This is a genomic window from Burkholderia diffusa (genome assembly GCF_902499115.1).
Taxonomy (GTDB): Bacteria; Pseudomonadota; Gammaproteobacteria; order Burkholderiales; family Burkholderiaceae; genus Burkholderia; species Burkholderia diffusa.
Window position 1 is genome coordinate 171,705 of sequence record NZ_CABVPN010000002.1, and the last position, 55,005, is coordinate 226,709.

Sequence of the window (55,005 nt, forward strand, 5' to 3'; positions counted from 1 at the left end):
CGACGATGCCGATCAGGATCGAGTTCACGCGGATGCGCTGCGGCGCGAGTTCGGTCGCGAGCGACTTCACGAGGCTCAGCACACCCGCCCGCGCCGACGACGTCGCGACCATGTGCGGCTCCGGCTGCAGCGCGAGCAGCGAGTTCACGCAGGTGATCGTCGGCGCCTGCGCGTCGCGCAGCAGCGGCAGGAAGGCGCGCGTCGGGCGGATGATGCTGAAGTACTTCAGATCGAGCTCTTCGCGCCATGCGTCGTCGGTCGTGTCCGCGAAGGTCGACACGCGGCCCTGGCCGGCGTTGTTGACCAGCATGTCGGCGCGGCCGAAGCGGTCGGCCACGGCCTGCGCGAACGCGGCCACATCGGCTTCGTCGAGCACGTTGCAGCGCACGGCGAGCAGTTGCGCGTCCGGGTATTTCTCGCCGAGCAGCGCTTGCGCGCGCGCGAGGCGTTCGCCGTCGCGGCCGCAGATCGCGACCGACGCGCCGGCCTGCAGGAACCGTTCGGCAGTCGCGAGGCCGATGCCGGACGAACCGCCCGTCACCACCGCCACCTGCCCGGTCAGATCGATCTCAATCATCGGAGTCCTAAAGCCTTCATAAACGTGTGCTCGTCATCCGAGCGGTAATTGAGCCGCCGCGACAGTTCCGCCGCCGCGCGCTGCACCTTGTCGATCAGGCCGTCGGCGATCAGCGCCGCGTCGATCTCCGGCCGAGGCACCGTCACGGTGATGCACGCGACGATCCTCTGCGTGTCGTTGCGCACCGGCGCCGTGACCACCGAAATGCCGCGTTCGAACGACGAATTGCTGACGCCGTAGCCGCGCAGCGCATCCTCGCGGATCACTTCGTACAGCGCGTCGACCGTCTCCGGCGTCGCGCTCGTCATCCGGTTCAGCGTGCCTTCCGGATACAGCGCGCGCAGCTCATTCAGCGACAGGTCGCCCATCAGCACGTGGCCGTGCGTCGTTGCATACGCGGGCAAGCGGGTGCCGACGTTCACGCGAATCGAGCTGAACACCGGCGACTGGCTCTGCGCTTTCGCGACGAACACCACGTCGCGGCCGTCGCGGATCACGATGTGCGTCGTGAAACCGGTCGCGTCGCGCAGGCTCTCGATCACGGGCAGGCCGAGATCGGTCAACTCGAGCGAGCTCAGGTATTCGAAGCCGAGCCGCAGTACGGCGATGCCGAGCTTGTAGTTTCGATCCTTGTCCGCGCGCTCGAGAAAGCCGAGCGATTCGAGCGTCTGCAGCAGACGGAACACCGTCGTGCGCGGAATGCCGAGCCGCTTGGACAACTCCGGCGCGCCCAGTACCGGCTCGCGCGGCGAGAATTCGGCGAGGATTCGCAAACCGCGTTCGAGGCCTGGCACCACGTAGTTGGCCTCGGACTTCGCGGAGTCCGCATCCGGCTGCTGCAACGGTTCGCTCATTCCAGCCCCCGTTGACGATCGCACTGACGGCAGAACGCGTCGATCAGCGACGAATAAACCCCCGGCGCTTCCACGTAACCCGCATGACCTGCCTGCGGAATCACCTGCAACCCGACGTGCGCTGCCGCGGCGATGCGCTCGCACGCGGCAGGCGGCGTGATCGCGTCGTTCGCACCGACCGCCACCGCCGTGCGACCGCGAAAGCCGGCGAGATCGGAAGCGAGATCGGCGTTCGCGAGCAGATGCGTGGCCTGCGCATAGCCGGCCGGCACGATGCGCGCCATGTTCCAGCGCACCCACGCACGCGCATCCTCGCTCGCGAAGCCCGACAGCATGTTGCCGCTGCGCTGCTCGGCGAGTCCGGCCGGGCCGAGTTCATCGAGCATGGCAAGGCGTGCATCGCGGCGCGTGTCGCGCGTTTCCGCGGGCGCGCTGCCGTAACCGCCCGCGGGCGAGATCAGCAGCAGGCCGGCGATCCGCGCGGGCATCAGACGGGCCAACCCGCCTGCGACGATCGCGCCGAGCGAATGCCCGACCAGCACGCAGCGTTCGATGCCGAGTGCCTCGAGCCACGCGTTCAGCGACGCCGCGTAATCGGCGGCCGCCGGCGACGCGCCGTGCACCGGGGTCGACACGCCGTAGCCGGGCGCATCCCACGCCAGGACGCGTCGCGACGCGCCGAGCGTGTCGAGCTGGCGCACCCACGATGCTGCGCCCGAGCCGATCCCGTGCAGCAGCACGACGGGCAGCGCGTGGCCCGCATGCTGCGCGCCGGCCTCGCGATAGCCGATCGTGCCCGCCGCGCCGGCCGCGCAGCGCTGTTCGGGAAACTGCCCGAGCAGCGCGGCGAACGCCGCGGTGCGGTCGCGTTCACGTTTGTCGATGACACTCATTGCTTGCTCCGCCCCGTCTCAGCGCTTGATCTTCGCGAGCGGCGAATCCGGCGGATACGTCGGCGTGATGGGCTTCGGCGAACCGAGCATCACGCACATCAGCGCGTCTTCCTCGCCGATGTTGATTTCCGTGCGATACACGCCCGGCGGCACCGAGATCAGGTCGCGTTCGCCGAGGATCGCTTCCCAGGTCTCGCCGTCGCGCTCGCAGATCACCTTCATCTTGCCGCGCAGCACGAAGAAGATTTCCTCGACGTCGATGTGGATGTGGCTCGGGCCGATGTTGCCGGCCGGGATGACCATCGTCGAAAACGTGAAGTTGCCGGCCGGCACCGTGTTGACGTCCTTCGCGACGCCCGTGCCGCCCGTGCCGACGTAGCGCATCTGCGCACGGCGATACTTCGGGTCGTAGTCGGCCTGGAACTTCAGCGCATCCCAGTCGTAGCGCCGCGTCGCGTAGCGCGCGACACGCCCTTCCATCCAGTCGCCGAAGCTTGCGCCTTCCGGCTGGTCCCACGACTTGCGTTCGAGATCTGCATCCGCCATCGTCCTCTCCTTCATTCAGAGTGAAACTTCAATTCAATTCATTACGAAGCCGCCGTTGACCGGCAGCAGTTGACCCGTCACGAAGCGCGCGCCGTCCGACAGCAGGAACAGCACGGGGCCCGTCACGTCGTCGGGCACCTGCGCGCGCGTCAGCGCGCGGCCCTGCATGTAGAACGCGTGGCGCTCGGCCGGCACGTAGGCCGTCGCCTCGACTTCGGTCAGCCCCGGCGCGATCGCGTTGACCGTCACGCCGTGCGCGCCGAACTCGCGCGCCTGCGCATGCGTCATCGCGATCACGGCGCCCTTGCTCGCGACGTACGCGAGCAGCTTCGGCGCGCCCCACAGCGCGGTATCCGATGCGAGGTTCACGATCGCGCCACGGCCCGACTGTGCGAGGTACGGCAGCGCCGCGTTGCTGACGAGCCACACGCCGCGCACGTTCACGTTCATCACGGCGTCCCACGTCGACACGTCGAGTTCCGTCGACAGCTTGCCGCCCGAGTTCGTGATCGCCGCGTTGTTGATCAGCGCATCGATGCCGCCGAGCGCCGCCGCACCCTGCGCGACGAACGCGGTGACGCTCGCCGGATCGGCCAGATCGAGTGCGAAGAAATGCGCGACGTGGCCCGCTTCGCCGAGTTGCGCGGCAAGCGCACGGCCTTCGTCGACCAGCACGTCGCCGAACGCGACCTGCGCGCCCGCGTCGACGAGCGCCGTCACGAACGCCGCGCCGAGCCCGCGCGCGCCGCCCGTGACGAGCACGCGGCGACCCGCGAGCGACACGACCGGAGCGCGCTCAGCCATTTGCCGGCTCCGATGCGGCCTGCGCCTGCGCCGCGCGATGCGCGTCGAGTGCGGAAAGATGCTCCTGCGCACGCGTGCGCAGCATCCGGCGCACGCGCGTCATGCCGACGTCGTGCTGGTACAGGTATTCGTGATCGCGCGCATTCGGCGCGAGGCTTTCGAGGACGTAGCGGTCCTGCTCGAGCACGTCCCAGTGCAGGCCCTCGAGGCGGTTGCGGTACATGAAGCGCCATACGTCGCGCTGCCAGCCGCTGACCTTGCGGGTGCGCCAGAAATAGACCTGGCAGTTGTCGCCGTCGACCGGCGTCGCGAAGCCAATGATCCCGAAGTTGCCGCCCGGGCCGAACTTCTGCTTGTACGGAATCGCGAGGCGCATCCACAGGCAGCCCGTTTCGCCGAGCTCGACCCAGTCGAAGTTCACGTCGCGTTGGCCGATCTTCTCGAACATCAGGCCCGTTTCCGTCTTGCGCACGCGCATGTCGGCCTGCTTGTCGCCTTCGGCCATCGAGTGCGAGGTGGCATGCAGGTACGCGCCGTGCATCGGGTCCATCACGTTGTCGATCGCGTACTGGTAATTGCACTTCCAGTTCGACACGCACAGGAAGTGGCCGTATGCGTCGTCGACCAGTTCCTCGGGCAGGTTCAGCGGCGCCGGCTCGCCGTGCGCTTCGTCGCCGAACCACAGGAAGATCGCGCCGGCCTTCTCTTCGACCGGATAGGACTTCACGCACTTCATGCCTTCGAGCGGACAGTTCGCAACCGCCGGCACGCGATTGACGGTACCGCCGCCGTCGACTTCGATGCCGTGATACCAGCAGGCGATGTTGCCGCCGAGGTTCCAGCCGAGCGACAGGCGCGCGCCGCGGTGCGGGCAGCGATCTTCCAGCGCGTGAACCTTGCCTTCGTGATCGCGCCACAGCACGATCTGCTCGGACAGGCGCGTAAGGCCGACAGGCGCGTTCGACACCTGCCAGCTCGGGGCGACGGGATACCAGTAGTTCTTGATGCCGCGGTCGAGATACGCGCGGACCGGGTCGTGTTGTGTTTCGTGTTGTGCGGGGGACGTCATCAGTGTGCTCCGGATGCGGTTGTCGTCGGGTCGGCGGTCACGCGGTGCGCGCGCTCATTCCGCCAGCGAGGCCATTTCGGCGCGAAAGCGCTCAGGCGTCCACGCCGTGCCGTCCGGCGCGCGAAAGCCGATGCGGTTCAGGCCCGCGACGACATCGTCCAGCTCGGTCGCCCCGCTCTCGAACACGCGTTCGAGCGCGTCGCCGAGGTCGTTTTCATATTGGGTGGGCTCGGCCTTGCGGTTCTGCCAGACCTGGTTCTCGACCTGGCCCGGGATCTCGATCTGCCCCTTGCCGGCGACGTTGTTCGGCTGCGGCGCCACCCACGGCTTCAGGAAGGGATTGAAGTTGACGGTCGCTTCTTTCATGTCATTCCACCTTGATCTGGATTTCCTCGCCGGCCAGCCGCACCGCGTACTGCTTCAGTGCGCGTCCGCCCGGACCCTTCAGGCATTCGCCCGTCTTGATGTCGAACACGGCCTCGTGCAGCGGGCATTCGACAGTGCCTTCGTCGACGAACCCCTGCGTCAGTAGCGCGTATGCATGCGGGCACACGTTCTCGAGCGCATACACCTCGTCGCCGACGCGGTAGATCCCGATTTCGACGCCGTCGGTCCGCTTGAACTCGATCGGCGTGTCTTCCGACAGCGCGCCGGCGTGCCCGGCACAAACCCATTGTTCAGACATCTCACACCTTTCCTTCTGATCGACTCTCGGTTCGCTCCGGATTTGTTCCATATCCGGAACAGCAGTTTATGGATGGTGATTATAGAAGTGACTTTCCGCGAGTAAAACAAAAAGCTGCACGTCCTAGGGAAAACACTGACCGTTGGGTCGGCGCTCTCGCGCGCCGACCTCGCCAAACGAATTTTTTTGTTATATGGCGGGGATTTACCGGGTTTACGCGGGCTTCGCGCACCGACACCGGGCATCGGTCCGAAACCCATCCGTCCCGAAAAAATTATTTTTGATCCGGTGCTGGACGCCTCTATACTCCATTCCATCAGAGGCACATTGTTCCTTATATGGAACACAAGAATGCCCACTCGATGGCGAAAACACGCGACGGCCGGCCGTTCCCGCGCGTGCCGCCACGGCACGTTTTCATCAGGTTGGAGATTCAGGAGATCAAATGGTCAAGCATGCGGTAGCAGCAGCAGTGATCGGATTGGGCGCCGCGTCGGGCGCGTGGGCGCAGAGCAGCGTGGTGCTGTACGGCAGCATGGATGCGGGCGTCGCGTACGTGAACAACGTCGGCGGCCATGCGAAGTGGGCGATGATCCAGGGCAATACGCAGCCCGATCGGTGGGGCCTGAAGGGCAAGGAAGACCTCGGCGACGGCCTGTCGGCGATCTTCCAGCTCGAAAACGGCTTCTATACGAACAACGGCCAGTTCGCGACCGCGAACACGATCTGGAACCGCGCGGCATTCGTCGGCCTCAGCTCGGAACGCTACGGCACGCTGACGCTCGGCCGGCAGACGCCGCTGACGTTCGACTATCTCGATCCGCTCAGCACGGCCTACCTCGCGATGAGCTGGTATGCGTTCCACCCCGGCAACATCGACGGGCTCGCCGCGACCGGCAACGTGCCGTACAACAATTCGGTGAAGTACCGCTCGCCGAGCTTCGCGGGCTTCTCGGCCGCGGCGACGATGGCGCTCGGCAACACGACGAACTTCTCGACCGGCAAGTCGGTCGGCGTCGCGCTGAACTATGCGAACGGGCCGTTCAAGGCGTCCGCCGTGTACTCGAACGAGCATGACCGCTCGATCCTGATCGGCACGACCGGCATCACGTCGTTCCAGGGGCAGAACACCGCGAACGGCTACATCGCGAGCAAGGTCGAGAACATCGGCGCGGGCGCGTCCTACCAGTTCGGCGACTTCCTCGTGCACGGCCTGTACACGCGCACGAAGATGCAGTCGAACGGCTTTTCGGATACGTTCCAGAGCTACGACGCGGGCGTGAACTACCGCAGCAGCGCGTTCAACACGATCGCGGGCGGCGCGGCGACCACGACGCTGGCCGGCCGCCGCTGGACGCAGGTCGAGCTCGGGGACATCTATGCGCTGTCCAAGCGCACGCAGCTGTACGCGAACGTGCTGTACGAGCACGGCTCGGGCGGCGCGAAGGCCGCGTTCTTCACGGCCGGCGCTTCGAGCACCGCGAACCAGGTGATCGTGCTGACCGGCATCCACCATTCGTTCTGAGCGGCGACGGGCGCACGCGCCCGAGGCCGGAAACGAAAAGAGCAGCCCGCGGGCTGCTCTTTTTCATTGACGATGGATGGATAACGCCGCACGACGCGGCGCGTGCGACGGATCAGAACATCGCGACCCGGTGGCGCGCGTGCGCGAACGTCGGGTCGCTTTCGAGCGGCCGGTAGTTCAGGCGCTGCGACAGGTCGACCGCCGCACCGCAAACCGCTTCGACGAGCCGCTCCTTCTCGCCGGCCTCGCCGATCTCCGAGCGCGGCACCGTCGCGGTGATCGCCGCGACGATCGCGCCCGAATGGTCGCGCACGGGTGCGGTCACGGCCGAGATGCCGCTCTCGAACGCGGCCTCGCTGACCGCGTAGCCGAGCCGCGCGTAGTGACGCACGCGCTCGTAAAGTTCGTCGACGGTGCCCGGCGTGCGTTCGGTAAATTGTTCGAGCCGCTTTTCCGGATACAGCTGACGCAACGCGTCGCGCGTGAGGTCGCCCATCAGCACGTGCCCGTGCACGGTCGCGTGCGCCGGCAGCCGCGTGCCGACGTGTACCTTCACCGAACCGAACATCGACGTGTTGCTCTGTGCCTTCGCGACGAACACGACGTCGCGCTGGTCGCGGATCAGCAGGTGCGTCGACAGGCCCGTCGCGTCGCGCAGCCGTTCGAGCACGGGTGTGCCGAGATCGGTCAGTTCCAGCGAATTCAGGTATTCGAAGCCGAGCCGCAGCACGCCGACGCCGAGCCGGAAATGGCGGTCGCCGTTCACGCGCTCGAGAAAACCGAGCGCCTCGAGCGTCTGCAGCAGGCGGAAGGTGGTCGTGCGCGGGATGCCGATGCGCTTCGACAGCTCGGGCGCGCCGAGCACGGGTTCGCGCGCCGAGAATTCGGCGAGGATCCGCAGCCCGCGTTCGAGGCCCGGCACCAGATACGACGACGCGCCGCCGGACGATTCGTCGTCGCCGGCGCCCTGCTTCGGCGCGTCGTGGTCGACGTCCTCGCCCGCAGTCGCACGCGGCGCGCTTGCCGGCTTCGCCGGCGGTTTCGATGCGCCGCTCATCGTTGGATTGACCCTCTGCACATGGACGGAATGGAAGCGTTCAAGAAAGACCCGCAATGCTTGATTATGGATTTTCGACCGGACCGGATCAACACGATCCGGCTCATGCGGCCGGCGGCCCGATGCGCCCGACCGGACCGCGGGGCCTTCATATAGCCTGATGCGATCGGAAGGATAACAGCGATAGACAGGGCTGCCCATCGGAACGTCGCCGGGTATGACGGCGGCCTGCCGGCAATGCTCGATATGCGTTCGGGTGCGTCGTGCGCGGCATCGGGCGGCATAGTCCCGACCGATGCACGAAAGGAAACGGATGGAAAAGCGGATGGAAATAAACGACCGCGCCGATCCGCGAACGGGATCGGCGCGACGGCGTCAGGCCGTCACGGCGGCGTCGTACTCGACGCGCGCGAGCTGACCGGCGGCATAGGCGTCGGCTTCGCCGCGGAAGCCGTCCGTGCTGAATGCAACGACTTTCACACCGACGCCAGATGCCCGCTTCACCGTCAGCGCCCATTGCCATCCGCCGTCTTGTTCGAAGACGTGCAGCGAGGGTTCGAGGGATGAGTCCAGTACGGTCACGGGTTGTGCTCCTGCCCTGCGCGCCGCATCGGCAACGCGTCGGACATGTCGAAAAGATGCGCCGGCTCGCGGCGCGTTTCAGCTATTCGACAGTCTAGTCAAGGAATGTTGCGACGCACCATCAGGGCTTACACCTGCCTATCAGAACCGGGCGGTCGATGAAATCCACCTGAAATCCTTATGGCACGGGCCTTACGGGCCTATTCCCCCCGCACGCACACAACGTGTGCGGCAACGTGCCGCATGGACGACCGATGGACTGGATCGGTTGAAAACGGGTCGCGACCCCGGGTGGCGAACCATCCGATCGGCGCGGCTACGGGCCCGCCTCGGCCGTCACCACCCGCCGGAACGTCAGGTTGACGCGCTCGCCCTGCACGGCCGGCGCCTTCGGCACTCGGTGCTGCCATTCGACCTGCGTGCGGCCGCGCATCACCAGCAGGCTGCCGTGCGTCAGCCGGTACGCATGCACGACGCCGGTCACACGATGACGCAGGTCGAACACGCGCATCGCGCCGAGGCTCACCGACGCGATCACCGGCGCGTCGCCGAGCTCCGGCTCGTTGTCCGCGTGCCAGCCGAGACTGTCGTGCCCGTTGCGATAACGATTGAGCAGCACGCTGTTGAAGCGCGCGCCGCAGGTCGCCTCGACCGCGTGCTTCAGGTCGAGGACGGCCGGCGTCCACGGCGCGGACACGTTGCGGATTCCCGAATACACGTAGACGGCGTCGGGCTCGCCCTGCCACGCGGTGAGCCGCGGCAGCGGAATGCGTCCGCGTGGCGTGCGGATCGTGTCCTGCCGCCACGCGACCTCGTCGATCAGCGCGGCCAGCACGCGATCGGCCTCGGCCGGCGCGAGCCAGTCCGGGTACCAGTCCACGTCGGGCGCGGGCGTATCGGCGAAAAGATCGGGCGTCGACATGTCGGAATCAGGCAGGGGTGAACGATGCGGGCGAACCATGTCTGCATGGTAGCCAACGGCGACGCGCGCCGCCATGCGCTGTCATTCCGGCGCGTCACACGCCCGAGCGCTCGAATCGCCGATTGCGACGCCGGTGCGTTTTCGCGCGCCACGCTATCATCGCGCCGTGTCGCAGCGCGCCCTTATCCAGGGCGCCGCTTTCTTCCGCCATGCCGGCCGGCGCGACCCGGCCGCTTTCTTTCCGGATCCCATCATGACGACGCTCTCCGATGCCGCCCTCGATCAACTGTTCCGCATCGCGCGCACGCACAACGCGTGGCAGGACAAACCCGTCGACGACGCGCTGCTGCACCGGCTGATCGACCTGACGAAATTCGGCCCGACGTCGGCGAACTCGAGCCCGGCGCGCTTCGTGTTCGTCAAGTCGCCCGAGGCGAAGGCGCGCCTGAAGCCCGCGTTGTCCGAAGGCAATCTCGCGAAGACGATGGCCGCGCCCGTCACCGTGATCGTCGGCATGGACTTCGCGTTCTACGATCACTTGCCGCGCCTGTTTCCGCACGCCGACGCACGGAGCTGGTTCGCCGGCAACGCTGCGCTGATCGAGGCCACCGCATTCCGCAACGCGTCGCTGCAAGGCGCGTACCTGATCCTCGCCGCGCGCGCGCTCGGCCTCGATGCCGGCCCGATGTCGGGCTTCGACGGCGCGAAGGTCGATGCCGAATTCTTCGCGGGCACCGCGATCAAGAGCAATTTCCTCGTGAATCTCGGCTACGGCGACCCGGCCGGCCTGTTCCCGCGCAGCCCGCGCTTCGACTTCGACGATATCGCGCGCATCGAGTGACGCGTCGCTAACCGCCGCGCGTCAGCCGGATCAGCGCGATCTCGGACGGCACGCCGAAGCGGTTCGGCGGCCCCCAGTATCCGGTGCCGCGGCTCGTATAGAGCCACAGATCGCCGAAGCGGCTCAGCCCGCCGATCACCGGCTGCTGCATCCGTACGAACGGCGGCCACGGCAGGAACTGGCCGCCGTGCGTATGCCCCGACAACTGCACGGTAAAACCCGCGCGGCTCGCCGCTTCCGCGCTGCGCGGCTGGTGCGCGAGCAGGATCTTCGTGCCGACGTCGCACGGCGCGCCCGCCAGCGCCTGCTCGGGGTCGCTGCGATGCGCGGGATCGAACCCGCCGGCGGTGAAGTCGGTCACGCCCGCGATCACCGCGCGCGCGCCGTCGTGCTCGATCAGCACGTGCTCGTTCAGCAGCACCGTCAGCCCGATGCGCCGGAATTCGTCGATCCACTCGTGCGCACCGGCGTAATACTCGTGGTTGCCCGTCACGAGAAAGCTGCCGTGCCGCGACCGCATGCGGCCGAGCGGCGCCGTATGCTCGCGCAGGCGCTTGACCGAGCCGTCGACCACGTCGCCCGTCACGACGACGAGGTCGGCCTCGAGCGCATTGACCGCGCGCACGATCCGTTCGATATAGGGCCGCTTGATCGTCGGCCCGACGTGGATGTCGGACAGTTGCACGATCGTCAGCCCGTCGAGCGCGGCCGGCAGCCCGTCGACCGGAATCGACACGCGCTTGACCGCCGCCGTGCGGCGCGCGCCGACGAACCCGATCGCGGTGACGAGCACCGCAGCCGCCAGGACGCCGAGCGCCGTGTCGGCTGCAGCGCCGCTCCACGCGCCGTCGTGCCCGAGATGCCGCCACGCGAACACGCCGAGCAGCACGAATTCGCGCAGGAACGTCAGTACGAGCAGCGACGAAAAGAAGCCCATCACGAGCGAGCCGGCCCAGCCGACCAGCGTCGCGGCCCAGCCTTCGTCGAAGCGGCGCGAGAACATGCCGACCGGAATCAGCACGACGAAGCTCGCCAGCACGAGCGCCGCGATCGTGCGCGCCGCCGGCGACGCGAATGCGTCGGGAATGATCCGCATCCCGACGTACAGATGGAACAACACGCCGATTGCAATGAACCGGACAAAGAAACTTCGCATGGAGCGCTCACCTTCGTTGCAATACGGCTTCCGCGAAATCCGTCACACGGGGCCGTGACGCCCCATGCCGCGCTTCGCGCCATACGTACGATGGTACACAGATCCCGGCTACGACGACCGGTCGCGACCACGGGTGGAGGTTCGCGTGGCTTCGGGCGATGATCGCGCCGTTTCCACGCCGATTCCGCCGCGTCGGCACGAGAAATGCAGCGCGCCCTCTTTAATCTGACGATCCTTTACAGTCCGTTAGCAACCCTACACGAGCGCACGCTGGCAGAATCGCGACGATCCGCACGCCGCTTCCGAAACGCGATTCCGGACGGCCCGATATGGCCGCCGGGCCTTTCACGGCCGGCCACGGGGCGTGCCGCACATGCGGGACGGACGGCTGGCGATCCGCATCGTGCTGCTTTATTATCGGCTCCGTATCGCGGAATCGTCGTCGCGGCGGCGAACCGCATTGCGCCGCGCCCGGCATCCACCCCCATCGTCGAGCTCGCCACACCATGAGAAAAACAACGCCGCGCGCGCCCTTGCGCGTCGCCACCGCCCTGGCGCCCGCCCTGCCGCTCGCGGGCTGCGCATCGCGCGGCGCACCGTCGTACGTGCTGTTCGGCGCGTATTTCCCGCTCTGGCTCGTCAGCGCGATCATCGGCATCGTCGGTGCGATCGTCGCGCACCGCATATTCGTCGCGACCGGCTGGGCCGCCACGGTCCCTTACCAGCTTGCCGTCTGCACCGCGATCGGGCTCGTGGTCGCCGTGATCGTCTGGCTCACCGGCACGGGGCCGTTCGCATGAAGGCCGCCGGAACTGCCCGCCCGTCCATCAAAGGCCGCGCGATCGCGCTCGCGATCGTCGCGCTCGGCATCGCGGCGCTCGCATACGCGTACCACCGCACGACGGCCTACCCGTCCACCGACGACGCGTCGATCGACGCGGACGTCGTGCATGTCGCATCGCCTGTCGGCGGGCGCATCGTGCGGCTCGCGGTGCATGAAAACCAGCGCGTCGCCAAAGGCGACCTGCTGTATGAAATCGATCCGGTGCCGTACCGGCTGACGGTTGCGCAGGCGCAGGCCGATCTCGAGCTCGCACGCGCATCGCTCGACACGCGCCGCCGGTCGCTGATCGGTGAGCGCTCGAACGCGGCGGTCGCCGCCGAGCAGGTCAAGCGCGCGACGCAGAACGCCGACCTCGCAACGCGCGACGTGAACCGGCTCGCACCGCTGGCCGCGCAGGGCTACGTCAGCGCGCAGCAGTTCGATCAGGCGAAGGTCCGCCAGCGCGACGCGGCCGTGTCGCTCGCGCAGGCGCAGGAGCAGCAGCGCGCGTCCGCGCAGACGATCGGCGACGACGCCGACGCGATCGCGACGCTGCATGCGCGCGAGGCCGCGCTGGCCCGCGCGCAGCACGCGCTCGACGACACGGTCGTGCGCGCCCCGCACGACGGGCTCGTGACGGGCCTGAGCGTGCTCGCCGGCGAAACCCTCGCACCGAACCAGTCGATCTTCACGCTGATCGACGCAAGCGAATGGTTCGCCGTCGGCAATTTCCGCGAGACGTCGCTGAACCGCATCGAGCTCGGCGACTGCGCGACCGTCTATTCGATGATCGACCGCAGCCGCCCGATGACGGGCAAGGTCGTCGGCATCGGCGCGGGCATCGCGGACAGTGCTCGCATCAACCTGCCGCGCTCGCTGCCGATCGTGCAGAACTCGGTGAACTGGGTGCACGTCGCGCAACGCTTCCCCGTGCGCGTGAAGCTCGACGAACCCGACGGCAAGCTCGTGCGCGTCGGCGCCAGTGCGATCGTCGAGGTACGGCATGGCTCAGCCTGCCGCTGAGGTCCGCACGCCGGGCCCGCGCGAAGTCCTGCGACTGCTCGCGCCGTTTCCCGGGCGCACGGCGATGGCCGTGCGCGTCGCGCTGATCTGCGCGCTCGTCGTGCTCGTGACGAGCGGGTACGGCACGCCGGAGGCTGCGATCTCCGCATACATCGTGTTCTTCCTGAACCGCGCGGACCGCGTGACGAGCGTCGTGCTCGCGGTCGCGATGCTGCTGCTCGTCACGGTCGTCATCGCGCTCGTGATGGGCGTCGCGATCTTCAGCATCGACTATTCGATCCTCCGCGTTGCGTCCATGGCCGTGCTGTCGGTCGGCCTGCTCTACCTGACGTCGGCAAGCAAGCTGCGCCCGGTCGGCGCGATCCTCGCGATGATCGTCGGCTTCGGGCTCGACCAGCTCGGCCTGGCGCCGTTCGGCGAAGCCGCGACGCGCGCGCTGCTCTATGCGTGGCTGATGGTCGCGATCCCGGTCGGCGTCGCGATCGTCGTCAACCTGCTGATCGCACCGTCGCCGCGCAAGCTCGCGCAGGCTCAGCTCGCGAAACGGCTGCGGCTCGCCGCCCGGCGGCTGCGAGGCGATGACGGCGACAACGCGCGCGCCGCGTTCGACGCGAGCCTGCGCGAAGGCGACAAGCAGTTGCTCACGTGGCTCAAGCTGTCGAAGCTCGAAGGCTCGTCGGCGGCCGTCGACGTCGTCGCGCTGCGGCAGGCCATCGCATCGAGCACCGCGCTGCTCGTCGCGGTCGCGCTCGCCGACCGCGAACCCGACGCAAGGCTGCCCGACGCGTTTGTCGAGCCGATTGCAACGACGCTCGACGACATGGCCGCCATCCTCGAACGCGGCGGCTATCCGGTCGACGTGACGCTCGCGCTGCCGACAGCCGATACGCTGCCGCCGCTCGCGCGCGTCGTCGCAACGGATCTGCACACGGCGATCACGCATTTCGCGGAACCGGCCTTGAAGGACGCATCGGCCGATACGGCCACCGCCGACACGCCTGCCGAGCCCGCCGCACCGCCTGCGCCGCCCGCCCCCGGCGGCGGCTTCTTCCTGCCCGATGCGCGCACCAATCCCGACCACGTCCGCTATGCGCTGAAAACGACGGTCGCCGCGATGTTCTGCTACCTGCTTTACTCCCAGCTCGACTGGTCGGGCATCCACACCTGCTTCATCACCTGCTACATGGTGTCGCTCGGCTCGACGGCCGAAACGGTCGAGAAGTTGACGCTGCGCATCGCCGGCTGCATCGTCGGCGCACTGATCGGGACGGCCGCACTCGTGTTCGTCGTGCCGTCGCTGTCGTCGATCGGCGAGCTGATGGCGCTCGTGTTCGCCGGCGCGTGGCTCGCCGCGTGGGTCGCGTTCGGATCGCCGCGCATCGCATACGCGGGCTTCCAGGTCGCCTTCGCGTTCTTCCTGTGCGTGATCCAGGGCGCGGGCCCCGGCTTCGACCTCACGCTCGCGCGCGATCGCACGATCGGCATCCTGCTCGGCAACGTGGTCGTGTATCTCGTGTTCACGCGCATCTGGCCGGTCAGCATCGGCAAGCAGATCGACACGGCGCTCGCGGCATTGCTCGACCAGTGGCGGCGCCTCGCGCAGATCGCGCAGCCGGCCGAGCGGCGCGCACTGGCCGCCGAAGCGTTCGCACGCCACGGCGCGATCGCGCAGGAGCTCTGCCTGATCCATTACGAACCGTCGTGGGTGAGGCCGGCCGCCACGTGGCTCGCCGCGCGACGGCGCGCACTCGCGGAACTCGGCGCGCTCGAAGGCCCGCTGTTCCTGCTCGCCGAACGCGCTCCGGGCGACGCGGCGATCGGCGATCGGCTCGCACGCGTGGTCGACCTGCGTGACGGCGAAGCCGCGCCTCATGCGGCCTCCCCCGCGCCGCCGGCCCCACCGCCGGGCGCCGCCCCCGCTGCCCCCATCGACCCCGCACGCGACGCGCTGCTGAACCTGATCGACACGCGGCTCGCGCACATTGCCGACGACGCCCGTCAAGCCACACCGAAGGAGCCTGTTCCCCATGCGCCTACCTGAACCGCCGGCCGCCTCGATCGCCGCCGCCGCCCTCGCGACCGCCGTCGCGCTGGCCGGCTGCGCGACGTCGTCGATCGATCTGGCGCCGGAGGCGTCCGACCGCCCGTGGCAGCCGCACACATCGGCCGCGGGCGACATCGTGCCCGCGCCGCCGCTCACGACCGCGCAAGGCGCGCACGACTACACGCTGCCGGCCACGCCCGCGCTCGCATCGGTATCGCCGCCTGCCACACTCGATGCCGCCCATGCGTACACGCTGCCCGAGCTGATCGATCTCGCCGAATCGGCGAACCCGCTGACGCGCATCGCATGGAACGACGCGCGCAACGCGGCGCTCGCGGTCGGCATCGCGAAGGCCGCGTACCTGCCGAACCTTTCGGCGACCGCGATGGGCGCGTACCAGACGAGCCGCGGCTCGACGTCGACGCTCCTCGGCGACGCGTCGAGCAACACGACCGTGCACGGCACGATCTCGGCGCTGTCGCTGCAATGGCTGCTGTTCGATTTCGGCGGCCGCGCGGCGCGCGTCGAAGCGGCCGAGCAGGCGTCGATCGCGTCGAACGTCGCGTTCACGGCCGTGCACCAGCAGGTGATCCACGACGTGACCGTCGCGTATTACCGGTACGAAGCCGCCCGCTCGCGCGCGGTCAGCGCGCAGCAGGGCCTCGCGAACGCGGACGCGATCCTCGCGGCGTCCCGCGCGCGGCTCAAGCATGGCGTCGGGACGGTCGTCGAGCTTGCGCAGGCGACGCAGAACCGTGCGCAGGCGAACCTCGCGCTCGTGCAGGCGAGCGGCACGGAAAGCGACAGCTACCTCGCCCTCGTCTCCGCGCTCGGCATCTCGCCGCTGTCGAAGCCGACGATCGCCGCGCTGCCGAAACGGCCGCTGCCGCCCGCGCTCGGTTCGTCGGTCGACGCGATCGTGTCGGACGCGATCGCGCGCCGCCCCGACCTGCAGGGCGCGTTTGCGCTCGAACAGGCCAATCGCGCAAAGATCAAGGCCGCGGAAGCCGCGTTCATGCCGAAAGTCTTCCTGTCCGCTTCGACGTCGTACGCAAGCGGCGGCACGGCCATCACCGCACTGCCCGCGATCGGCGACCAGGCGCCGACCGTCAACCTGAACGGCAGCCGCTACGGCGGCGGCGTGTTCCTCGGCGTGACGATTCCGCTGTACGACGGCGGCCTGCGCTCGGCGGTGCTGATGCAGGCGCGCAACGACGCGCAAAGCGCGTCCGCGCGCCTCACGCGGACCAAGGAGGAAGCCGTGCGCCAGGTCGTCGCCGCGCAGAACGCGGTGCAGACGAGCCTCGCGTCGCACGACGCGGCCACGGCGCTCGTCGATGCCGCGCAGACGAGCTACGACGCGGCGCTGACCGCGTACCGCAACGGTGTCGGCTCGGTCACCGATGCGACGATCGCGCAAAGCCAGCTGCTCGCGGCCCGCAACGCGGAAGTCGACAGCTACGCCGGCGCGCTGTCGGCCGCCGCCGCCGCGCTCGCGCTCGCGACAGGGACGATCGGCGCGTCGCAGTAGCCGTCGCCGTGACGCACCGGCCGTTCGCGGCCGGCCACCAGACGGGTTGACGCCTGCGCGGACGGCCCACTAGAATGCCGCCCATTCTTCCTTCAGGAACCATCGTGGACAGTTGCAGCACTCCGTTGCGTGCGCCGCTTGCCGCCTGAACGCCTGTCCGACGCAGTTCTCCTGCCGCGGCTCGCGTTCCGCGAGCCCGCATGCCATCCGTTTCACACTGAATGACGCATTCGCGCGGTACAGTACCGCGCGATGACGGCCATCGTGCCGCGTTCGGCCTCGCGCCGCCGCGACGCGGGCCGGCATGCGCACTTGGCACGGCAGAACAAACATGACTTTCGATTTCGCACTCCGTCTTTTCACTGCGTTCGCCTGCGGCGTCGCGATCGGCCTCGAACGCCAGATGCGGCAACGCACGGCCGGCCTGCGCACGATCACGCTCGTCGCGAGCGGCGCCTGCCTGTTCGTCACGCTCGGCGTGCTGACCGGAAACGGCGTAGCCGGCGTCACACAGATCGCCGCGTACGTCGTGTCGGGCGTCGGCTTTCTCGGCGGCGGCGTGATCATGCGCGACAAGGGCTCGATCCAGGGTATCAACACGGCCGCGACGCTGTGGTGCTCGGCCGCCGTCGGCGTACTGGCCGGCTCCGGGCACTTCGTGCCGGCACTGGCCGGCACGGGCGTCGTGCTGCTCACCAACACGGTGCTGCGCGGCGTCAGCCAGGCGATCAACGCAACCCCCGTGTCGAACGCCGACCTCGTGCGCGAATACCAGATCACGGTGATCTGCCTGGACGCCGACGAAGTGCACATCCGCACGCTGCTGTCGAATTCGATGTACGCGAAACCGCTGTCGTTCCAGAGCCTGACGAGCGAAGACGTGCCCGACCAGCCGGACCGCCTGAAAGTGACGGCGACGCTGAAGCTGCACCCGAAGGATCAGCAGAAGCTCGAGCAGATCGCGAGCCGAATGAGCATGGAGAAGAGCATTTCCAGCGTGAGCTGGACCGCGAAGGAAGCGGAGCCGATGATGGAGTGAGCGGCGGCGGCGGCGGCCGGCGCGGCACGATCGCCCCGCCGCCAGCGCCGGATCAGGGTGTATCGATGAGTCCGGCCGCGATCGCCTTGACGACCGCCTGGACCTTGTTGGTCGCGCCGAGCTTCTCGAGGATGTTGTTCACGTGGAAGTTGACCGTGCGCTCCGAGATGCAAAGGATCTGGCCGATCTCGCATGCGGTCTTGCCTTCGGCCGTCCAGCACAGCACCTCGCGCTCGCGCGCGGTCAGCGTGACGCTCGACTCGGGCGACAGCTTCGGCACCATGAAGCGGCTCATCAGCGAATGCGACAGGTTCGCGAGCCAATTGGTCTGCAGCGTCAGCATGTTGATCTCGGCCGGCGTGAGCCGGTCCGCGTGACGCGCGATGCTCAACAGCCCGAACGCGCCGCGCGCCGCCCAGCTCGACTGCGCGACGCCCACCGACAGCCCGTAGTCGCGCGCGTCCTGCCACAACGGGCACGGATCGATCCGGTCGACGTCCGGCCAGACGATCATGTTGGTACTGAGCGCGCCGTCGCGAACCGTCGAGTCGATCTCGATGTAGTTCTGGGCCTGATAGTGCGCCATCCAGCCGTCCGGATAAGTATTGAAGATCGCGACGGCCGGCTTCGACACCGGCAGCGGCACGCGAATGCCGTAACAGCAATATTCGAAGCCGAGGCGTTTAGAATAAGCGGCGATCCGCTGGAAGAGCTGCTGCTCGTCTTCCGCGGCGCTGAATTGTTGGTAGGCATCCTGCCAGCGCAGTTCCATTCATTCTCCGACAACGTTACGCTGTCATACCTGTCAGGTGCCAGCGCCGGTTCGGGGCTGATACATTCCGCGCATGACTTCACCTTTGTTGCATCCGGTCCGTGGCCCGTCTCCGGACGGCTACGTGCGCCTGTCCGAAAGCGCACTGGCCGCGCTCGTGCTCGACCACGTCGCGAGCGGCCTCGATGCATCGCTGCTCGCGGAACTACGCGACAGCGCCATCGACGCGCGCCTGGCCGGCTACACCGAATGGCATCGCCCGGCCAGTGCCGGCGTCGCATACCTGACGGTCGGCTGGGACTGGTATCTCGAGCGCGCGACGGGCACGTTCGTGATCGCGGGCGGCGACGTGCGCAGCAACATCATGGCCGTCGACGCCACCGGCGCCGATCTCGGCATGTTCCGCACCGCCGCCGTGCTCGCCGCGCGGCTCGCACACGTCGACTGGCCGGCCGCGGTCGCATCGTCGCTGCTCGGTCGCAACGACGCCTATCATGCCGGTCCCACGCTCCAGTGACAACCGGCCGCGCTTTCCTCTGACATTTCCGTACGACTGGCGCTCTTTATAAGCAAAAGCCGCCCGCATTTCAATCCCGCCGATCAGGAAACCGATACCATCGGTCAAATGGTATCGGCCACCCTCACCCTGTAAGAGTTACTAGTTACCGCCCCCTCGGGACGCGCGCTGTAATGCGTGCATACCAAAGTACAGATCCGAGGACACCATGCGGACCTTCGTTCACGAGGAAGGGCGGTTGCCACACGAACTTGCAGCGGATCTCGGGCGCTATCGGCGCCGCGTGTTCGTCGAACAGCTCGGTTGGGCGCTCCCGTCGGCGAACGAAAGTTTCGAGCGCGACCAGTTCGATCGCGACGATACCGTCTACGTGTTCGCGAGAAACGCCGACGGCGACGTGTGTGGATGTGCGCGCCTGTTGCCCACCACGCGCCCGTATCTGCTGAAGTCGCTGTTCGCCGACCTGATCGCCGACGACGTCGCGCTGCCGGAATCGGCAGCCGTCTGGGAGCTGTCGCGGTTCGCGGCAACCGGCGACGAAGGCGCTCCGGGCAATGCCGAGTGGGCCGTCCGCCCGATGCTCGCCGCAGTCGTCGAATGCGCGGCGCAACTGGGCGCGCGGCAGCTGATCGGCGTGACGTTCGCGAGCATGGAGAGGCTGTTCCGCCGGATCGGCGTGCACGCGCACCGGGCAGGCCCCCCGAAACCGGTGGACGGTCGTCTGGTTGTCGCGTGCTGGATCGACATCGATCCGCAAACGTTTGCCGCACTTGGAATTGAGCCGGGACGGGCTGCCCGGCAGGCCATCGCCGCCTGAGCCGGAACGCGCGTAGTCCGGCCGGGCGGAACCGTAACGAAGGAGAACCACCGTGGACCAGTCTCAGGTCTTTCGCGCGATGATGCCCGGGTTGACGGGTACCGGCGGCGCCCGCATCACAGTCACCTACCCGTCGTTTCCGCGGCCGCTGCCGCTCGTCCGGCTCGATCGCAACGGGCTCGTGTTCCGGGCGGCCGGCGCGGCACCGCTCGTGTGCGGGTTGCCGCGCGCGGCGACGCTACTGGTTGCGGACGAGCCGCTCTGCTCGCTGCGCCTCGTGATCCGCGACGTCGCCGCTATCGGCGACGGCCAGCACGACCTGACGATGCAGCCGTCCGGGGCCACCGGCGACGAACTACTGTGGCACGCGCTGCGCGACCGCGAACCGTACCGGCAGATCGGGCAGCCGCTTGCGCCCGTCGACGCAGCCATGGCGCCGAACGGCGAGCCGCAGGCCGCCGGCGCCACGCGGCGTCCGTCGCGCAGTGCGGCGTTCCGTCTGCGCTGCCGCAGCGATGCGCTGTTCTTCGCCGACTGGCTCGAATATCACTTCGACGAGCTGCGCGCGCTGTCGCAACGGCACGGGCCGCAATTGCAGCTCAAGCAGTTGCAGCGGCAAGTCACCGACGACGAGGTGGGCGTGCGCTTCGTCTACGACATCGACGGACACGCGACGCGGCACGCGCTGACCGACTGCGCGCGCGAGGCCTGTGCGTGGATCGAGATGGAAATGCGCGACAAGTACGCGGTGCCGGTTGCGCAGGAGCGGTTCGGCGCGTTTGCGGCGCATGCATGGGCGGCCGGAATGTGAGAGCGGCAACGGCTTCGCGGACACAGCCAGGAAAACTCACCAAGGTTGCGTTGCACAATTACAACTAGGGCTTGCCAGCCCTCGGGTTTTCCCTTAAAGTTATATCCGTCTCCTCCATGTCTCCAAACATGGATTCAGCCCGCTCCAGTAGCGGGCTTTTTCTTGCCCGCGATAATTTATCGGGGACACATCATATCCGCTATCCGCCCATGGTCCGCACACCTGGCCGGCCCCGGACAGCAGTATTGGGATACATCCGGACAGACGCTCGACGAAGCAGACGGCTACCGAAAAGGCTGCAAGGCACGAAATCCAGATGAGACAAGGGGCTCCGAAGAGCCCCTTGTTTTCGTTACTCGTTTTCTTCGAAGTAATGCCCGAACTTCGCCTGCTTGGTCCGGATGTAACGCTCGTTTTCCTCGCGTACGGGCACCGCAAGCGCCACGCGTTCGCAGACGGGAATGCCGTGCTTCACGAGCGTGTCGAACTTCTTCGGGTTGTTGCTCATCAGTCGCACCGACGTCACACCGAGGATCCGGAGGATCGCTGCGGCCGAGTCGTATTCGCGGGCGTCGTCGGGCAAGCCGAGATCGAGATTCGCCTCGACGGTGTCGCGCCCCTGCTCCTGCAACGCGTATGCACGGATCTTGTTGCTCAGGCCGATACCGCGCCCTTCGTGGCCACGCAGATACAGCAGCACGCCGCGGTCTTCCGCCGCGATGTAACGCAGCGCGAGATCGAGTTGCTCGCCGCAATCGCAGCGGTAGGAGCCGAACACGTCGCCGGTCAGGCATTCGGAATGCAGCCGCGTCAGCACGGACTGCTCGCCGGTGACGTCACCCATCACGAGCGCGAGATGTTCGGCATCGCTGCCCGATACGCGGAATGCGTACGACGTGAACGTACCGTAGCGCGTGGGCAGCGACGCGGTGGCGACGAGTGTCACGCACTCGTCGGCCCGGCCATTGCCCTGCGTGGGCGATTGGGGACGCGAAGACATCATGAATTCAATCGAAACGATCAGGAATGTAGGAGTTGTGTGGATAGTGCGTGCCCGGAGTTTACCGCTAATCTGGAAACGTCACGCGACTGCCGTAGCAGGCCCGGCTATACTGGGCCCATCGGGTGCCGCGCATCACGCCCTGCCTTCCCTGCATCGTCCCGCACACGGAGAAAGCAAATGAGCACGACTGTCGCGCAAATTCTCAAAGCCAAGCCGGATTCCGGCCGCACGATCTACACCGTCACGAAAGCCGATTTCGTCTATGACGCCGTCAAGCTGATGGCGGAAAAGGGAATCGGCGCATTGCTGGTCATGGAGGGCGACGACATCGCGGGCATCGTCACCGAGCGCGACTACGCGCGCAAGGTCGTGCTGCAGGACCGTTCGTCGAAGGCCACCCGCGTCGAGGAAATCATGACGGCCAAGGTGCGCTACGTCGAACCTTCGCAATCCACCGACGAGTGCATGGCGCTGATGACCGAACACCGGATGCGCCACCTGCCCGTCCTCCAGGACGGCAAGCTCATCGGCCTGATCTCGATCGGCGACCTCGTGAAGAGTGTGATTGCCGATCAGCAATTCACGATCAGCCAGCTCGAACACTATATCCACGGCACCCCGGCGGTCACGTCCGTCTGACCCATCCCAGCAAAAAAGGCCCAAACGCGCGAGCGTCTGGGCGGAAAAGCCGCCGGAATGCGGCGACGGAGGTTCTGCTCTGCTGACGCAGACGCGCGCGAGTAGCGCGCGTCCCGTCGGTCACATGCTGTGCTCGGGCAGACCCGGGGATGTTCAGTTGCCGAAGTAGACGGAGTTCACGGGATTCGGGGCTTCACGCGTCATGCGGCGGCCCGACTGGCCTGCGCCCGTCGCCACCGCACCATAGCCGCTCGTGTCGGCTTGGGCGAGCATCGGCTGGTTCGGCTGGATGCGTTGTTCAGCGGCCTGGATGTTCTGCGGATATTGCGCATCGCTCGCGAGCGGCTTGTAGCCGTTCTGTTCGAGTTGCACGAGTTCGGCCCGGACCTGGTCGCGGGTCAAGCCCTGCTCGGACTGCGCGAACGATGCGATCGGGGCGGCAAGGACGGATGCAGCGATCGCTGCGTAGATGATCGACTTCATGGTGGACCTCCGAAATATGTTCTCTTTTGGCGTCGCTTCCGGCGGGACTGTCTGAAGCGATGGATCAAGTGTAGTGCTCGCAATACCAAGGGGAAACCCTTGGTTTGAACATACAGCGTTGCATTTTCGGAAAAAATCGACCGGTGTCACCGCGCGAGATCGTCATTACTTAAATCATTTCCACAACAATGCCTGACGAAAGGCCGACAGCCTAATCACCGATCCGGAAGGTTGTGTTGTAGAATCGTAAGGTTTTATTCGCCCGTCGATCCCCTATTCACCATGCACGCGCCCACGCCTCTCTCGGTTTCGCTGTCCGGCCCGGCCGGCGTGCGTGCGCGCGCCGGCCATCCGGCGCCCCCCTGCCTTCGACGCACGGCCCAGGCACCGCTCGCCCCTGCCCGGCGCCTGATCTGACAGCACGGCCTCCTCCCGGAGCCAGGTCAGACAGGCTCCGGGCGATCCCCATAGGCACGCCATGCCTGCCCCATGCCGATCATTTGGAGAACTGCCATGAAACAACGCCTTTACCAGTTGACCGAACTCGACGTCGCCCGTCTCGAGAAGCACGCCGAACACAACCCGCGCTTCCAGACGATGCTCGACACGCTGCTCGAGCGCGCGGATATCGTACAGCCCGACGCCATCAAGGCGAACGTCGTCACGATGAACTCGCAGATCACGCTGCTCGACGAAGCGTCCCAGGAACAGGCCACCTGGACGATTGTTTATCCGGATGCCGCCAATCTCGAACTCGGACGCCTGAACGTGTTCTCGCCGGTCGGCATGGCGCTGCTGGGCACGCAACGCGGTCAGTTGGTGAAGGTGTTGCAGCCGAGCGGCGTCGAAAAGCTGATGAAGGTCGCGGCGATCGTGTTCCAGCCGGAAGCCAACGGCGAATACACGCGCTGACGCCGCTGCAGGCCGGCAGCGTACCTCCGGCCATATCAAACAAAAAGCGAGGCTCTGAGCCTCGTTTTTTTGCGTCCGGACGAGACGCACCGTCGTCGCAACCCGCGTCGTCGTATTCGACAGGCGAAAAAAAGGCGCCCGAAGGCGCCTTTTCGATACTGCGAAGCGGGTTACCCCGCTTGTCACGCTTAGAAGCGGTGACGCAGACCAACCGTTGCTGCGGTTTGGTTGATCGACGAGCTCGGCAGGTTGTTGCTGAAGCTGTCGCCGTTGTAGATCGACGCGCCGATGCCGTTCTTCGCTGCACGCTGGTACACAGCTTGTGCGTAGACGTCCGTGCGCTTCGACAGCGAGTAGTCAGCTTGCAGGCCGAACTGGTTCCAGTGCGTGCTGCCGTTGTTGATCTTCGCGTTCGTGTACGTGTAAGCAGCGCCCAGGCCGAGAGCCGGCGTCAGGTTGTACTTCGCGTTGACTTCGTAGTTGTCCGTGCGCAGCGTGCCCAGACCAACTGCGTTGTTGTCGAGACGTGCTTGCGTCCATGCAGCGCCGACTTGTGCCGGGCCGAATGCGTAACCGGCAGCAGCACCGTACGTGCGGACGCGGCCTTGGCTAGCGATGCCACCGATTGCCGACGACGTCGCGCCGTTTGCGTTCGTACCGTCACCCAGGTTCGCTTGCGAGTATGCACCCGCCAGCTTCAGGCCTTGGAATTGGTATGCAACGCCTGCGCTGTACGCACGGTTGTTACCAAAGTTCGTGTTGTTCGAGAACGAGTACGTGCCGCCGAATTGCAGGCCAGCGTAGTTCGCGCTCGTGAACTTGATGGTGTTGTTCGCTGCGACGTCACCGGTCGTGCTCAGACGGTCGAGGTTCAGCGGGTGCGCGAAGTACGTGCCGCCCCACGAGCCCGTTGCCGTCAGCGGCGCCAGGTAGTCTTGCGTTGCGTCATACTGCTTACCCAGCGTGACCGTGCCGTACTGGCTCGACAGACCGACAAATGCTTGACGGTTGAACATGCCGCCGTTGTTGCCCAGCTTGCCGTTACCGATGCCGAAGCCGCTTTCCAACGTGAAGATTGCCTTCAGGCCGCCACCCAGGTCTTCCGAGCCACGCAGGCCGAAACGGCTCTGGTCAATGCCCGAACCCATCGCCCAACGCGACTTGCCAGCTTGGCCGAGAGCCGGCTGGACGTTGCTCGTGTAGGTGATGCCTGCGTCCAGCACGCCGTACAGCGTGACGCTGCTTTGCGCGTGAGCGACGGTAGCGAACGATGCTGCAGCTGCTGCAACGATCAGAGTCTTGTTCATTCGTGGAGCTCCCTTCTAAAAAGAGGCAGGTCTCGCGACCTTGTTCATAAACGGTCTGCAACCGCCCGGGAACGCCATCGGTCCTTCTGGCCGCGCCCGGATAGTTGCCCGTTTGGGAATCGTGAGTTTAGGGGTGTACCCTAGGGGCGCGATCCGCAAATAAAGAAATAAGCTTTTCCAGAACTAGAAATAATGAAAGTGGGGGAGCGTTATAAGTATTTGTTTTAACGTCTTTTTTTGACTGATTGACGGATGCTTTTTGGAGGCTTTCATCCCACCATTCTTTCGTGTCATCGTCTTGACGGTTGCATAGAAACAACAAACGGAATCGATGGAGCCACGCAAAAACGGTAATTTTTACCCAGATCAGTCTCAAATATTGGGCCTGCTCGCCTAAAACGCTGCGACCGAACTGTAAACACATGCCCGTGTGGCCGTGGCCGACCCTATTGGGCCGTCAGCGTCTGAAGCGTGGGACCGGCGGCCGGCGCCCCGGCTGCCCGCAAGCCGTCGTGACATGCGGTAACAGCCTTGATGACCCGCGTAACCCGGTCGCAGGACCAGCAGACTAACGTAAGGCGCCCCGATTACATATTAGATAGAGGACTCGCCATGAATCGGCGTTCGCTGTTGCGCGCCATCGGACTGACCGCCGCCGTCGCCGCCACCGCCGGTTGGCTGCGCCCCGCCTCGGTCCAACCCGCACTGCCCAGGTATAGGCCTGCCGGCCCGCTTCCGGGCCCCGGCAGGCCGCCTCATCTCGATCGCCAGGGCTTCGCCGCCATGCCGCCTCGCGCCGCCTGACCGCGTCAGGGCCGTCGTCCGCCTGCGCGCCGCCGCACACGGCTCGAGCCCGGCCGCACGCGCATCAGGCGACGTCGAGCGCGAGCACCTGTCCGGTCGTCAACACGTCGCCGAACGTGTCCGACAGCGCGGCCAGCGTGGCGCGATTGAGATCGCGGTGCGGCACCGTGCCGCCGTCCGCGACATCGAGGTCGCGCGTCGCGCACGCGTCGTCGACGACGATCACCGCGTAGCCGAGCGGCACGGCATCGCGGGCCGCGCCGGCGACGCACGCATGCGTCATCAGCCCGGTGACGATCAGCGTGTCGATGCCGGCCGCCTTCAGGCGCGCGTCGAGGTCCGTCGTCGGGAACACGCTCACCGACGTCTTCTTCACGACCGCGTGATGCGGCGCCGGCAGCAGGTCCGCATGAAAGCGGAAGCCGTCGCTGCCGTCGGCGAAGAGCGGGCCGCCGGCAGCGCCGACGTGCTGGATGTGAAATACCGGGATGCCGGCGCGATCGGCGAACGCGATCACGCGTCGCGCATTGCCCAGCGCGCGCGGTCCTTCCGGAATCGGCAGGCGGCCGCTGAAATACTCGTTCTGGAAATCGATCACCAGCAGCGCGGTGCGGGCGGCGTCGATCGACCTCGGCGCGCTCGCGCCGGCCAGGGTACGGATGGTCGGATGTTGCATGGGTCGCTCTCTACTCAAGGTTGGCACACCGAACGGAACGGCGGCCCGGCACAGCCGCGCCGCCGCACGCGGTCAAGGCAGGTTGCAGTCGTGAACCGGCTGCCGTGACCACGATGCGCCAGTGTCGGGCCGTGCGACCCTGCGCGACAGCGGACCGCGGGACAACGTCCGACAGGATCGGGCCAACCTGCGCGCAACCGTCCACGACAGCGCGGCTGCCCGCCACGCAAACAACGGATACGTGACGGTCGAGGGCCCGAACGCGCGATAACGCGCGGAGGCGCCCACTCGCCTCTCCCCCATCGCGCCGCGCCCCCGCGGCTCGTCCGTTTGGATGGCACGAAGCGCCAGGTTTGTTGTCATCATGGCCGTCATTCGTCGCATGTCGCATCGAACGGCGCCGCGCACGCTCGCGCCCCCGCCATGGAGACACCATGAACGCCCCCGTCCTCGGCGCCGTCGACCAGATCGGCCATGTGGTTGCCGATCTCGACCGCAGCATCGCGCACTGGCGCCCGCTACGATGCGGTCCCGTCGACCGTGTCCCGCGACGTGCGTCTCGACGGCTGCTACCTCGGTGAAGCGGCGACGGTCACGATCGATGTCGGTCTCTCGTATCCCGGCAACCTGCAGATCGAACTGATCCACGTGACGAACGACGCGCCGTCGCCGTACCGCGACATGCACGGGCAACCGCTCGCGGGCCTGCATCACGTCGCATGAGCGGTCGACGATCTCGATGCCGCGGTTGCGCAGCTCACGGCGCTTGATCTGCGCGTCGTGTTCGAAGCGCGCAACCCGGACACGCGCGTCTCCCTCCTCGACGACGCCGACGATCCCGGCGTGCGCGTCGAATTGATCGATCGCGCGCGGCATCGCCGAAGCACGCGCACGGGATGGCGCCGATCCGGTCCGCATCATCGACGCGTCGGCCGCCGCATGAGCGGGCTCGTGCGTCCCCTTTCACTCACAGGAGAAAACACGATGAAACGACTCGAAGGCAAGGTGGCGCTGATCACGGGCGGTGCCCGCGGCCAGGGCGAGGCGGAGGCACGCCGATTCGTCGCCGAAGGCGCACGCGTGGTGATCGCCGACGTTCTGGACGACACCGGACAACGCGTCGCGGCCGAACTCGGCAACGCCGCGCGCTACCAGCATCTCGACGTGACGGACGAAGACGACTGGCACACCGCCGTTCATGCGACGCTCGCGCACTTCGGCCGGCTGGACATCCTCGTGAACAACGCGGCGATCCTGAAGCTCGTGCCGATCGAGTCCTGTTCGCTCGACGACTATCGCAAGGTGATCGACGTGAACCAGGTCGGCTGCTGGCTCGGCATGAAATCGGCACTGGCCGCGCTGAAGGACGCGGGCGGCGGCTCGATCGTCAACGTGTCGTCGACGGCCGGTATGGAAGGCGTGGCCGGCGGCAGCGCGTATGTGGCGAGCAAGTTCGCGGTGCGCGGGATGACGAAGGCCGCCGCGCTCGAGTTCGGCCGCTATGGAATCCGCGTGAACTCGGTCCATCCGGGCGGCATCGACACGGTGATGGCACGCCCGCCGGAATACGCCGATTTCGACCCATCGTCGATCTACAGCGGGCTGCCGATCGCGCGCATCGGCAAACCCGACGAAGTGGCGAGTCTCGTGCTGTTTCTCGCGTCCGACGAATCCGCGTATTGCACGGGCGCGGAATTCATCGTCGACGGCGGGATGCTCGCAGGCAGCACGTTCCACTGATCCGCTGCGGGGTCGACGGACAGGTCAGGCCGCTCATCCGCACCGGCAATCACGGATCCGAAAACGATCATGCCGCCGGCGGCTTTCCCGCGCGGCGGCACGATGGCTTCCTTAACGAAGCAGCAAGCGGTGCGGCGCTCAATACCCCTTCGGCTGGATCGCCGGCGTGCCGACGCCGCGCGCCGCCTGCCTGCGGCCGCGCACGAGGAAGCGTCCGTTCGGGCCGTATACACCTTCCGCTTCCGGATGCAGCGTCAGCAACACGAAATACAGCAATCCGCCGACCAGCAGCGACACCGGCACGCTTAGATCGAACTCGCCAGCCAGGTTGCCGAGCGGCCCGACGAACTGGCCCGGCAGGTTCACGAACGACAGCCCGATGAACGCCGCCGGCAGCCACGCGCCCATCGCGCGCAGGTTCCACCCGTGCGTGAACCAGTAGTGGCCGCCGCGCAGCCCGCGGTTGAACACCTGCAGGTCGTCGGCGAGATAGAAGCCGCGACGCGTCACGTAGCCGATCACCATGATCGCCATCCACGGGCAGCTGAACGTGTCGATCAGCGTCGAGAACGTCGCGACGCTTTCGACGAGGTTGAACCAGAAACGGCCGACGAAAATGAATGCGATTGCGATCGTGCCGATCAGCAGCGTCGCACGCACACGGTTCAGGAAGCGCGGAAACATGCTCGACACGTCGAGGCCCGTGCCGTACAGCGCGGTTGTGCCGGTCGACATCCCGCCAATGATCGCGATCAGGCACATCGGCAGCAGGAACCAGCGCGGCGACACGGCGAGCAGCCCGCCGACGTAGTCGTTCGATGCAATGAACGCGGGCGCCTTCGACGCGATGATCGTCGCGGTCGCCAGGCCGAAGAAGAACGGCACGAAGGTCGCGATCTGCGCAGCGAACACGGCGCCCATCACGCGCCGCTTCGGCGTCTGTTGCGGGATGTAGCGCGCCCAGTCGCCGAGCGTCGACGCGAACGACACAGGGTTGCTCAACGCGACCAGCACCGCGCCGACGAACGCGGCCCAGAAACCTGCACTACCCTGGCTCAGCTTGCCCGCGTAGTTCATGTCGAACATCCCCGCGAACGCGAACAGGCCGGCGACGAACAACAGGCTCGCCGCCCACACGGCGATCTTGTTGACCCACAGCATGAAGCGAAAGCCGTAGATGCAGACGATCAGCACGAGCACCGCGAACACCATGTAGGCCGCGCCGAGCGTGAAGCCGTTGACGGGCACGCCGACCATGTTGTGCGCGCCGCCGACGAGCGCGTCGCCCGAGCTCCACACCGCGAGCGAGAAGAACGCGATCGACGTGAGCAGAGCGAGGAACGAACCGACGATCCGGCCGTGGATGCCGAAATGCGCGCCGGACGACACGGGGTCGCTCGTGCCGTTGCGCGGGCCGAACAGGCTCATCGGCGCGAGGATGCAGGTGCCGGCGAGTACACCAAGCACGATCGCGGCGACGCCCGCCTTGAACGACAGCCCGACCAGCACGGGGAAGCTGCCGAGCACCGACGTGGAAAACGTATTGCAGCCGCCGAACAGCAACCGGAACAGATCGATCGGACGTGCATAGCGCGATGCGTCGGGAATGCGCTCGAAACCGAACGATTCAACTTGCGTAATCCTGCCTTCAGCCATTTGTCTCCAACTCCTCTGGTGCATCGGTACGGCCTGCGACTTCGGCCATACGACACATCGTCATCAATTTGCGGCCACTCTAAACCGGATCGGGCGGCGCAAATATCACGCATTCGAGACGTTTACGACGAAGGAGAACAATGTTTCGCGGCGGGAAATCGTCCGTTTGCCGCGCCGCGCATGCGGTGCGGGCGATGCAAGGCAGGTGCGACGGCGAGGCGCGGGGCTGCCGTCAGCGGACACCAGGTCGGCGCTCCGCCCCCTGTTGAACGGCGGGCGGCCGACCCGCGCCAGCCTGCCTCGCGGCCCGGCGTGCTACTGCACCGATCGCGCGACCGGCCCCGGTGCGGCCTGCGCCGTTCCCGCCGGCCAGCCTCCCGCGAGCGCCTTGTACAGCACGACCGTCGACGCCGCGCTGCGCATCCGCCCGTCGGCCGCCGCGTCCTGCGCCTGCAGCAGCGTCCGCTGCGCGTCGAGCACTTCGTAATAGTCGATCGCGCCCGCCGAGAAGCGCGCCTGCGCAAGTTGCGCCGCACGTGCGCTGTCGTCCGCCGCCCGCACGAGGTGCGCGGTCTCGTCACGCGTGCGGGCAACGCGCAGCAGCGCGTTCTCGGTTTCCTCCAGTGCGCCGAGCACAGTCTGCCGGTACTGCGCGAGCTGGCCGGCCGCCTCCGCGTCGCTCGCCGCGATCCGCGCGCGCACGCGGCCGACGTCGAGGAACGACCAGTCGACGCCGAGCGCGATCAGGTTCGTGTCGCTGCCCGCACGGAAGAACCCGTAGCTGCTCGTCGCGCTGCCGAGCAGCCCCGACAGCGTAAAGCGCGGAAACAGGTCGGCCGTCGCGACGCCGACCCGCGCGGTCGCCGCGTGCAGCCGTGCCTCGGCAGCCGCCACATCGGGGCGCCTGCGCAGCAGGTCGCCCGGCGTGCCGGGATCGATGTCGGCGGCAAGCGCCGGCAGCGGCACCGGCGTGCCTTTCGATGCGTCGTCGTTCGGGATGTCGAACCGGCCGATCAGCGCATCCGGCGTCTGTCCGGTCAGCACCGCGAGCCGGTGCTCGTCGACGCCGATCGCCGATTCATACACGGCGATCCGCGACATCGTCGATTCGTACTGTGCGCGCGCACGCGCCGCATCGAGCTCGGAACCGCGCCCCGCGCCGACGCGCGCATTGATCAGCGCGAGCGTCTGCTTCTGGTTGTCGGCGTTCTCGCGTGCGATCCGCAGCCGCTCCTGCGAGCCGCGCAGATCCACGTACGTGCTCGCGACCTCGCCCGCGATCACGACACGCACCGCGCGTACGTCGGCCGCGCTCGCGGCCGTTTCCGCGCGCTGCGACTCGATCGACCTGCGCACGCGTCCGAACAGGTCCAGTTCCCACGCCGCGTTGATCCCGACATTGGATATCGGCGTATCGCGCTGGCTGCGCGGTGCGCCGAACGCCTGGTCCTTGCTCATTAGCTGGTGGCCGATCTGGCCGCTCGCGGTAATCGTCGGATAGCGATCGAACGTGGCATGCGACAGCAACGCGTTCGACGCGTCGTAGCGCGAGACGGCGACCTGCAGGTCGTGGTTCGCCGCGAGCGCCGAGTCGATCAGCTGCGTCAGCGCCGGATCGCCGAAGCCGTCCCAGAACGTGGCATCGGCAGCCGCCGACGCGTCCGGCGACGTCGCGTCCTGCGTGGCCGGATGCGCGTCGCGTGCGAAGCGCGCGGCAGCCGCCGTGTCTGGCCGTTTGAAATCGGGGCCGACCGCGCACGCGGCGAGCGTCAGCGACATCACGAGCGCGGAAAGACGGAACGCGGCGCTCATCGGTTTTCTCCTTCGAGGGTGCCGTGCTGTTCGCTCCACACGGCCGGCGTGCCGCCCGCGAGCTTGCGGATCGCCACATAGAACACGGGCGTGAGGAACAGCCCGAACAACGTGACGCCAAGCATCCCCGCGAACACGGTGACGCCGGTGGCCGCTCGCACCTCGCTGCCCGCGCCGCTGCCGATCAACAGCGGCACCGCGCCCGCGATGAACGCGACCGACGTCATCACGATCGGCCGCAACCGCAGCCTGCACGCCTCGAGCGCGGCTTCGATCACGCCCTTGCCCTGGATTTCAAGCTCGCGGGCGAACTCGACGATCAGGATCGCGTTCTTGCACGCGAGGCCCATCAGCACGACGAGACCGACCTGCACGAACACGTTGTTGTCGCCGCCGGAAAGCCATACGCCGAACAGCGCCGCGCACATGCATACCGGCACGATCAGGATCACCGCGAGCGGCAGCGTCCAGCTCTCGTACAGCGACGCGAGCACCAGGAACACGAGCATCACCGCGAGCGGGAACACGACGATCGCCGCGTTGCTCTGCGTGACCTGCTGATAGCTGAGGTCGGTCCATTCGAGCGTGATGCCCGGCGGCAGCACGTCCTTCGCGATCTGCTGCAGCTTCGCGATCGCCTGCGACGACGACATCGCCTTCGGGTCCGCGTCGCCGATCAGGTCCGCAGCCGGATAGCCGTTGTAGCGGACGACCGGGTCCGGCCCGTACGCGGGCACGACCGTCACCATCGAGCCGATCGGCACCATCTCGCCCTTCGCGTTGCGGGTGCGCAGATTCGCGATGTCGGCGGCCGTCTGCCGGTGACCGGCATCCGCTTGCGCCATCACGCGGTACACGCGGCCAAACAGGTTGAAGTCGTTCACGTACATCGAGCCGAGATAGACCTGCAGCGTGCTGAACAGGTCGGTCAGCGAGACGCCCTGCGCCTTCGCCTTCAACCGGTCGACCTTCATCTCGAGTTGCGGGATGTTCGCCTGGTACGAGCTGACCGGGTAGCTCATCCCCGGCGTCTTCGCGACCGCGGCCTGGAACGCGGTGAGCGCGTTCTGCAAGGCGCCGTAGCCCAGCCCGCCGCGATCCTCCAGGTACAGCGAATAGCCCGAGCCGTTGCCGAGGCCCTGGATCGGCGGCGGCATCAGCGCATAGGTAATGCCGCCACCGATGGCCGAGAAGCGCGCGTTCAGATCCGCGTTGATTTCCGCGGCGCTGCGGTGGCGCTGGTCGAACGGCTTCAGGATCACGTACGAGTTCGTGATGTTCGGCGTGTTCACGCCCTGCAACGCGTTCAGCCCGGCGAACGCCGGCACTATCTCGACACCGTCGGTGCCGAGCGCAACCTTCGTCATCTGCTCGGTCACCTCGCTGGTGCGCGCGAGCGATGCGCCTTCCGGCAACTTCGCGCCCGCGAACAGGTACAGCTTGTCCTGCACGGGGATGAAACCGCCCGGCACCGCGTTGAACAGCAGCGCGGTCGCCGCGAGCAACACCGCATAGACGGCGAACACCACGCCGCGCCGCTTCAGCGCGCGACCGACGACGCCGTGATAGCGGTCGGAGCTGCGCTCGAAGAAGCGGTTGAACGGATGGAACAGCCAGCCGAACGCGCGGTCGAGCCCACGCGCGAGCGCATCCTTCGGCGTGCCGTGCGGGCGCAGCAGCTTCGCGGCGAGTGCGGGCGACAGCGTCAGCGAATTGATCGCGGAGATCACCGTCGAGATCGCGATCGTCACCGCGAACTGCCTGTAGAACTGGCCGGTCACGCCCGACATGAACGCCATCGGCACGAACACCGCGCACAGTACGAGCGCGATCGCGACGATCGGCCCCGACACCTCGCGCATCGCCTGATGCGCGGCGTCGCGCGGGCTCAGCCCCTGTGCGATGTTGCGCTCGACGTTCTCGACCACCACGATCGCATCGTCGACGACGATCCCGATCGCGAGCACGAGCCCGAACAGCGTCAGCGTGTTGATCGAATAGCCGAGCAGATAGAGCCACGCGAACGTGCCGACCACCGATACCGGCACCGCGACGAGCGGGATGATCGACGCGCGCCACGTCTGCAGGAACAGGACCACGACGAGCACGACCAGCACGACGGCCTCGATCAGCGTGTGCTGCACCGCGCCGATCGATTCGCGCACGAACACGGTCGGATCCCACACCGGGCGATACGCGATGCCCGGCGGGAAACGCTTCGACAACTCGTCGAACTTCGCATACACGGCCTTCGCGACCTCGAGCGCGTTCGCGCCCGGCGACAAGAAGATGCCGACCACGGCCGAATGCCGGTCGTTGAAATACGAGCGCAGCGTGTAGTCGCCCGCGCCGAGCTCGACGCGCGCGACGTCGGATAGCTTCACGACCTGGCCGTCGTCGCCGTTGCGCAGCACGATGTCGCCGAATTCCTGCACCGTGCGCAGCCGGCCGCGCACATTGATCGACAGCAGGAAGTCGTTCTTCTTCGGCGTCGGCTCCGCACCCAGCTGGCCAGCCGATACCTGCACGTTCTGCTCGCGCACCGCGGCGATCACGTCGCTCGCGGTCAGCCCGCGCGATGCCAGCCGGTTCGGGTCGAGCCAGAGCCGCATCGCGTAGTCGCCGGAGCCGTATACGCCGACATCGCCGATGCCGGTCAGGCGCGACAGCTCGTCCTTCACGTTCAACGTCAGGTAGTTGCGCAGGTACAGCGAATCGCGGCTGTTGTCTGGCGAATAGAGGCTCACGTACATCAGCGGCGTCGGCGACTGCTTCTGCGTGGTCACGCCGTACTGGCGCACCTCGTCGGGCAGGCGCGACAGCGCCTGGCTCACGCGGTTCTGCACGCGCACGGCGGCCGTGTCGGGATCGACGCCCTGCAGGAAGGTGACGACGACCTGCAGGCTGCCATCCGAGCCCGCGACCGACTTCATGTACATGATCCCTTCGACGCCGTTGATCGCTTCCTCCAGCGGCTCGGCGACCGATTCGGCGATTTCCTTCGGGTTCGCGCCCGGGTACGTCGCACGCACCACGACGCTCGGCGGCACGACTTCCGGATATTCGCCGGCCGGCAGCATCGGGATCGAGATCAGGCCGAGCGCAAAGATGACGATCGACAGCACGACCGCGAAGATCGGCCGGTCAATGAAGAATCGGGAAAAATCCATCGCAGGGCTCCCGTTATTGCGCGACCGGCGCGCCGGCGTCGGCCGCGGCCTGCATGCCGTTGCCCGGCCCGGTGCCCGCGTCCGCATGCACGGCCAGCGCCTTCGGCTTCACCTGCGCACCTGGATAGTAGATCCGCTGCACGCCGTCGACGACCACGCGATCGCCTGGCTGCAGCCCCTTCTCGACGATCCGCTCGCCGTCCAGCACACGGCCGATCGTCACGTCGCGACGCAGCGCCTTGTCGCCGGCGCCGATCACGTATACGTACTTGCGATCCTGGTCGGTGAGCACCGCCTTGTCGTCGACAAGCAGCGCGTCCTGGTCGCGGCCGCTGACGAGCTGTACCCGCGCATAGAGGCCCGGCGTGAACGTGTGGTCCGCGTTCGGCAGCCGCACGCGTGCACGGATCGTGCCGGTTTGCGGATCGAGCCGGTTGTCGAGGAAATCGACGGTGCCCGCGTGCGGGAAGCCCGTCTCGTTCGCGAGGCCCACGCGCACCGGGTCCGCGCCGATCGCCCGATTCTTCCGGTCGGCGCGCCGCGCGTTGTAGCGCAGGTAGCTCTGCTCGTCGCAGTCGAAATAGACGTAGACGGGGTCCTGCGACACGACCGTCGTCAGCAGCGTCTCGTCCGCGCGCGCGAGGTTGCCGGCGGTCGCGATCGCGCGGCCGACTCGCCCGCCGATCGGCGAACGCACTTCGGTGAAGCCGAGATTGAGCTTCGCGTCCGCGACGGCCGCGTCGGCCGCCCGCAGGTCGGCGCGCGCCTGCTCCGCGGTCGAGCGCGCGTTGTCGAGTTCTTCCTGGGAGGTTGCATGCGCATCGATCAGCGTCCGCACGCGCTTGAGCTGTACATCGGCGAGGCTCGCGGCCGCGCGCGCCCGCTGCTGCTGCGCGTTCGCACGGTCGAGCGCGATCCGGTACGGGCGTGGATCGATCTCGAACAGCACCGCGCCCTGCGCGACGAGGTCGCCCTCCTTGTACGCGATGCGCTGCAGGTAGCCGCTCACGCGCGGTCGCAACTCGACCGCGTCGACCGCTTCGACGCGTCCGTTGAATTCGTCCGCGAGGCGGACCGTGCGCGGCGCGACGGTCGTCACACCGACTTCGGGCAGAGGATGGACCGACGATTCGCCTTTGCCGTCATGACAGCCCGACAACGTCAGCAGCAATGCGCAGGCGGCGCTCAAAGGCGACGTCCTGCCTAAGGATAAGAAGAGCATGATGCCTCGCGACGGGTTAAACTGCCGCGTAGCATAAAAGTTGAAGTTAACTTCAAGTCAAGCTTTCCCGGAGGGCGTCATGGGTATCAACGAAACCACGCAATGGCCGCTGATGTCGATCCGCGAAGTAGCCGCGCGCAGCGGCGTGCCGGCATCGACGCTGCGCTTCTACGAGAAGCGCGGGCTTATCAAGTCGCACCGCAACGGCTCGAGCCATCGTCACTATTCGCGTGCGGTGCTGCGGCTGATCGCGTTCATCGTGTTCGCGCAGAAGATCGGCTATTCGCTCGACGAGATCGCCGAGCAACTCGTGAGCCTGCCGGAAGACACCGCGCCGACGAACAAGGACTGGCAGCGGCTGTCGCGCGGCTGGAAGCAGCGCGTCGCGAACCGGATCGAGGAGTTGCAGCGGCTCTACATCAACCTCGACGAATGCATCGGCTGCGGCTGCCTGTCGCTGAAGCGCTGCAAGCTGACAAACCCGGAAGACCGCGCGGGCCGCAACGGGCCTGGCGCGCGGCGCTGGCTCGGCGATGCGCCGCCGGATCTCGACTGATGCGCGCGGCCGGCACCACATTGCCCCCTCACCTCAACCGACGCGCCAACTACCGTTCACCGCGATCGTCGCGCCGGTGACGAACGACGCACGCGGCCCGGCGAGCCACGCGGCGGCGTCCGCGATGTTGTCCGGATGGCCAGCGCGGCCGGCCGGCGTCTGCTCGCGGATGGTCGCCGCGATGGCCGGCGCGACGCCACCGTCGCCGAAGAAGCGCGTCTCGGCGATGTAACCGGGCGCAACCGTATTGACCGTTGCACCGCGCGGCCCGAGTTCGCGCGCGAGCGTGACGGTGAACCCTTCGCCGCCGCGTACTCGTGACGGCGTGCGCGCAGGCGGGCTTCGCGCTGCGCGTGGTCCAGCAGCCGCGCCAGATGCAGACGACGGCCGGGGCTGGTCGCGGTCGGCATCGGCGTCGCGCTGATGCCGCGCCTGTTCGTGCCGATGCAGCCGCCAAATATTACGTTATGCGAACTGACTGGCACGTGCAGCCCGCTCGCGTACGAGCTGGCGATCGCGTACCGCACGCCGCCGCTCGTCGATGCGCTGCGCGAAAGCGCGCGCAACGCGGTGCACAAACTGGGGCTGATTGCGGCGACGTGACCGCGCGCATCGCGCGCGCGGCGCTCAATCGCCGAGGATGTTGAGCGCGACCGCGAGCACGGCCTGCCTGAATTCGTGCTGCCGCGTGGGCAGCGACGTGAACTCCCGCATCATGTGGCTGTACGACACGGTCATGCCGATCGCGCTCGCGATCATGAAGAACAGCACGTTCGGGTCCGCCGCCCGAATCTCGCCGGCCTCCACCGCTTCCGCTAGCAGCGGGAACATCACCTCGTGATACGGGCGCACGAGCCGCTCCTGCAGCCGGTCGAGCCGCGCGCCCTCCTCGGTCGCCGCCGTCGAGAAGAACATGCCCATGTCGGGCTCGTCGAATTCGTGATCGACGCACAGCTCGAGCGCGCGCCGTACGCGCTCGCGATGCGGCAGCGACGACGTGCGCAATGCACGCAGCGCGTCGAACATCGGTTGGGCCAGCTCGACGATCTGCTCGACGACCGCCAGCCACAACGTTTCCTTCGTGCCGAAGTGATGGGCGATCAACGCCGCGTCGATGCCCAGCTCGCGCGCGACTTCGCGCACGCTCGTCGCGTCGTAGCCGCGCTTCGCAAACGTGCGGCGCGCGGCGCGCAGTATCACGTCCGGACCGACGGATGCGTCCGCCAGCGGCCGCCCGCGCGTACGCCGCTTCGACGGCGCGCGCTCAGTGACTTCAGCCACGTTTTCCTGCTCCCCTTGAATGGTTCGAATGCCCGTGTTCAGGCCCGGTTTCATTTCCCCGGCATTGGACGGCCGCCCCGCTCCGTTGACACGCGAAGCCGGGAAGCGCTAGGATCATACCTTATTCATCACGTGATGATTTATCCATGACAACCCCTACACGCATCGTCATCGTCGGCGGCGGAATCGCCGGGCTGCAGCTCGCGACCCGTCTGGGCGAGCGCCTCGGCCGGTCCGGGCGGGCGCAGGTCACGGTTGTCGACCGCAGTCCGACGCACATCTGGAAGCCGATGCTGCACACGATCGCGGCCGGTACGCGCGACGTCCAGCAGCAGCAGGTGATCTTCCTCGCCCATGCACGCGACCACGGCTACACGTACCAGCCCGGCGAACTGAAGGGGCTCGATCGCGCACGCCGCCGTGTGCAGCTCGGCGAGATCCGCTCGCAGGACGGCGAACTCGTGCTCGAGGCACGCGAACTCGAATACGACGCGCTGATCCTCGCGCTCGGCAGCCAGGCCAACGATTTCGGCGTACCGGGCGTGCGCGAGCACTGCTACTTCATCGACAGTCAGCAGCAGGCCGAGACCTTCAACGAAGCGTTGCGGATGCGCGTCTTTCGCAGCATCGCGCGCGACGAGCCGTTCCGCGTCGCGATCGTCGGCGCGGGCGCAACCGGCGTGGAACTCGCGGCGGAGCTGAGCCGCCTGCTGGAAGTGGCGCAGGCGTATGGCGACGCGACGGTGCGCGAGCGGCTGCAGCTCACGCTGCTTGAAAGCGGCCCGCGCATCCTCGCCGCGTTTCCGCCGAGGATTTCCGCGTCGGCGCAGCGGCGGCTCGAACAGATCGGCTTTCACGTGCTGACGTCGACCCGCGTCACGTCGGCCGACGCGAACGGCTTCCACTACGGCGACGGTTCGTTCGCGGAAGCAGACCTGATGGTCTGGGCGGCCGGTGTGAAGGCGCCCGATTTCATGCAGGCGCTCGACGGGCTCGACACGAATCGCGCGAACCAGATCGTCGTCGGGCCGACGCTGCAGGCCACGGGCGACGAGCACGTGTTCGCGATCGGCGATTGCGCAAGCCTCTTGCCCGACGGCCATGAACGGCCGCTGCCGCCGACCGCGCAGGTCGCGACGCAGCAGGCCGAGCATCTCGCGAAGCACCTGCCCGCCTGGCTCGACGGCACGCCGATTCCACCGTTCGCGTTCCACGATTTCGGCGCGCTCGTGTCGATCAGCGACTACGACGCGTTCGGCACGCTCGGGCAGTTCGGGTTCTTTCGCGGCGGCTTCATCCAGGGGCGCTTCGCGCAGTTCAGCCACCTGATGCTCTACCGGCGGCACCAGCAGGCGCTGCACGGCTTCTCCAAGGCGACCCTGCTGTGGATCGCCGAACGGATCAACGGCTGCGCGCAGCCGCGCATCCGCCTGTCGTGATGCCGCGTATGGCGGTGTCGCGCAACGTTTCGAGGAAAACTGACATGAACAACCGTTTAGCGCCCTGGCTCGTGACCGTCGCCGCGATCGGCAGCTTCGACATGCCGTCCGTCTCGTGGGGCGTGCCGCGGCGGCGCAGCGTCACGCGCGACCGGCTGCCGTCGTGGGACGCGACGAGCAAGCCGACGATCAGCGTGCTCGAGCGGCCCACGGCCGATACCGTGATGATTTCGTGGCGCGACGCATGCACCGGGCACTACGGTTATCAGAAGTGGCGGCTGTTCACCACGCGCAAGCGCGGCGTGTGCGCGCTGTCGGGACAGCCGATCGAGATCGGCGACAGCGTCTATGCGCCGCAACTGCTCGGCTCGGCGCCGGGCAACGCCGCCGCGATGGTGCTGGCGGCGTGCATCGACGCGGCCCGCCCCGCCGAAGCGGCCTGAAGAACCGGGCATTCGACCCGGGATTGCGCTTCAGGCAGCGGTGACGCGATCCGCGTCGCGGACCGCCTCGTTCATCCGTGCTTCGGCTTCCGCATCCAGTCGTGCCGCATTCGCGTCGGCTTCCGCTTCCGACATCAGCTCGCCTTCCCACTTCGCGACCACGGCGCTCGCGATCGAGTTGCCCACCGCGTTCGTGGCGGAGCGGCCCATGTCGAGGAACGTGTCGACACCGAGGATCAGCAGCAGCCCGGCTTCCGGAATGTCGAACTGGTGCAACGTCGCCGCGATCACGACGAGCGACGCGCGCGGCACGCCCGCCATCCCCTTCGACGTCAGCATCAGTACGAGCAGCATCGTGATCTGCGTGCCGAGCGACAGGTGGATGTTGTACGCCTGTGCGATGAACAGCGACGCGAACGTGCAGTACATCATCGAACCGTCGAGGTTGAACGAATAACCCATCGGCATCACGAAGCTCGATATCTTGCGGCGCACGCCGAAACGGTCGAGCGCGTCGAGGATCTTCGGATACGCGGCCTCGGAGCTGGCCGTCGCGAACGACAGCATGAACGCTTCCTTGATCAGCACCAGCAGCTTGAATACGCGACGGCCGAGGAACAGCAGGCCAGCGATCACGAGTGTGCTCCACAGCAGGAACAGGCTCACGTAGAAGTCGCCCATGAACACCGCGAACTTCAGCAGGATCGACAGCCCGTTGATCGCGACGGTCGACGCCATCGCCGCCAGCACCGCGAGCGGCGCGAGCTTCATCACGTAGCCGGTGATCTTCAGCATCACGTGCGCGAGCTGGTCGATCGCGGCGACGAGGATCTTGCCGCGTTCGCCGAGCGCCGCGAGCGCAACGCCGAAGAACATCGAGAACACGACGATCTGCAGGATCTCGTTGTTCGCCATCGCCTCGGCGATCGACTTCGGCACCATGTGACTGACGAAATCCTTCAGCGTGAACTTCGACGTCGCGAGATGCGCGGACGCGCCAATGTCCGGCAGCGGCAGGCCGAGGTTCTCGCCGGGCCGCAGCAGGTTCGCCATCAGCAGGCCCAGCAGCAGCGAGATCAGCGACGCGGTGACGAACCAGCCGAACGCCTTCACGAACACGCGCCCGACCGACGATGCGTCGCCCATGTGCGCGATGCCGACGACGAGCGTCGAGAACACCAGCGGGCCGATCACCATCTTGATCAGCCGCAGGAACACGTCGGACACGAGCGAGATGTAGCCGGCGATCTCGGTCGCCGACTGCTTGTCCGGAAACTGCGTATAGATCATGTAGCCGATGAAGATGCCGGCCGCCATCGCGAGCAGGATCCAGCCTGCCGCAGACATTCGTTTGTTCATAACGGAGCTCGACGCACGGTACGGGAGTGGGAGAAAAAGGCGCGCGCCGGTGCCGTGCCACGATGCGCGCCGCGAGCCGGTCGGACCCGGCATGCCGGGCACCTGCCACGCTCGATACTATGGAAGTCCGCGAACGGACGCGCTGTTCGCCGTGCCGGCGTTCGCCCGATCGCGAACGCCGGTTGCAGCCCTTCAGCGCGGCGCGACCGCGATCAGGTCAGTACCCGATCGCCGAACCGGCCGGACGGCGCGGGTCGTTGACGCCGTAGATGTAGCCGACCCGCACGTTGCCGGACACCGACGAATCGTTGCCCGAACTCTGATGGCTCACCGCCTCCGTGCCGGGCAGGCCGACCAGGATCAGTTCCGCGGCGCCCCACGGCGTCTGCTCGACCATCTTGTAGCCCATGTTGCGCAGGATCGCGAGCGTGTCCGGCGAGAGGCCGCGGGTCTCGTAATAGACCTCGTCCGGCAGCCATTGATGATGGACGCGCGGCGCACCGACCGCATCCTGCGGCGTCATCCCGTAGTCGATCACGTTCAGCACGGTCTGCAGCGTGATCGTGATGATCCGCGAACCGCCCGGCGAGCCGACCACCATGAACACCTTGCCGTCCTTCTTCACGATCGTCGGCGCCATCGACGACAGCGGGCGCTTGCCCGGCGCGATCGAGTTGCGCGTGCCCTGCACGAGGCCGAACAGGTTCTGCGCGCCGACCTTCACGGTGAAGTCGTCCATCTCGTCGTTCAGGAAGAAGCCCGTGCCCGGTGCGATCACCACGGCGCCGAAGCGGCCGTTGACCGTGTAGGTCGTCGACACCGCGTTGCCGTCTCGGTCGATGATCGAATAATGCGTCGTCTCCGGCTTCTCGTGCACGCCGACGCCCGGCTGCACGTCGACCGAAGCCGTCGCCATGTCGCCGCTGATCTGCTTGCGGATCTCGGCCGCATATTGCTTGCTCGTCAGCTTCGCGACCGGATTGTCGATGAAGTTCGGGTCGCCGAGCAGCGTGTTGCGGTCTTCGTACGCATGACGCATCGCCTCGGTCATGAAATGGACCACCGACGCAGACTGGTAACCCAGCTTCCGCAGGTCATAGCCTTCGAGCACGTTCAGCGTCTCGCACATCGTCACGCCGCCCGAGCTCGGCGGCGGCGCCGACACGAACTCGTAGCCGCGATACGTGCAGGTCAGCGGCGTGACGTCCTGCGCGCGATACGACGCGAAATCGGCTGCCGTGATCACGCCGCCGCCGCGCTTCGACGCCGCTTCGACGATCTTCGGGATCTCGCCGTGATAGAACGCTTCGGGGCCCTGCTCCGCGATACGCTCGAGCGTGCGAGCCAGGTCCTTCTGCACCAGGCGGTCGCCCGGCTGCAGCGGCGAGCCGTCCGGACGCAGGAAGATGCGCGCGGCTTCCGGATCCTTCCTGAAGCGCTCGATCGTCGTGTCGAGGATGTCCGTATCGCCGCGCGTCAGTACGAAGCCGTCGCGCGCGAGCCGGATCGCCGGCTCCATCACCTGCCTGCGCGTCAGCTTGCCGTACTTGCGCTGCGCGAGGTCGAGGCCCGCGACCGTGCCCGGCACGCCGACCGCGCGATAGCCGTACAGGCTGTCGCCCGGAATCACGTCGCCCTTCGCATCGAGATACATGTTCGCCGATGCCGCGGCCGGCGCCGTCTCGCGGAAGTTGATGAAGCGGTCGCGGCCGTCGGCCAGATGCAGCGTCATGAAGCCGCCGCCGCCGATGTTGCCGCAGCACGGATTGGTCACCGCTTGCGCGTAGCCGACTGCCACTGCGGCGTCCACCGCGTTGCCGCCCGCCTTCAGGATGTCGACGCCGATCTGCGACGCGAAGTGCTGCGACGACACGACCATGCCGTTCTTCGCTTCCACCGCGGGTTCCGACGCGGCGAGCGCGCATGCGCTCATCGCCGACAACAGGGTGAGTACTACGAGCCGCCTCATGACGGGATCCTCCAGACGAGTAACCGGGCCATGCCCGGATGCGTGACTGGCCCGGAGGCTGGTCGGCGCTGTTGATCCGGCATGTAACAAACGATACATTCCGGTGAGGCCGCGATCATAGCATCGGCATTTCTCTGTCAAAACCTAGGGTTATCACTGAATTTTTCGCGAAATACGACGCTTATACGGGTCACCGAATGTTCGTTTCATTACATATATGAATGATCGACGCGCGGTGCGATGCGTCCCCCTAACCTTCGATCGCATGCGTGTCGCGCGGTGTCGATGGGCTAACATGCGTGGAGTTGCCGGCAGACGCACGTCTGCCGTTTGTCATTCAGCCAAGAGAAGGTCGGGGTGCCCGATGGGGACAAGCATCAGGGCGTTGCTGCTATCGCAGATGGATAGCTTCACGCCGTCGGAACAGAAGGTCGCGCATGCACTGCTGGATCGCTATCCGAGCCTCGGGCTCGGGCCGATCGCGAGCTTCGCGAAGCAAGCCGAAGTGAGCGACCCGACCGTGTTTCGCTTCGTCGTGCGGATCGGCTTTCCGAACTACTCGTCGTTCCAGCAGGCGCTGTACGACGAGATCGACACCGCGATGAATTCGCCGCTCGCGCGAATGGATGCGTTCCACTCGGAATCCGGAATGCGCGACAGCCATGCGGCGATCTTTCAGCGGCTCTCGCAAGCGCTCGCCACGACGATCGACGGGCTCGACGCGGCGGCATTCGACGACGCGGTGGCGTTGCTGGCCGATCCCGATATCCGCGTTTTGTGCGGCGGCGGCCGCTATACGGCGCCGCTCGCGTCGCTGTTTTCGTTCACGCTCGCCTATGCGCGCCCGCACGTGCAGTACGTCGAGCCGAACGTGAATCTCGCATCGGTGTCGCTGGCCGATATGGGACCGGGCGACGTGCTCGTCATTTTCGATTTTCGTCGCTATCAGAAGGACAGCCTCCGGTTTGCGCAGGCCGCACACCAGCTCGGCGTGCGCGTGCTGCTGATCACCGACGAATGGCGCTCGCCGATCAGCGCGTTCGCCGAGATCGTGCTGCGGATCCAGGGGCGGCCGTTCGCGATGCTGCAGACGAACGTGCCCGCGCTCGCGCTCGCCGAAGCGCTCGTGATCGGCGTGACGAACCGGCTTCCTGAACTCGCGCGGCAGCGTATGGAGAAGATCGAAGGGTTGAGTACGGGTGGGGTCGAACAGGAGGCGAATCAGTGGGATTTGCCGGAGTGATGGTTGGGGCCGTGTTCGGACGTTGCGAGCTTTGCCGACACGCCTGCGCCCGGCGCCGCCACCCGCCCTCCCCATCCTGCTTCCGGTTTGCCTCGTCCGTGATCGTAACGTTGCACGCACTGATGACGCGCTTCGCGGTCGCGCTGCTGATATCGCTCTCGCTCACGTAGAGCGGCTGGCCGCCACCGGTATTCTTCCCGCTCGTTGAGCCATGCGTTGCATAGTTGTTCCCGCCATCGCCTACACCGCCGCCCGCACCAACAGGTCGTTGAATTGCTGTCGGGCCGGACGTATTTTCCCTTTGGCCGTTCGGCAGCGAATACGCGGACGGACGCGCCTGAGCGACTCACTCAGGCGCATCGTACGAAGCAGCCGTTGCTGGCCTCGATGTCTGGCGCTCGGTCAAATCAAAGCCAGGGCTGCCTTACCCATCGACGGATCTCAGCTCTCCACATCCTCGAGACTGAACACCTCGGTCTTGTCGTTGTACGAGAAGACTTCGCCGTAACGGCCCCAGTCGATCACCGCGTCGAGCGTTTCCTCCGCCGCGTCATCCGACAGGAAATCCTCCAGCTCCTGCTCGAAACGCACGCGCGGCGCGCGATGGCCGGGGCGCTCGTTCAACACCTTCCTGATCCGCGCGGCGAGCGGTACGTGCTTCAGCAGATGATCCGCGAACATCAGCTTGCGCTCCTGCGTGCCGAATTCCGCGAACACGCGCGCTGGCGGCGTCAGGAACACGTCGCCTTCGCGCACGTCCGCAAAACCGAGGTACTGCAGCACTTCAGCGATCGGAAACAGTTCGTCCACTTCCAGATGCAGCGTGCGCGCGATTTCGGGCATGTCGGCGCGACCGTGATACGGCGCCATCGCGAGCGTCTCGATCAGGCCGGCCATCAGGTTGGTGGACACGCGCGGCATCCAGCTGCCGAGCTCGAGCCCCTTCTTCGTCGCCTCGCCGGTCTGGCGCGCGGTCATCTTCGCGTAGATGTCGTCGACGAGCTTGCGGAAATCGGGATCCAGCCGGTTGCGCGGATGCTTGAACGGCACCTTGATCTCGGCGATCACGCGACCCGGGTTCGACGACAGCACGAGGATCCGGTCGCACATGAACACCGCTTCCTCGATGTTGTGCGTGACGATCAGCACCGACTTGATCGGCATCCGGCCTTGCGTCCACAGGTCGAGCAGGTCGGTACGCAGCGTTTCGGCCGTCAGCACGTCGAGTGCCGAGAACGGCTCGTCCATCAGCAGGATCGTCGGATCGACGACGAGCGCGCGCGCGAAGCCCACGCGCTGACGCATGCCGCCCGACAGCTCACGCGGGTAGGCGTTCTCGAAGCCGTCGAGACCGATCAGGTCGATCGCGGCGAGCGCGCGTTCGCGCCGCTCGCGTGCGCCGACGCCGAGCGCTTCCAGCCCGGCTTCCACGTTCTGCAGCACGGTGAGCCACGGGAACAGCGCGAAGGTCTGGAACACCATTGCGACGCCTTCGGCCGGGCCGGTCAGCGGCTTGCCGAGGTAGGTCACTTCACCGCCGGTCGGCTCGATCAGCCCCGCGATGATCCGCAGCAGCGTGGACTTGCCCGAGCCCGAACGACCGAGCAGCCCGACGATCTCGCCTTCGCGCAGCGACAGGTTCGCGTCGTCGAGCACGAGCAGTTCGCCCTGCGTCTTGTTGAAGCCACGGCAGACGTGATCCACGCGCAGGATTTCCTCACCGAGGCGCGGCGGCTGAAGCGGCTGGGACGTCTGGGCGGGGGCGTTGATTACGGTCGAATTTTGCATCGCGCTTACTCTCAATCGAGACGGAGCCGGGATTCCGCATAGGCGTACATCGGACGCCACAGCAGGCGGTTGAACAGGGTAACGAACAGGGACATCACCGCGATGCCCAGGATGATCTTCGGGAAGTCGCCTGCGGCGGTCGTCTGTGCGATATACGAGCCGAGGCCGTGCGCGACGACCTTCGTGTCGCCCCACTGCACGAACTCGGACACGATGCTCGCGTTCCACGCGCCGCCCGATGCGGTGATCGCGCCGGTCACGTAATACGGAAAGATGCCGGGCAGGATCGCCTGGCGCCACCACTGCCAGCCGCGGATGCGGAAATTCTTCGTCGCTTCCTTGTAGTCGTTCGGATAGGACATCGCGCCGGCGATCACGTTGAACAGGATGTACCACTGCGTGCCGAGCACGATCAGCGGCGACAGCCAGATGTCCGCGTTCAGATGGAAGTGGACGATCACGATCACGAACACCGGAAACAGCAGGTTCGCCGGGAACGCCGCAAGGAATTGCGCGAGCGGCTGGATCTTCTCGGCCAGCGCGGGGCGCAGCCCGATCAGCACGCCGAGCGGCACCCAGATCACGGACGCGATCGCGATCAGCACGATCACGCGCAGCAGCGTGATCAGCCCGAGCATCAGCACGTGGCCGACCTCGCTCATCGTCACGCCGGTCGCGACGAAGCTGACGACGCGCCACGCGACGTACGCGGTCAGCACGATCACGAATGCGCCCCACACGATGTCGCCGATGCGCGACGGGCGATGGCTCGCTGCGCCACGCGCGCCGATACCGCCGAACGACGGCACGCGCAGCGGAATCCGCGCGGCCTGCGACAGCAGCCAGCCGGCCGGCACGAGCAACTGATGAATCAGGTGCGTGCGGCGCATCATGTCGAGCAGCCAGGATTGCGGCGCGTCGCCCGACGCGGTGTTCTCCATCCGGAACTTGTCGGCCCATGCGACGAGCGGGCGGAACAGGAACTGGTCATAGGCCAGGATCACGACCGACATCGCAACGATTACCCAGCCGACCGCGCCGATGTTCTTGTCCGAGATGGCTTGCGCGAGATACGCGCCGATCCCGGGCAGCGTGATGGTCTGGTTGCCGACGGTGATCGCCTCCGACGCGACGACGAAGAACCAGCCACCCGACATCGACATCATCATGTTCCAGATCAGCCCCGGCATCGAGAACGGCACCTCGAGCTTCCAGAAGCGCTGCCACGACGTCAGGTGGAAGCCGCGCGACACTTCGCTCAGGTCGCGCGGCACCGTGCGCAGCGACTGATAGAAGCTGAACGTCATGTTCCACGCCTGGCTCGTGAAGATCGCGAAGATCGCCGCGAGCTCGGCCCCGAGCACGCGGCCCGGGAACAGCGCGAGGAAGAACGTGACCGTAAACGAGATATAGCCGAGCACCGGCACCGACTGCAGGATGTCGAGGATCGGGATCAGCACCATGCCGGCGCGGCGGCTTTTCGCGGCGAGCGTGCCGTAGACCAGCGTGAACGCGAGCGACGCGATCATCGCGGCGAGCATCCGCAGCGTGGTGCGCAACGCGTATTCGGGCAGGTTCGACGGATCGAGCGAGATCTTCTGCGTCTGCAGGGTCGCGATCGGCGCCATCGTCTCGTGAAAGCCGACGATCGCCATCGCGAGTATGCCGATCATCAGCGGAAACGCGACCGCATCCCAGCGGTTGGGAAGCACGCGCCACGCGGACGCGTTGGCGGTGCGATTCGGATTGAAGAAGCGGATATCCATCGGTAGCGTCTTGGTCGAATTGAAAATCGATGGGACCGGCCGCGTGCCGCGCGGCCGGGTATGGCATCGGCCGGCGCGGCTCAGAACAGCTTGTGGAGCGCCCAGTACAGTGCCGCCGACTGCGCGACGAAGAGCAGCACGATCGGCAGGACCGAACTTTCCTTGACCAGACCGGGATCCGCGCTCGGGTGAGCGCCGACGTGGACGATGCCGCAGGCAACGATCGGAAAGAACGACGCGAGACTGATGGTGCGCGTGCTCCGACCGCCCGCACCGCTGGTTTCCGTTGCCGCGGGATTCGGCATGAGGGGCTCCGGATAGATGATTCGGTGTCGCAGGCTATCGGGCGAACATGACGCAAACGTGACGTGTCACTTACAGGACATTGACGGGCCATCCATCAGCGCTCCGACAGCGATCCGCAAGCATCGAACGGCCGCGTCAGGCCTCGCAAAGAAGCGGGAATAAATCCGTCGCCGCATCGGTATGGAATGCGAAGGCGCCGGCTAACTCCAGGACGATCCGGCCGTCCGGTTCCGTCATACGAATGCGAGGCTTACATGTCTTCATCGACCCCCACCCGCCCGTCGCGCCGCAAGGCCCTGCAATGCATGGCGTTCGGCGGCCTCGGCACGCTGTTTACGCTGTCGGGCGGCATCCTGACACCGTTCGATCTCGCGCTCGCGCAAAGCGGCGCCGCACTCCCCGCGAATGCGGGCCGGCCGCTGTTCGTGCAGATCAGCGACACGCACATCGGCTTCAACAAGGACGCGAATCCCGACGTCGCGGCCACGCTGCGGCAGACGATCGATCTGGTGAACGGGATGCCTGCCGCGCCCGCGCTCGCGATCCATACCGGCGACATCACGCACCTGTCCAAGGCAGAAGAATTCGACCACGCGTCGCAACTGCTGTCCGCGCTGCGCGTGCCCGAGTTGCACACGGTGCCCGGCGAACACGACGTGACCGACGGCTCGGGCGCCGAATATTTCAGCCGGTTCGGCAAGGCTTCCGACAACCGTGGCTACTACAGCTTCGATCACGCGGGCGTGCACTTCGTCGCACTCGTCAACGTGATGCATTTCAAGCCCAACGGGCTCGGCAGCTTCGGCGACGAACAGCTCGCGTGGCTCGCGCAGGATCTGAAGGGGCAATCATCGAGCACGCCGATCGTCGTGTTCTCGCACATGCCAATGTGGACCATCTACGAGCCGTGGGGCTGGGGCACCGGCGACGCGCCGCAGACGATGGCGCTGCTGCGCCGCTTCGGCTCGGTCACCGTGTTGAACGGGCACATCCACCAGATCGTGTCGAAGGTCGAGGGCAACGTGACGTTCCACACCGCGCGCTCCACCGCGTTCCCGCAACCGACCGCCGGCAACGGCCCGGGCCCGGTGCCGCTCACGGTGCCGCGCGACCGGCTGCCCGCGATGCTCGGCGTGACGACCGTCGACTTCGCCGGCCATCCCGTCGCTGCGTCGCTGCACGACACGACGCTGGCCTGATACCGATACACAAGGAGACCGACATGACCTTCCTGAAGCCCTCGACGCTGGCGGCCGCGCTGATCCTGAGCGCGGCCGCCGTCGGCACGCCGCTCGCCGCGTTCGCGCAGACCCCGGCCGGCCCACTCGTGACGATCCACAATTTCATGTTTTCGCCGATGTCGACCACGATCAAGGCCGGCACGACGGTCACGTGGAAAAACCTCGACGCGGAGCCGCATACCGTCGTCAACGACGCGGGCATCTTCCACTCGAAAGCGCTCGACCAGGACGAGACCTACTCGTTCCGTTTCGACAAGCCGGGGGTCTACAAGGTGTTCTGCGGGATTCATCCGTACATGAAGGAGACCATCACCGTGGAATGACGCGGCGCGCCGCAGCGCCCCGCGAACATCCGACGCCACGGATGCGGCCCGACGATCGCCTACACTGGTTCCATCCGGCCGGCCCCCGCCGGCCGTCACCGAACACGAGGCAAGCGATGACGGCAAGTCAACCCGCACATCCGAAACTGCCGGGCCAGGTCGTGCTCGTGCTCCAGGGCGGCGGCGCGCTGGGTGCCTACCAGCTCGGCGTATTCGAGGCGATGGAGGCGGCGGGCATTCAGCCCGACTGGGTCATCGGCACGTCGATCGGCGCGATCAACGCGGCGCTGATCGCCGGCAACGCGCCCGGACACCGCGCGCAACGGATGGCCGAATTCTGGCGACACGTCACCGAACGGCCCGCCGTGAACGTGCCGGGCTTCCCGACGAGCTGGGACAAGATCGGCTCGGAACTCGCGGTCATCGGCGCGGGCCTCCCGGGATTCTTCCGGCCGAATCCCGCCGCCTGGCTCGGGCCGCTGGCGCGGGTCGGCGTCGAGCGTGCGTCTTACTACGTGGTCGAGCCGCTGCGCGACACGCTTGCGTCGCTCGTCGATCTCGACCTGCTGAACGCGGGCCGGCCACGACTGACCGTCGGCGCGGTCAACGCGTGCACGGGCACGATGCGTTATTTCGATTCGCGCGACCGGCCGCTCGGCATCGATCATGTGATGAGCTCGGGCGCGCTGCCGCCCGCGTTCCCGGCCGTGCGGGTCGACGGCACGCCCTACTGGGACGGCGGCATCTACTCGAATACGCCGGTCGAGGTCGTGCTGGACGACGCGCCGCGTCGCAGCTCGATCATCTTCTCGGTGCAGATGTGGAATCCGGTCGGGCCGGAGCCGCAAAGCATCTGGCAGGTGTCGGAGCGGCAGAAGGACATCCAGTACGCGAGCCGCACGGACAGCAACATCGCGCGGCAGCAGCAGATTCACCGGCTGCGCCACGTGATCCGGGAACTGGTCATGCGGCTGCCGGAGGCGGAGCGCACGTCGGCCGATGTGAAAGCACTCGCCGCATGGGGCTGCCAGACCACGATGCACGTGATCAAGCTCGCGGCGCCCCGGCTCGACGGCGACGATCAGTGGAAGGACATCGATTTCACACCCGCCGGCATCGCGGCCCGCCGGCAGGCCGGGTTCGACGCGACGATGCAGGCGATCGCCGCGCGGCCCTGGGATCTGCCGATGGACCCGACGGAAGGGCTCAGCGTCTGGAGTCCGGAAGAAAACCGGATCGGCGAGCGGCACAACTGATGCCGCGGGCATCGCGCCCCGCCTTCCGCTTACAGCGCGCGCACGATCCCGCCGTCGACGCGAATGTTCTGCCCGGTGATGTAGCCGGCGCCTTCCGACAGCAGGAACGTCACGGTCTGCGCGATCTCCTGCGTCCTGCCGAAGCGGCCGGCCGGAATGCGGGCGACGATCTCGGGCGTCGCCGGCCAGCTGTCGATGAAGCCGGGCAGCACCGAATTGATGCGGATGTTGTCCTTCGCATACCGATCGGCGTACAGCCGCGTGACGGAACTCAGCGCCGCACGCAGCGCGGACGACACCGGCATCGCCTGCTCGGGCGCGTCGGCCGCGAAGCTCGAAATGTTGACCACCGCGCCGCCGCCCTGCTTCAGGAACACGGGCGTCACCCGGCGCAGCACGCGAACGACGTTGAGCACGATCAGGTCGAGCCCTTCGTGCCACTTGTCGTCCTCGATGGCGAGCAGGTCGCCCTTCGGCGGATGCCCGGTGTTGTTGACGACCGCGTCGATGCGGCCGTACTTCGCGAGCGTCCCGTTCACGAAACGCTCGATGTCGGCGTCGTCGGTGACGGATCCCGCCATACCCAAACCGCCGAGTTCCGCGGCAAGCTCGACCGCGCTGCCGGACGGCGACATCAGCGAGACGCGATAACCGTTGCTCGCAAGATCCCGCGCGATCGCGGCGCCCATGCCCTTGCCCGCCGCCGTCACCAATGCCACTTTCTCTACAGTCATGCTGTTCTCCCGAATAGGTCGGCTCAACGCCGCGATCGTCGTCCTGAAGCGCCACTCTAGGACTCTATAATCGCCTTGTCGAACGATGATTTCTCCACACACACTGTAGATTTTCTACTGCATGAAGGCTCTGTCGCGTACCCGTCGCCTCCCGCCGCTCAATGCGCTTCGCGCGTTCGAGGCCGCCGCGCGCCACCTCAATTTCCGGCTGGCCGCCGACGAACTCGGCGTGACCCAGGGCGCGGTGGCGCAGCAGGTCAGGCATCTGGAGGACGTCGTGGAGATTCAGCTGTTCCGGCGGCTGCCCAGGGGGCTGGCGCTGACGCGCGAAGGGCTCGAGTACTTTTCGTCGGTCCAGCGCGCGCTGCAGATAATCGCCGATGCCACGGACGCACTGGGCCAGCGTCCCATGGTCCTGACGGTCAGCACGACGCCGTCGTTCGCGTCGAAGTGGCTGATCCCGCGCCTGTCGGATTTCGGTCGCCTGCATCCCGACATCGAGGTTCGCGTCATCGCCGATGAGCGCCTGGCGTCGTTCCGGGCCGACGGCGTCGACATCGCGATCCGGCTCGGCAAGCCCGCGTTCCCCGCCGGCCTGGTCGCGGAATTGCTGTTTCCGCTCGACATCTTCGCCGTCGCCAGCCCGAAACTGCTCGAAAGCGGCCCGCCGATCCGCACACCCGCAGACTTGTCGAAGCATGCGCTGTTGCACGACGCGCACGACCTGTGGCCGGAGTTCATCGAGAAGCTCGGCGGAAAGGGGCAGACCGATCCTACGAAAGGGCCGCGGTTCAGCCAGTCGCTGCTCGCCATCGACGCCGCCGTCGCGGGTCAAGGCATCGCGCTGACCAGCGAGCCGCTCGTCGAACGCGATATCGCGCAAGGCCGGCTGCGCCGCGTGTTCGATTTTTCGTTTCCGATGTCGCTCGGGTTTTACGTCGTCTTTCCGCAGGCCAATGCCCATTCGGAAGCGCTCGAGGCCATGCGCCGCTGGCTGTTCGCGCAGTACGGGGGCGCGTGATTCGCTGATGCTCCGACCGACGAACAACCCCACTTGCATCAGTGCCTTCATGCGTATCGCAATTTTCCGATATATGATTCGCCCATCGACGATACCTATTTGCACCGGTTTTCCGGACGAACGCCCCAAACACCACACCCTTCCATGCCGACCGAACTCGACATCGACGCGATCCTGAAAGCGCTTTCGAACCCCGTGCGCCGGGAAATCCTCGTCTGGCTGAAAACGCCGGGCGCGCATTTCCCGGAGCAGACGCTGCCGTACGACCACGGCGTCTGTGCCGGGCAGATCGACGCGCGCTGCGGGCTGTCGCAGTCGACCGTCTCCGCGCACCTCGCGACGCTGCAGCGCGCGGGGCTCGTGACGTCGACGCGGATCGGCCAGTGGGCGTTCTTCCGGCGCAACGAGGCCGTCATCGATGCATTTCTCGACGCCCTGCGCCGTGAACTCTGACCCAGGCCATGCGGGCCGCACGCCGCGCACGACGCGGCGGTAATCCCGCCCTTCTGAAAAGGTTATCTGCCATGCCCACTCTGTTCGATCCCGTTACCCTCGGCGACCTGACCCTGCCGAACCGCGTCGTGATGGCGCCGCTCACCCGTGCCCGCGCAGGCAGCGCGCGCGTGCCCAACGACCTGATGGCCCGCTATTACGCCGAGCGTGCGTCGGCCGGCCTCATCATCAGCGAAGCAACCTCGGTCACCCCGCAGGGCGTCGGCTACGCGGACACGCCGGGCATCTGGTCCGACGAGCAGGTGGAAGGCTGGAAGCGCGTGACGCAGGCCGTGCACGCGGCCGGCGGCCGCATCGTGCTGCAGCTCTGGCACGTCGGCCGGATTTCGGACCCGGTGTTCTTGAACGGCGACCTGCCGGTCGCGCCGAGCGCGATCGCCGCCGGCGGTCACGTGAGCCTCGTGCGGCCGCCGCGACCGTTCGTGACACCGCGCGCGCTCGAACTCGATGAAATTCCGGGCATCGTCGCCGCGTACCGCAAGGGCGCCGAAAACGCGAAGAAGGCCGGCTTCGAAGGCGTCGAGATCCACGGCGCGAACGGCTACCTGCTCGACCAGTTCCTGCAGGACAGCACCAACCACCGCACCGACGCGTACGGCGGCCCGATCGAGAACCGCGCGCGCCTGCTGCTCGAAGTGGTCGACGCGGCGATCGACGTGTGGGGTGCGGGCCGTGTCGGCGTGCATCTCGCGCCGCGCGGCGACGCGCATACGATGGGCGATTCCGACCCGGCCGCGACGTTCGGTTACGTCGCGCGCGAACTCGGCCGCCGCAAGATCGCGTTCATCTTCACGCGTGAATCGTATTCGGGCGACCAACTGAGCCCGCGTCTGAAGGAGGCGTTCGGCGGCCCGCTGATCGCAAACGAGCAATTCACGCTCGAATCGGCGCAGGAGACGCTCGCGAGCGGTCACGCCGACGCGATCGCGTGGGGCAAGCTGTTCATCGCGAACCCGGACCTGCCGCGCCGCCTCGAACTCGGCGCACCGCTGAACAAGCCGGTGCCGGAGACGTTCTACGCCGAAGGCGAAACGGGCTACACCGACTACCCGGCGCTCAGCGACGCGGCCTGACGGGCGGCGACGCGTTCATGCGCGCACGTGAGCGCGCATGAACACGCGCTGCGTCTCGTCGAGCCCGCGTGCCACGTGATGCGCGCGAATCGCGCGCAGCGTGTCGTCGAGCGATGCGTCGTCGATGACGTCGAAGCCCAGGCGCGCGTAGTACGGCGCGTTCCATGGCGCGTCGCGGAACGTCGACAGCACGACCTGTGCGATGCCATCCTGCGCGGCGCGCGTCATGATCCGTTCGATCAGGCGCGCGCCGATCCGCTGCCCCGCGTGCGACGGCGCGACATCCAGCTCCTCCAGATAAAGCCGCCGCGCATCGAGCAGCCGGTAGAACGCAAAGCCCACGCACGTCCCCGCTTCGTCCGTCGCGACATACGCGCGACCG

At 66.8% G+C, this 55,005-nt stretch carries 53 protein-coding genes and 3 pseudogenes (2 of these 56 running past the window's edge); 26 read left to right on the forward strand and 30 right to left on the reverse strand.

Annotated features, from left to right (window positions below):
• The 8 genes in view from BTE28158_RS02675 to BTE28158_RS02710 are tightly spaced (at most 54 nt apart) and all read right to left on the reverse strand, a layout consistent with a single transcriptional unit that may run on beyond the window.
• Positions 1-577 carry the 5' portion of an SDR family oxidoreductase gene (locus tag BTE28158_RS02675; RefSeq protein ID WP_151048629.1) on the reverse strand. Its footprint begins 221 nt before the window's first position, so the window shows 577 of its 798 coding nt (coding positions 1-577); its start codon is at positions 575-577; its stop codon lies off the left edge, out of view.
• Positions 574-1,431, reverse strand: a complete 858-nt coding sequence (locus BTE28158_RS02680) for an IclR family transcriptional regulator (RefSeq protein ID WP_124904915.1) — start codon at positions 1,429-1,431, stop codon at positions 574-576. The genes BTE28158_RS02675 and BTE28158_RS02680 overlap by 4 nt, the downstream gene beginning before the upstream one ends.
• A complete protein-coding gene (locus BTE28158_RS02685; protein WP_124904917.1) occupies positions 1,428-2,324 on the reverse strand; it encodes an alpha/beta fold hydrolase in 897 nt (298 codons plus the stop codon). Before BTE28158_RS02685 ends, BTE28158_RS02680 begins: the two co-directional genes overlap by 4 nt.
• Positions 2,325-2,342: 18 nt before the next feature.
• Complete coding sequence (locus BTE28158_RS02690) at positions 2,343-2,870, reverse strand: cupin domain-containing protein (protein WP_009692519.1); 528 nt, start codon at positions 2,868-2,870, stop codon at positions 2,343-2,345.
• Positions 2,871-2,903: 33 nt separating this feature from the next.
• A complete protein-coding gene (locus BTE28158_RS02695) occupies positions 2,904-3,674 on the reverse strand; it encodes an SDR family oxidoreductase (RefSeq protein ID WP_151048630.1) in 771 nt (256 codons plus the stop codon).
• Complete coding sequence (locus BTE28158_RS02700; RefSeq protein ID WP_059608471.1) at positions 3,667-4,743, reverse strand: aromatic ring-hydroxylating dioxygenase subunit alpha; 1,077 nt, start codon at positions 4,741-4,743, stop codon at positions 3,667-3,669. The genes BTE28158_RS02695 and BTE28158_RS02700 overlap by 8 nt, the downstream gene beginning before the upstream one ends.
• 54 nt (positions 4,744-4,797) lie before the next feature.
• Positions 4,798-5,109: a recombinase-like helix-turn-helix domain-containing protein gene (locus tag BTE28158_RS02705; protein ID WP_059608472.1), complete on the reverse strand. Its 312-nt coding sequence runs from the start codon at positions 5,107-5,109 to the stop codon at positions 4,798-4,800.
• Between the two features lies 1 nt (position 5,110).
• Positions 5,111-5,428, reverse strand: a complete 318-nt coding sequence (locus tag BTE28158_RS02710; RefSeq protein WP_006758060.1) for a non-heme iron oxygenase ferredoxin subunit — start codon at positions 5,426-5,428, stop codon at positions 5,111-5,113.
• A 445-nt stretch (positions 5,429-5,873) separates the two neighbouring features.
• Here BTE28158_RS02710 and BTE28158_RS02715 point away from each other — a divergent pair, with 445 nt between their 5' ends.
• Positions 5,874-6,953, forward strand: a complete 1,080-nt coding sequence (locus tag BTE28158_RS02715) for a porin (RefSeq protein WP_151048631.1) — start codon at positions 5,874-5,876, stop codon at positions 6,951-6,953.
• A gap of 112 nt (positions 6,954-7,065) precedes the next feature.
• On the opposite strand, the gene BTE28158_RS02720 is transcribed toward BTE28158_RS02715, so the two are convergent.
• The 3 genes from BTE28158_RS02720 to BTE28158_RS02730 form a co-directional block, all read right to left on the reverse strand.
• Entirely contained in the window at positions 7,066-8,010 is a 945-nt protein-coding gene (locus BTE28158_RS02720) for an IclR family transcriptional regulator (protein ID WP_151048632.1), read from the reverse strand.
• Between the two features lie 375 nt (positions 8,011-8,385).
• Positions 8,386-8,592 (reverse strand): hypothetical protein, encoded by a 207-nt coding sequence (locus BTE28158_RS02725; RefSeq protein ID WP_059608475.1) that lies wholly within the window; start codon positions 8,590-8,592, stop codon positions 8,386-8,388.
• A 316-nt stretch (positions 8,593-8,908) separates the two neighbouring features.
• Positions 8,909-9,514 carry an alpha-ketoglutarate-dependent dioxygenase AlkB family protein gene (locus BTE28158_RS02730; protein ID WP_174919656.1) on the reverse strand — a complete coding sequence of 202 codons (606 nt, stop codon included), beginning with the start codon at positions 9,512-9,514 and terminating at the stop codon, positions 8,909-8,911.
• Between the two features lie 253 nt (positions 9,515-9,767).
• On the opposite strand from BTE28158_RS02730, the gene BTE28158_RS02735 reads away from it, so the two are divergent.
• Positions 9,768-10,355, forward strand: coding sequence for a malonic semialdehyde reductase (locus BTE28158_RS02735; protein ID WP_151048633.1), 588 nt, complete (start codon positions 9,768-9,770; stop codon positions 10,353-10,355).
• 7 nt (positions 10,356-10,362) lie between these two features.
• Here BTE28158_RS02735 and BTE28158_RS02740 read toward each other — a convergent pair whose 3' ends face one another.
• Entirely contained in the window at positions 10,363-11,511 is a 1,149-nt protein-coding gene (locus BTE28158_RS02740) for a metallophosphoesterase (protein WP_151048634.1), read from the reverse strand.
• A gap of 506 nt (positions 11,512-12,017) precedes the next feature.
• Between BTE28158_RS02740 and BTE28158_RS02745 the strand changes: the two genes are divergently transcribed.
• From BTE28158_RS02745 to BTE28158_RS02765, 5 genes are all read left to right on the forward strand, one after another.
• Positions 12,018-12,311: a hypothetical protein gene (locus BTE28158_RS02745; protein ID WP_151048635.1), complete on the forward strand. Its 294-nt coding sequence runs from the start codon at positions 12,018-12,020 to the stop codon at positions 12,309-12,311.
• The gene (gene mdtN, locus BTE28158_RS02750; protein WP_059608479.1) at positions 12,308-13,357 is read left to right on the forward strand and encodes a multidrug transporter subunit MdtN; all 1,050 of its coding nucleotides are present in this window, start codon (positions 12,308-12,310) and stop codon (positions 13,355-13,357) included. Before BTE28158_RS02745 ends, mdtN begins: the two co-directional genes overlap by 4 nt.
• Positions 13,338-15,398 (forward strand): FUSC family protein, encoded by a 2,061-nt coding sequence (locus tag BTE28158_RS02755; RefSeq protein ID WP_174919658.1) that lies wholly within the window; start codon positions 13,338-13,340, stop codon positions 15,396-15,398. The genes mdtN and BTE28158_RS02755 overlap by 20 nt, the downstream gene beginning before the upstream one ends.
• Positions 15,385-16,932, forward strand: coding sequence for a TolC family protein (locus BTE28158_RS02760; RefSeq protein WP_174919660.1), 1,548 nt, complete (start codon positions 15,385-15,387; stop codon positions 16,930-16,932). Before BTE28158_RS02755 ends, BTE28158_RS02760 begins: the two co-directional genes overlap by 14 nt.
• A gap of 331 nt (positions 16,933-17,263) precedes the next feature.
• On the forward strand, positions 17,264-17,971 hold the full coding sequence (locus tag BTE28158_RS02765; RefSeq protein WP_059608483.1) for an MgtC/SapB family protein: 708 nt from the start codon (positions 17,264-17,266) through the stop codon (positions 17,969-17,971).
• A gap of 52 nt (positions 17,972-18,023) precedes the next feature.
• Here the strand turns inward: BTE28158_RS02765 and BTE28158_RS02770 are convergent, their stop codons facing one another.
• Positions 18,024-18,743 (reverse strand): autoinducer binding domain-containing protein, encoded by a 720-nt coding sequence (locus tag BTE28158_RS02770; protein WP_059526503.1) that lies wholly within the window; start codon positions 18,741-18,743, stop codon positions 18,024-18,026.
• Positions 18,744-18,816: 73 nt separating this feature from the next.
• Between BTE28158_RS02770 and BTE28158_RS02775 the strand changes: the two genes are divergently transcribed.
• From BTE28158_RS02775 to BTE28158_RS02785, 3 genes are all read left to right on the forward strand, one after another.
• Entirely contained in the window at positions 18,817-19,260 is a 444-nt protein-coding gene (locus BTE28158_RS02775; RefSeq protein ID WP_124628955.1) for a DUF4902 domain-containing protein, read from the forward strand.
• A gap of 208 nt (positions 19,261-19,468) precedes the next feature.
• Positions 19,469-20,077 (forward strand): acyl-homoserine-lactone synthase, encoded by a 609-nt coding sequence (locus tag BTE28158_RS02780; protein WP_059608485.1) that lies wholly within the window; start codon positions 19,469-19,471, stop codon positions 20,075-20,077.
• Between the two features lie 52 nt (positions 20,078-20,129).
• Positions 20,130-20,888, forward strand: a complete 759-nt coding sequence (locus BTE28158_RS02785; RefSeq protein ID WP_174919662.1) for a hypothetical protein — start codon at positions 20,130-20,132, stop codon at positions 20,886-20,888.
• A gap of 352 nt (positions 20,889-21,240) precedes the next feature.
• Here the strand turns inward: BTE28158_RS02785 and ribA are convergent, their stop codons facing one another.
• A complete protein-coding gene (gene ribA / locus BTE28158_RS02790) occupies positions 21,241-21,891 on the reverse strand; it encodes a GTP cyclohydrolase II (RefSeq protein WP_151048510.1) in 651 nt (216 codons plus the stop codon).
• A gap of 177 nt (positions 21,892-22,068) precedes the next feature.
• Between ribA and BTE28158_RS02795 the strand changes: the two genes are divergently transcribed.
• Positions 22,069-22,530, forward strand: coding sequence for a CBS domain-containing protein (locus BTE28158_RS02795; RefSeq protein WP_124628951.1), 462 nt, complete (start codon positions 22,069-22,071; stop codon positions 22,528-22,530).
• Positions 22,531-22,683: 153 nt separating this feature from the next.
• On the opposite strand, the gene BTE28158_RS02800 is transcribed toward BTE28158_RS02795, so the two are convergent.
• Positions 22,684-23,013: a DUF4148 domain-containing protein gene (locus BTE28158_RS02800; protein WP_059468447.1), complete on the reverse strand. Its 330-nt coding sequence runs from the start codon at positions 23,011-23,013 to the stop codon at positions 22,684-22,686.
• Positions 23,014-23,526: 513 nt separating this feature from the next.
• On the opposite strand from BTE28158_RS02800, the gene BTE28158_RS02805 reads away from it, so the two are divergent.
• Positions 23,527-23,925: a GreA/GreB family elongation factor gene (locus BTE28158_RS02805; RefSeq protein WP_059608488.1), complete on the forward strand. Its 399-nt coding sequence runs from the start codon at positions 23,527-23,529 to the stop codon at positions 23,923-23,925.
• A 188-nt stretch (positions 23,926-24,113) separates the two neighbouring features.
• Here the strand turns inward: BTE28158_RS02805 and BTE28158_RS02810 are convergent, their stop codons facing one another.
• Complete coding sequence (locus BTE28158_RS02810) at positions 24,114-25,232, reverse strand: porin (protein WP_012366341.1); 1,119 nt, start codon at positions 25,230-25,232, stop codon at positions 24,114-24,116.
• Between the two features lie 612 nt (positions 25,233-25,844).
• Here BTE28158_RS02810 and BTE28158_RS32360 point away from each other — a divergent pair.
• Positions 25,845-26,027: pseudogene (locus tag BTE28158_RS32360) on the forward strand (twin-arginine translocation signal domain-containing protein); the annotation flags it as partial.
• A gap of 73 nt (positions 26,028-26,100) precedes the next feature.
• Here BTE28158_RS32360 and BTE28158_RS02815 read toward each other — a convergent pair.
• Complete coding sequence (locus tag BTE28158_RS02815; RefSeq protein ID WP_151048508.1) at positions 26,101-26,712, reverse strand: cysteine hydrolase family protein; 612 nt, start codon at positions 26,710-26,712, stop codon at positions 26,101-26,103.
• Between the two features lie 474 nt (positions 26,713-27,186).
• Between BTE28158_RS02815 and BTE28158_RS32365 the strand changes: the two genes are divergently transcribed.
• Entirely contained in the window at positions 27,187-27,435 is a 249-nt protein-coding gene (locus BTE28158_RS32365) for a VOC family protein (RefSeq protein WP_239007352.1), read from the forward strand.
• A 261-nt stretch (positions 27,436-27,696) separates the two neighbouring features.
• On the forward strand, positions 27,697-28,452 hold the full coding sequence (locus tag BTE28158_RS02825) for a glucose 1-dehydrogenase (protein WP_151048507.1): 756 nt from the start codon (positions 27,697-27,699) through the stop codon (positions 28,450-28,452).
• 138 nt (positions 28,453-28,590) lie between these two features.
• Here the strand turns inward: BTE28158_RS02825 and BTE28158_RS02830 are convergent, their stop codons facing one another.
• The 4 genes from BTE28158_RS02830 to BTE28158_RS02845 form a co-directional block, all read right to left on the reverse strand.
• Complete coding sequence (locus BTE28158_RS02830; protein ID WP_239007351.1) at positions 28,591-30,108, reverse strand: purine-cytosine permease family protein; 1,518 nt, start codon at positions 30,106-30,108, stop codon at positions 28,591-28,593.
• A gap of 315 nt (positions 30,109-30,423) precedes the next feature.
• Positions 30,424-31,920: an efflux transporter outer membrane subunit gene (locus tag BTE28158_RS02835; RefSeq protein WP_151048505.1), complete on the reverse strand. Its 1,497-nt coding sequence runs from the start codon at positions 31,918-31,920 to the stop codon at positions 30,424-30,426.
• A complete protein-coding gene (locus BTE28158_RS02840; protein ID WP_151048504.1) occupies positions 31,917-35,090 on the reverse strand; it encodes an efflux RND transporter permease subunit in 3,174 nt (1,057 codons plus the stop codon). The genes BTE28158_RS02835 and BTE28158_RS02840 overlap by 4 nt, the downstream gene beginning before the upstream one ends.
• Before the next feature lie 13 nt (positions 35,091-35,103).
• Positions 35,104-36,312 carry an efflux RND transporter periplasmic adaptor subunit gene (locus BTE28158_RS02845; RefSeq protein WP_151048503.1) on the reverse strand — a complete coding sequence of 403 codons (1,209 nt, stop codon included), beginning with the start codon at positions 36,310-36,312 and terminating at the stop codon, positions 35,104-35,106.
• Between the two features lie 79 nt (positions 36,313-36,391).
• Here BTE28158_RS02845 and soxR point away from each other — a divergent pair, with 79 nt between their 5' ends.
• Complete coding sequence (gene soxR, locus BTE28158_RS02850) at positions 36,392-36,868, forward strand: redox-sensitive transcriptional activator SoxR (protein WP_151048502.1); 477 nt, start codon at positions 36,392-36,394, stop codon at positions 36,866-36,868.
• A gap of 33 nt (positions 36,869-36,901) precedes the next feature.
• Here the strand turns inward: soxR and BTE28158_RS02855 are convergent.
• Positions 36,902-37,177 (reverse strand): annotated as a pseudogene (locus tag BTE28158_RS02855) (SDR family oxidoreductase); the annotation flags it as partial.
• 5 nt (positions 37,178-37,182) lie between these two features.
• Here BTE28158_RS02855 and BTE28158_RS02860 point away from each other — a divergent pair.
• Positions 37,183-37,471: pseudogene (locus tag BTE28158_RS02860) on the forward strand (LysR substrate-binding domain-containing protein); the annotation flags it as partial.
• A gap of 24 nt (positions 37,472-37,495) precedes the next feature.
• Here BTE28158_RS02860 and BTE28158_RS02865 read toward each other — a convergent pair.
• Positions 37,496-38,149 (reverse strand): TetR/AcrR family transcriptional regulator, encoded by a 654-nt coding sequence (locus BTE28158_RS02865; RefSeq protein ID WP_059686124.1) that lies wholly within the window; start codon positions 38,147-38,149, stop codon positions 37,496-37,498.
• 146 nt (positions 38,150-38,295) lie between these two features.
• Here BTE28158_RS02865 and BTE28158_RS02870 point away from each other — a divergent pair, with 146 nt between their 5' ends.
• Together BTE28158_RS02870 and BTE28158_RS02875 are read left to right on the forward strand one after the other, a co-directional pair.
• Positions 38,296-39,588: an NAD(P)/FAD-dependent oxidoreductase gene (locus BTE28158_RS02870; RefSeq protein WP_151048501.1), complete on the forward strand. Its 1,293-nt coding sequence runs from the start codon at positions 38,296-38,298 to the stop codon at positions 39,586-39,588.
• Between the two features lie 44 nt (positions 39,589-39,632).
• A complete protein-coding gene (locus BTE28158_RS02875) occupies positions 39,633-40,031 on the forward strand; it encodes a DUF3331 domain-containing protein (protein ID WP_059608497.1) in 399 nt (132 codons plus the stop codon).
• 30 nt (positions 40,032-40,061) lie between these two features.
• Here BTE28158_RS02875 and BTE28158_RS02880 read toward each other — a convergent pair whose 3' ends face one another.
• Together BTE28158_RS02880 and ggt are read right to left on the reverse strand one after the other, a co-directional pair.
• Positions 40,062-41,390, reverse strand: coding sequence for a dicarboxylate/amino acid:cation symporter (locus BTE28158_RS02880; protein WP_124628929.1), 1,329 nt, complete (start codon positions 41,388-41,390; stop codon positions 40,062-40,064).
• 217 nt (positions 41,391-41,607) lie between these two features.
• Complete coding sequence (gene ggt, locus BTE28158_RS02885; protein WP_124628927.1) at positions 41,608-43,359, reverse strand: gamma-glutamyltransferase; 1,752 nt, start codon at positions 43,357-43,359, stop codon at positions 41,608-41,610.
• Between the two features lie 364 nt (positions 43,360-43,723).
• On the opposite strand from ggt, the gene BTE28158_RS02890 reads away from it, so the two are divergent.
• Positions 43,724-44,602, forward strand: coding sequence for a MurR/RpiR family transcriptional regulator (locus BTE28158_RS02890; protein ID WP_151048500.1), 879 nt, complete (start codon positions 43,724-43,726; stop codon positions 44,600-44,602).
• 441 nt (positions 44,603-45,043) lie between these two features.
• Here the strand turns inward: BTE28158_RS02890 and BTE28158_RS02895 are convergent, their stop codons facing one another.
• The 3 genes from BTE28158_RS02895 to BTE28158_RS02905 form a co-directional block, all read right to left on the reverse strand.
• A complete protein-coding gene (locus BTE28158_RS02895) occupies positions 45,044-46,390 on the reverse strand; it encodes an ABC transporter ATP-binding protein (RefSeq protein WP_151048499.1) in 1,347 nt (448 codons plus the stop codon).
• An 11-nt stretch (positions 46,391-46,401) separates the two neighbouring features.
• Complete coding sequence (locus BTE28158_RS02900) at positions 46,402-48,156, reverse strand: ABC transporter permease (protein ID WP_124628265.1); 1,755 nt, start codon at positions 48,154-48,156, stop codon at positions 46,402-46,404.
• Between the two features lie 80 nt (positions 48,157-48,236).
• Positions 48,237-48,461 (reverse strand): phosphate transporter, encoded by a 225-nt coding sequence (locus tag BTE28158_RS02905; protein WP_226114563.1) that lies wholly within the window; start codon positions 48,459-48,461, stop codon positions 48,237-48,239.
• Positions 48,462-48,716: 255 nt separating this feature from the next.
• On the opposite strand from BTE28158_RS02905, the gene BTE28158_RS02910 reads away from it, so the two are divergent.
• The 3 genes from BTE28158_RS02910 (at position 48,717) to BTE28158_RS02920 (ending at position 51,282) form a co-directional block, all read left to right on the forward strand.
• Positions 48,717-49,661, forward strand: coding sequence for a metallophosphoesterase family protein (locus BTE28158_RS02910; RefSeq protein ID WP_059686111.1), 945 nt, complete (start codon positions 48,717-48,719; stop codon positions 49,659-49,661).
• A gap of 23 nt (positions 49,662-49,684) precedes the next feature.
• A complete protein-coding gene (locus tag BTE28158_RS02915; RefSeq protein WP_124628263.1) occupies positions 49,685-50,026 on the forward strand; it encodes a cupredoxin domain-containing protein in 342 nt (113 codons plus the stop codon).
• 116 nt (positions 50,027-50,142) lie between these two features.
• Positions 50,143-51,282 (forward strand): patatin-like phospholipase family protein, encoded by a 1,140-nt coding sequence (locus BTE28158_RS02920; RefSeq protein WP_124905715.1) that lies wholly within the window; start codon positions 50,143-50,145, stop codon positions 51,280-51,282.
• A 29-nt stretch (positions 51,283-51,311) separates the two neighbouring features.
• Here BTE28158_RS02920 and BTE28158_RS02925 read toward each other — a convergent pair whose 3' ends face one another.
• A complete protein-coding gene (locus tag BTE28158_RS02925; protein WP_124905713.1) occupies positions 51,312-52,016 on the reverse strand; it encodes an SDR family oxidoreductase in 705 nt (234 codons plus the stop codon).
• A 121-nt stretch (positions 52,017-52,137) separates the two neighbouring features.
• Here BTE28158_RS02925 and gcvA point away from each other — a divergent pair, with 121 nt between their 5' ends.
• The 3 genes from gcvA to BTE28158_RS02940 all read left to right on the forward strand — a co-directional run bounded on the left by gcvA (position 52,138) and on the right by BTE28158_RS02940 (position 54,623).
• Positions 52,138-53,037 (forward strand): transcriptional regulator GcvA, encoded by a 900-nt coding sequence (gene gcvA, locus BTE28158_RS02930; protein ID WP_151048498.1) that lies wholly within the window; start codon positions 52,138-52,140, stop codon positions 53,035-53,037.
• A gap of 144 nt (positions 53,038-53,181) precedes the next feature.
• Positions 53,182-53,490 (forward strand): ArsR/SmtB family transcription factor, encoded by a 309-nt coding sequence (locus tag BTE28158_RS02935; protein WP_059449595.1) that lies wholly within the window; start codon positions 53,182-53,184, stop codon positions 53,488-53,490.
• A gap of 71 nt (positions 53,491-53,561) precedes the next feature.
• Positions 53,562-54,623: an alkene reductase gene (locus tag BTE28158_RS02940; RefSeq protein WP_151048497.1), complete on the forward strand. Its 1,062-nt coding sequence runs from the start codon at positions 53,562-53,564 to the stop codon at positions 54,621-54,623.
• A 15-nt stretch (positions 54,624-54,638) separates the two neighbouring features.
• Here the strand turns inward: BTE28158_RS02940 and BTE28158_RS02945 are convergent, their stop codons facing one another.
• Positions 54,639-55,005 carry the 3' portion of a GNAT family N-acetyltransferase gene (locus tag BTE28158_RS02945; protein WP_124905709.1) on the reverse strand. 161 nt of this gene lie beyond the right edge of the window, so 367 of the gene's 528 nt are visible here — the last part of the coding sequence; the start codon falls outside the window, past its right edge; the stop codon is at positions 54,639-54,641.

What these genes read in the sequence shown, in the direction of transcription:
- BTE28158_RS02680 (WP_124904915.1), bottom strand. Translation starts at nt 1,431, where the DNA reads ATGAGCGAACCGTTGCAGCAGCCGGATGCGGACTCCGCGAAGTCCGAG.
- BTE28158_RS02685 (WP_124904917.1), bottom strand. Translation starts at nt 2,324, where the DNA reads ATGAGTGTCATCGACAAACGTGAACGCGACCGCACCGCGGCGTTCGCC.
- BTE28158_RS02690 (WP_009692519.1), bottom strand. Translation starts at nt 2,870, where the DNA reads ATGGCGGATGCAGATCTCGAACGCAAGTCGTGGGACCAGCCGGAAGGC.
- BTE28158_RS02695 (WP_151048630.1), bottom strand. Translation starts at nt 3,674, where the DNA reads ATGGCTGAGCGCGCTCCGGTCGTGTCGCTCGCGGGTCGCCGCGTGCTC.
- BTE28158_RS02700 (WP_059608471.1), bottom strand. Translation starts at nt 4,743, where the DNA reads ATGACGTCCCCCGCACAACACGAAACACAACACGACCCGGTCCGCGCG.
- BTE28158_RS02705 (WP_059608472.1), bottom strand. Translation starts at nt 5,109, where the DNA reads ATGAAAGAAGCGACCGTCAACTTCAATCCCTTCCTGAAGCCGTGGGTG.
- BTE28158_RS02710 (WP_006758060.1), bottom strand. Translation starts at nt 5,428, where the DNA reads ATGTCTGAACAATGGGTTTGTGCCGGGCACGCCGGCGCGCTGTCGGAA.
- BTE28158_RS02715 (WP_151048631.1), top strand. Translation starts at nt 5,874, where the DNA reads ATGGTCAAGCATGCGGTAGCAGCAGCAGTGATCGGATTGGGCGCCGCG.
- BTE28158_RS02720 (WP_151048632.1), bottom strand. Translation starts at nt 8,010, where the DNA reads ATGAGCGGCGCATCGAAACCGCCGGCGAAGCCGGCAAGCGCGCCGCGT.
- BTE28158_RS02730 (WP_174919656.1), bottom strand. Translation starts at nt 9,514, where the DNA reads ATGTCGACGCCCGATCTTTTCGCCGATACGCCCGCGCCCGACGTGGAC.
- BTE28158_RS02735 (WP_151048633.1), top strand. Translation starts at nt 9,768, where the DNA reads ATGACGACGCTCTCCGATGCCGCCCTCGATCAACTGTTCCGCATCGCG.
- BTE28158_RS02740 (WP_151048634.1), bottom strand. Translation starts at nt 11,511, where the DNA reads ATGCGAAGTTTCTTTGTCCGGTTCATTGCAATCGGCGTGTTGTTCCAT.
- BTE28158_RS02745 (WP_151048635.1), top strand. Translation starts at nt 12,018, where the DNA reads ATGAGAAAAACAACGCCGCGCGCGCCCTTGCGCGTCGCCACCGCCCTG.
- mdtN (WP_059608479.1), top strand. Translation starts at nt 12,308, where the DNA reads ATGAAGGCCGCCGGAACTGCCCGCCCGTCCATCAAAGGCCGCGCGATC.
- BTE28158_RS02755 (WP_174919658.1), top strand. Translation starts at nt 13,338, where the DNA reads ATGGCTCAGCCTGCCGCTGAGGTCCGCACGCCGGGCCCGCGCGAAGTC.
- BTE28158_RS02760 (WP_174919660.1), top strand. Translation starts at nt 15,385, where the DNA reads ATGCGCCTACCTGAACCGCCGGCCGCCTCGATCGCCGCCGCCGCCCTC.
- BTE28158_RS02765 (WP_059608483.1), top strand. Translation starts at nt 17,264, where the DNA reads ATGACTTTCGATTTCGCACTCCGTCTTTTCACTGCGTTCGCCTGCGGC.
- BTE28158_RS02770 (WP_059526503.1), bottom strand. Translation starts at nt 18,743, where the DNA reads ATGGAACTGCGCTGGCAGGATGCCTACCAACAATTCAGCGCCGCGGAA.
- BTE28158_RS02775 (WP_124628955.1), top strand. Translation starts at nt 18,817, where the DNA reads ATGACTTCACCTTTGTTGCATCCGGTCCGTGGCCCGTCTCCGGACGGC.
- BTE28158_RS02780 (WP_059608485.1), top strand. Translation starts at nt 19,469, where the DNA reads ATGCGGACCTTCGTTCACGAGGAAGGGCGGTTGCCACACGAACTTGCA.
- ribA (WP_151048510.1), bottom strand. Translation starts at nt 21,891, where the DNA reads ATGATGTCTTCGCGTCCCCAATCGCCCACGCAGGGCAATGGCCGGGCC.
- BTE28158_RS02795 (WP_124628951.1), top strand. Translation starts at nt 22,069, where the DNA reads ATGAGCACGACTGTCGCGCAAATTCTCAAAGCCAAGCCGGATTCCGGC.
- BTE28158_RS02800 (WP_059468447.1), bottom strand. Translation starts at nt 23,013, where the DNA reads ATGAAGTCGATCATCTACGCAGCGATCGCTGCATCCGTCCTTGCCGCC.
- BTE28158_RS02805 (WP_059608488.1), top strand. Translation starts at nt 23,527, where the DNA reads ATGAAACAACGCCTTTACCAGTTGACCGAACTCGACGTCGCCCGTCTC.
- BTE28158_RS02810 (WP_012366341.1), bottom strand. Translation starts at nt 25,232, where the DNA reads ATGAACAAGACTCTGATCGTTGCAGCAGCTGCAGCATCGTTCGCTACC.
- BTE28158_RS02815 (WP_151048508.1), bottom strand. Translation starts at nt 26,712, where the DNA reads ATGCAACATCCGACCATCCGTACCCTGGCCGGCGCGAGCGCGCCGAGG.
- BTE28158_RS32365 (WP_239007352.1), top strand. Translation starts at nt 27,187, where the DNA reads ATGTGGTTGCCGATCTCGACCGCAGCATCGCGCACTGGCGCCCGCTAC.
- BTE28158_RS02825 (WP_151048507.1), top strand. Translation starts at nt 27,697, where the DNA reads ATGAAACGACTCGAAGGCAAGGTGGCGCTGATCACGGGCGGTGCCCGC.
- BTE28158_RS02830 (WP_239007351.1), bottom strand. Translation starts at nt 30,108, where the DNA reads ATGGCTGAAGGCAGGATTACGCAAGTTGAATCGTTCGGTTTCGAGCGC.
- BTE28158_RS02835 (WP_151048505.1), bottom strand. Translation starts at nt 31,920, where the DNA reads ATGAGCGCCGCGTTCCGTCTTTCCGCGCTCGTGATGTCGCTGACGCTC.
- BTE28158_RS02840 (WP_151048504.1), bottom strand. Translation starts at nt 35,090, where the DNA reads ATGGATTTTTCCCGATTCTTCATTGACCGGCCGATCTTCGCGGTCGTG.
- BTE28158_RS02845 (WP_151048503.1), bottom strand. Translation starts at nt 36,312, where the DNA reads ATGCTCTTCTTATCCTTAGGCAGGACGTCGCCTTTGAGCGCCGCCTGC.
- soxR (WP_151048502.1), top strand. Translation starts at nt 36,392, where the DNA reads ATGGGTATCAACGAAACCACGCAATGGCCGCTGATGTCGATCCGCGAA.
- BTE28158_RS02870 (WP_151048501.1), top strand. Translation starts at nt 38,296, where the DNA reads ATGACAACCCCTACACGCATCGTCATCGTCGGCGGCGGAATCGCCGGG.
- BTE28158_RS02875 (WP_059608497.1), top strand. Translation starts at nt 39,633, where the DNA reads ATGAACAACCGTTTAGCGCCCTGGCTCGTGACCGTCGCCGCGATCGGC.
- BTE28158_RS02880 (WP_124628929.1), bottom strand. Translation starts at nt 41,390, where the DNA reads ATGAACAAACGAATGTCTGCGGCAGGCTGGATCCTGCTCGCGATGGCG.
- ggt (WP_124628927.1), bottom strand. Translation starts at nt 43,359, where the DNA reads ATGAGGCGGCTCGTAGTACTCACCCTGTTGTCGGCGATGAGCGCATGC.
- BTE28158_RS02890 (WP_151048500.1), top strand. Translation starts at nt 43,724, where the DNA reads ATGGGGACAAGCATCAGGGCGTTGCTGCTATCGCAGATGGATAGCTTC.
- BTE28158_RS02895 (WP_151048499.1), bottom strand. Translation starts at nt 46,390, where the DNA reads ATGCAAAATTCGACCGTAATCAACGCCCCCGCCCAGACGTCCCAGCCG.
- BTE28158_RS02900 (WP_124628265.1), bottom strand. Translation starts at nt 48,156, where the DNA reads ATGGATATCCGCTTCTTCAATCCGAATCGCACCGCCAACGCGTCCGCG.
- BTE28158_RS02905 (WP_226114563.1), bottom strand. Translation starts at nt 48,461, where the DNA reads ATGCCGAATCCCGCGGCAACGGAAACCAGCGGTGCGGGCGGTCGGAGC.
- BTE28158_RS02910 (WP_059686111.1), top strand. Translation starts at nt 48,717, where the DNA reads ATGTCTTCATCGACCCCCACCCGCCCGTCGCGCCGCAAGGCCCTGCAA.
- BTE28158_RS02915 (WP_124628263.1), top strand. Translation starts at nt 49,685, where the DNA reads ATGACCTTCCTGAAGCCCTCGACGCTGGCGGCCGCGCTGATCCTGAGC.
- BTE28158_RS02920 (WP_124905715.1), top strand. Translation starts at nt 50,143, where the DNA reads ATGACGGCAAGTCAACCCGCACATCCGAAACTGCCGGGCCAGGTCGTG.
- BTE28158_RS02925 (WP_124905713.1), bottom strand. Translation starts at nt 52,016, where the DNA reads ATGACTGTAGAGAAAGTGGCATTGGTGACGGCGGCGGGCAAGGGCATG.
- gcvA (WP_151048498.1), top strand. Translation starts at nt 52,138, where the DNA reads ATGAAGGCTCTGTCGCGTACCCGTCGCCTCCCGCCGCTCAATGCGCTT.
- BTE28158_RS02935 (WP_059449595.1), top strand. Translation starts at nt 53,182, where the DNA reads ATGCCGACCGAACTCGACATCGACGCGATCCTGAAAGCGCTTTCGAAC.
- BTE28158_RS02940 (WP_151048497.1), top strand. Translation starts at nt 53,562, where the DNA reads ATGCCCACTCTGTTCGATCCCGTTACCCTCGGCGACCTGACCCTGCCG.